We start from the raw sequence: 56,577 nt of genomic DNA, 5'->3' as shown, positions 1-56,577 counted from the left end.
TGCATCGACAGCAGCTTGCGCCGCGAATTCTCGGGTGAGATACGACCACGTTTCGGTTCGGCACGACCGCGCCACATTCAGCTGACCATCGGCTCGAATAGCCGAAAAAATTTCGGCGCGGCCCCATCATCGCTGGATGATATCCTTGCTTTCGAATCGATGAAGCAGGCGCGGAGAGCCCGACCTTGAACAGCATTCCTAGCGGACGCTTTGTCGTGCTCGACTTCGAGACGACCGGACTCAGCCCGGCCATGGGCGCACGCGTGATCGAGGTGTCGGCTCGCGAAGTGGTGGATGGTCGGGTCGGCCAAGAATTCCTGACCTTCGTCGACCCGGGCGTTCGCGTGCCGGCCGAGATCACGCAGATCACCGGTATAACCACTGCGATGCTGGAGGGCGCGCCGACCACGGCCGCAGCCATGCGTCAGCTGACGTCTTTCATCGGATCATCGCCGATCGTTTGCCATAATGCAGGGTTCGATCGAAAATTTTACGAGCACGAGGCGAATGATTTCCTTGAAGGGCAACGCGTTCGCACTCTTTGCACGCTCCTCCTGGCTCGACGCCTATTTCCAGGCCGGGCAAGTTATCGACTGGGCAGCCTTGTCGGCGAAATGGGCATTGTGCCTTCCGGACGCCTGCATAGAGCCAGTGCGGATACGTTTGTGACCACGCAGCTGTTCGATCGCATTTGCGCCGACGCGCGCTCTCGCTGTCGCCCCGAGCATTTCGATCACGACATGCTGCACCGACTGCAGCGTGTTCGGATTGCGGGAGCCTATGACTGGCTGGCGGCGTTAGGCAGTCCGGACTCTGCGTCGCAGCGCAATTCCGGATCGGCCGGGAGTGTTACGCAGAGCGCCAGCTCGGTGCACTAGCCCAGATGACCGCCTGCTGCGGGACGATCGTTGGTTTTGGCTCGCCACACCATCCGGATCTTGCCGAGCAGGACGAAGGCGGCGTGTCTCAAACGAAGCGGCCTCCGGGACACCTGATGCGGTTCAGAAACTCCGTCGCTTATTGAGGGAGTGACTTTACCCGATCGTAAGTGCTCGCATGCTACTGTCCGGTCATGTTCGCAGCCCAAAACGGATCTGACTTGGATCGACGGCGTCACTACAGGCTGCAGGTCGCAGTTCCGGGACGTCTTATGCTCCCCGACCACTCGGAGCATGGTTGCGAGACAGTGAACGCCTCGCCCGGCGGCCTCATGATCAAGTCTGCGGTCGCCCCCTACAAGGGCCAACGTATCGTCGGCTATTTTTCCGAGCTTGGCCGTATCGAGGGGACCGTAACGCGCATCCTCCGCGACCGGTTCGCAATCAGCGTCAAATCGACGATGCGCAAACTCGAGAAGACGGCGTCGACTCTGACGTGGCTGGGCAACCGCGACGACCTGGGCTTGCCCGACAATCGTAAGCATGAGCGGATCTCCCTGACCCATGCGTTCAGCGTGGTGACCCTTCCCGATGGTCGCTCGGCCCCAGCGCGAATCCTGGATGCTTCAATGGAGGGGGTCGCATTTGCGACGCAACTCACCATACCGCCCGACATCAGCTTCAAGGTCGGTAGCAGATCCGCTCGTGTGACTCGGGTCATGAACGGGGGCTATGCCGTCGCCTTTGCCCGGCCAATATCGGCCGACGAATGGCACAGGGACATTGTCCTCTAGAGAATGCCTGCGCTGGATAGAGCGTTGCCCTGCGAAGCAGGCTGCGCGCCTCTTTGATTTCGAAATTATCAAATATTTTCAATTATTTATATGACTTACCCGATATTCGCCGACGGTCCGGTCTGTGATCGGTACAACCGCGCCGCGCTCGACGAGGCGACTGCCCCAGTAAGCGCATGCGGCGCCGCTATGGCCTTCGGAGCGCCCAGCCCTGCTGACGATCGCCGGTCTGATAGAAGTGGCGAACGCGCTTTATGAACTGCCTGAAGTCCGGGTTCTCCTCGACAAGGCGATTGCAAGTCGTCCAGTCGACGGCCGCGCGCTCTCGCGCGGGGATCAAAACCTGGCTCTCTGACGGATTATCGCAGTCCAGCCGGATGACGCCGACACCGTGCAGCGCATAAAGCATGCGTAGCTCCTGCATCGTATCCACGCCTTCGACCTCGGCGGTTACGAGGTAGGCGATATTCGACCAGGTCGAGTTTGAAACCGCTTGGAAATAAGCCTCGCGCACATTCGAACGGTTTAGCAGGCGCTTGACCTCAGCCGACCAGAGCCTCGCCCGCGAGTCTCCTGTCTGGCTGACGCATTGCTTGAGTTCATCGTGCCAGCCCTGGGTCAGATCCTCGATGCCGACCACATCGGGATAGAGCCACCGATTGCCGTTGACCCCACGCTTGTTCGATGAACGGCGCTCATCGATGCGCATGGCATCAACAGAGAACTCCGCCGCGAAATATTCTCCGAGCAAGGGATAGAGCTCGTGCTCAGATAGCCCGGAATCCACAACTTCAAGGCTGGGGGATTGCGCCCTCGGAATCTGGGTCAATGACGGAGCCTGCTCGGCATCGATGACCTCGAGCTCGAGGCTCTTCTCCGACCAATAGAATTGACGCGGGCGGCTCTCCGTTACACGGACTTGGGGAAATCGATCCTGGATTATCTTCCGCTGCGAGCCGATTTCGGCGACGATCTGCTGGATGAGGTCCGCATCCGTTTCGAGGGTCGGACTCTTCGCTTTCTTCGCCGCGCAGGCCTCAGGATACCTCTCTAAGATCAATACGGCGATCTCGCGTGCCTTGAGGCGCTGCTCCGGACGCTCCTTGAGCAATTCCGGAACGGTTTTTGACAGCTGAAGAGACGGGGACGACATATCGGGAGGTTGCCTCGGGTTGCCGTTGCAACCTAACGTGCGCCTGTCGCTGGTCAATGATATCAGAGGATCGGTGGGCCAAAGCCTCCAAACCCAGCACCCGTCCCAGATGAGGCGCCTGTGGGGTGCCGCCGAGATTTTTTGCCGAAGTGGTGAACCAGACCCTCTGCAGGGGGATGCTTGGGGGCGTAGGTTCAAGTGACCTATTGCATCGCGCGCGCGCTCTTGCGAACGGTAGCGCATGAGCCAGATCCTGATCCAAGCCTATCTCAACGACCTCGACCGCGTCAGGAAGTTTTCCGGGTCAGTCACGGAAAATAACATTCGGGAAGCTTTCAAAGACTTGCTGAAAGCGTGGTCGAAGCAGAACCACCTACATTTCGTCGCTGAACTTGCGTTTGAATCTCCACAGAAAAATCGCATCGTACCGGATGGCGCGATCCTGCATGATCTGCGCGTGCCGCTCGGTTATTGGGAGGCGAAAGACACTGGCGACGACCTCGACGAGGAAATCCGCAAGAAGCTCGCCAAGGGCTATCCGCAGGACAACATCATCTTCGAGAACTCCGACACGGCGGTGCTGATCCAGAACCGGCAGGAGGTGCTACGCTGCTCGATGACGGACGTAGCGCAGCTCGGCAAGCTGGTCTCGCTATTCTTCTCCTATGAGCGGCAGGAAATCCGCGAGTTCCGCAAGGCTGTGGCGCAGTTCCGGGCCGATTTGCCGGCGGTTCTGGAGGCACTGCGGGCCAAAATCGATGCCGCCTATGCCAGCAATGCCGCGTTTCTGGAGGCAGCGAACACTTTCCTCGCTCAGGCGAAGCAGACCATCAATCCAGTGGTCTCGGAAGCCGATGTCAGGGAGATGCTGATCCAGCACATCCTGACCGAGGAGATTTTTGCCAACGTCTTCAACGACAGCGATTTCCACCGCGAGAACAACATCGCAAAGGCGCTCTACGGGCTGGAAGCCAAGTTCTTCTTCGGCGCGACAAAGAGGGACACGCTCAAGGCGCTGGAGCCCTATTATGCTGCGATCCGCGCCAATGCGGCGCAAATCACCAGCCATGCCCAGAAGCAGACCTTCCTGAAGGTGATCTACGAGAATTTCTACAAGGTCTATAACCCCAAGGCGGCCGACCGGCTCGGCGTGGTCTATACGCCAAACGAGATTGTGCGCTTCATGATCGAGGGTGCCGACTGGCTCTGCCAAAAGCATTTCGGCAAGGCGCTGATCGACCGTGACGTCGAAATTCTCGATCCAGCCACCGGCACCGGCACCTTCATCTGCGAATTGCTGGAGCATTTTCGCGGCCAGCCGCAGAAGCTCACCCATAAATACAAAGAGGAGCTGCACGCCAACGAGGTGGCGATCCTGCCTTATTATGTCGCCAATCTGAACATCGAGGCGACCTATGCCGCGATTACCGGCCAGTTCGCAGAGTTCCCGAGCCTGTGCTTCGTCGATACGCTCGACAATGTCGAAGGGCTCGGTATCCGCTCCGGCCATCAGCACGATCTGTTCGGCGCGATGTCGGCGGAAAACGTCGAGCGCATCAAGCGCCAGAACCGGCGCAAGATTTCTGTAATTATCGGCAATCCTCCGTATAATGCCAGTCAACAAAGCGAAAATGACGATAATAAAAATCGGACCTATTTGCGAATCGATCAGCGCATTCGATCCACTTACGTTAAAAAATCGGCAGCTCAGAAGACGGCGTTGTATGATATGTATGCTCGCTTCTATCGGTGGGCATCTGATAGGCTTCATGATGACGGCGTTTTGGCCTTTGTTACCAATCGATCTTTTATTGAAAGCCGAACATACGACGGCTTTCGCAGCGTTGTGGCAAACGAATTCAGCGAGATATTCGTAATAGATCTTGGCGGCGACGTCAGATCCAACCCAAAATTATCTGGAACAAAGCATAACGTCTTCGGCATTCAGACGGGAATCGCTATCGCATTCCTCGTTAAGAACCGGAAACATAAAGGCTGCCGCATCCACTATGCACGCCGCCCGGAACTGGAGACATCGGAAGACAAGCTGGCTTGGCTAGGCAGCCAGAAGGCAGTCGCATTGACGTATGACCAGATCACGCCGGACAGCAAGCACAACTGGCTTAACCTGACGCATAACGACTGGCCCGATTTAGTTCCGATCGCAGATAAGAGAACGAAAAATTCGATCAGTAAATCTCAAAAGAGAGCGATATTCGACGAATATTCGACTGGCATTATGACGGGTCGCGACGAATGGGTTTATGATTTCAATGCACAAAAACTTGAATTCAAACTGGATAAATTCAATTTATCTATTGTAAATATCAAGAATGGCGACAAATACGATAATTCTATTGTCAAGCTTTCGAGAAACATAAAAAGAAAAATTGACAGCAACAATATTAATTTACGAAATTCTGTTGAGATTGGCGATTTTCGCCCATTCGTAAAAAAACAGATCGCATTTTCTCGGTTCATCGTCGATGAAGTCGGAAGCTTTGCGGGATTTATCGGCCACGAAAACAAAACGATATCTTTTTTGTGCGTTTCATCGAGCAACAAACTTTCAACCCTTGCCGCTACAGGTATTGTCGATTACGGATTCCTGAAGAATGGAAACGGTGGAACTCAATGCTTGTTTCGCTATCGCTACACCTCCGATGGCCAGAGAAGCGACAATATTACAGATTGGGGCCTCTCCCAGTTCCAGAACAACTTCGGTAAGAAGCCCGACGACCGCATGCTGACCAAAGACGACATCTTCCACTACGTCTATGGCGTGCTGCACGACCCGATCTATCGCGAGACCTATGCGCAGAACCTCAAGCGCGAGTTTCCGCGCATCCCGTTCTATCCCGATTTCTGGCGCTGGGCCGGCTGGGGTAAGACGCTGATGACCCTCCATATCGGCTATGAAAGCGTCGAGCCCTGGCCCCTGCTGCGGCTCGACACGCCCGATGAGAAGGCGCGCGCCGCCGGCGTGACGCCGAAGCCGATCCTCAAGCCCGATCGCGACAACGGCATTATCGTCCTCGACAGCGAGACTCAGCTTTCCGGCGTTCCGCCCGAAGCCTGGAGCTACAAACTCGGCAACCGCTCCGGCCTCGACTGGGTGCTTGACCAGCACAAGGAGAAGACGCCGAAGGACCCGACCATCCGCGAGAAGTTCAACACATATCGCTTCGCCGACTATAAGGAAAAAGTCGTCGACCTGCTCGGGCGCGTGACGCGCGTCTCGGTCGAGACCGTCGCTATCACCGAGGCAATGAAGGCGATCAGGCGATAGGCGTCGCATGCTCGTCGATCAATCAGAGCCCAGCCACACACCCGCCACATCCGACGCGTTTCGAACGCGCGACCTTGGCCCGTCGGTCCCTCGCTCTCTCGCAAAATCCCTCGTTGCCGAGCGCCCGCCAATCAGCTATCCACCTTCCACGGATTGCGCCCGTAGCTCAGCTGGATAGAGCGTTGCCCTCCGAAGGCAAAGGTCACACGTTCGAATCGTGTCGGGCGCGCCATTTCCACCTTTTGACCAATCCAATCCACGGTTTTCAACGTCAGCAGGCCTTCGAGCTGCCTTGCGCCTCGAACGCATGCCTAACATCGTGGATGATGCGACCGACGATGACATGAGCGTTCCGATTACCTGACAATCCGGAACTGTGTGTATCAATACGGGCGCCGGGCGCTCGAAGATTTGCCCGAATCGCTTCCGTTTGCTCGAATCCAGACATCTCTTCGCACGCGTTGACCCGCCTCCGGTTTCCCGGCCCCTCCAAAGCTGGACGATTCCAGTTTAGCAGCACAGGCTGCGATACGGATTGACGTCACGACGCGGCGGCAAACTCCTGCGAGGTCGCAAAGACAGCGATCTCATCTGCGAGCACCTCTTCGAGGGAGGGGCCGATCTCCTCGCAGATTGTCGGCCGCAGGCGCGTCTCGACGAGCGAGAGATGCGCCGTCATCGCCTTCACCGCCTTGCCCCGCTCCTGCGCCGCCAGAGCCCGGAAAATTGCGCGATGCTCCTCGCAACCGCAGGCCGAGCCCGCTGTCGTCTCGTAGCGCTTGACCAGCATCAGCGTGCGGCTGATCAGCTCCTGCGCCTGGCGCTGAACAAGCGGGTTGCCCGTCATCTCCGCCAGCAGGAAGTGGAATTCGGCCGAGAGCCGTTGCCATGTCGCCTGGTCGCCCAGCCGCAGCGCCTTCGCTTCGGCGTCGACATGCTCGCGCAGGCGCGCGATCTGCGCATCGGTGAGGTTGTCGGCGAGATGGGCGGCCATGCCGCTCTCCAGGATTCGGCGCGCCTCGTAGACCATATGGCTTTCGCGCAGGTCCGGCTCGACGGTGAACGCGCCCCGGTTCCGGACGATGTCGAGCAGTCGCTCATGCCCAAGCCGGTGCAGCACCTTGCGGATGCGCTCCCGGCTCACGCCGAAGATCTCCGCCAGCCGATGCTCGCCGAGCTTGACCCCGCCCGGCAGCCGCCCACCCCGCAGGACGGAGGTCAAAATCGTATGGATCGCCTGCTCGTTCATGCTGCGACTATCGCCGCTGCACGCAGCAGCGGCAACTCCGGCGCTGCCATGTGCTTCGGTAAGCTCGCCTTTATAATGAGCACAATCATATCAGGATTGTGCACAAAAATATGCGTTCCTGAGCGAACTGAGACGTGAAACATCCACCTAAGTATTTGATTAAATTTAACTAGAGCGGATTCCGACCAGGGCCACGCGGCTTGGCACGGGGGTTGCTGAGGACGGTCGCGTTTTCCCGAACGAAAAGGAACCCGACCATGGACGTCCTCTCCGCCCGGCCGACCCGTCGCTCCCTGCTCTCCGGCGCAGCTGGCGCCGTGAGCCTCATCGCAGCCCCTTCGATCCTGCGCGCCCAGACGAAGGAATTGGTCGTCGGCGGGGCGGCCGGCCACAAGCCCTGGGTCGAGCAGGTCGTGGTTCCGGCCTTCGAGAAGAAGTACAATTGCAAGGTGCTGTTCGAAGGCACCCGCTCTCTCGTCAACCTCGAGAAGATGCAGAAGAACAAGGGCAAGCAGTACATGTCCGTCGTCCAGATGGACGATCCCGTCATGATACTGGCGGTGCAGGAGGACCTTCTGGATCCGCTGACACCCGGCAAGGTGCCGAACCTGTCGCAACTCGTGCCCGGCTCCAGCCATATGGAGGGCATGTGGGCCAATTATCTCCAGCCTTGGCTTGGCGTGGCCTACAGCAAGGGCGCGATGAAGACCCCGCCCTCGTCCTGGGCCGATCTGTTCGAGGCGAAGTACAAGGGCCGGATCATCATCCCCTCGCTGCAGAACACCGAAGGGCTGCCGGTGTTGTTCGCCGCGGGCATGCTGGCGGGCGGGACGCTCGAGGCGACCCAGAAGGACACCGACGCCGGCTTCAAGAAGCTGGTCTCGCTGAAGCCGAACCTGCTGACGATCTACACCCAGCAGCCGCAAGCCTATAACCTGCTGGAGCAGGGCGAGGCCTATATGATCGGGCCGGCGATGTCGTCCTATGCGCTTGAGCGCAAGGCGGCGGGCGCGCCGATCGACCTCGTCGCGCCCAAAGAAGGCGTGTTCGCCATGCCGTCGGGGATCGCCGTGATCAAGGGCGCGCCGCACGCCGAACTCGCCTTCGCCTATGTCAACGAGCTGCTCGGCGTCGAGCTGCAGGAGAAACTCGCCGGCCCCACCTTCTCGCTCGCGACCAACAAGGCGGTGCCGAGGCCGGCCGGCCTTGGCGCCGATGTGACGATCCACCAGATCGACTGGGCCAATGTCGCGGCGCAGCGCAATGACTGGATCAAGCGCTGGGACCGCGAGATGGCGATCTGAGCCCGGGACCGCCTCGGTGAACCCAGCCTTTCTCGACATTACCGGCGCCAGCCGGAGCTTCGGCGCCGCCACCGTCCTCGACGGTGTCGATCTCGCCGTCGGCAAGGGCGAGTTCATCTCGCTGCTCGGCCCGTCCGGATGCGGCAAGACCACGCTGCTGCGGATCGTGGCCGGGCTGATGACGCCCGACACCGGCCGGGTCGTCCTGGATACCCACGAGATCACGCGCAAGCCGCCGCATCGGCGCGACATCGGCGTGGTCTTCCAGAACTATGCGCTGTTCCCGCATCTCAGCGTGGCGGAGAACGTCGCATTCGGCCTCAAGGCCCGCGGCGCAGCGCGGGAGACGATCGCGCTGACGGTCGCGCGCTATCTTGGCCTCGTCCAGATGACGGCCTTTGCCGACCGCTCGATCAAGGCGCTCTCGGGCGGCCAGCAGCAGCGTGTCGCGGTGGCGCGCGCGCTCGCCGTCGGGCCCAAGCTCATGCTTCTGGACGAGCCATTCTCTGCGCTGGACCGCAAGCTGCGCGAGGCGATGCAGATCGATCTCAAGCGGATCCTGCGCGAGGTCGGCACCACCGCGATCTTCGTCACGCACGACCAGGACGAAGCGTTGACCATGTCCGACCGCATCGCCGTGATGTATCGCGGCCGGATCGAACAGCTGGACACGCCGACCCAGATCTACCATCGCCCGGCGACGCCCTTCGCGCTCGATTTCGTCGGCCTGTCGAGCCGGCTCGCCGGCACGGTCGTCGCCAGTCACGAGAGGATGCTGACGATCGAGACGGCAGCGGGAAGGCTGTGCGCGCCGGGACAATTCATCCCCGGCAGCCCGGTCGTCATCGGGATTCGCCCCGAGCGCGTGACGGTCGGGGCTGGTGGCGAGAACAGCATCGAGGCGACACTGATCGACATCGTGTTCCAGGGTGCTCGGGTCCAGCTCCATTTCGAGGCGCCGGCGGGCGGCCGCCTGCTCGTCGAGGCGCATGAGGCGCCGTCAGGCGCGGCGCCGGGCGCCAGCTTGCCTTTGAGCTGGCGGCAGGCCGACACGCTGGTCTACCCCGCGCCCGCAGAGGGAGGCGCGGCATGAGCACCACCCGCCGATTCGATCCGATCCTGCTGCTGGCCGCTCCAGCCGTCGCCTACCTCACCGTCGTCTACGGCCTGCCATTGCTCTTCCTGCTCGGTCGCAGCCTGCTTGGAACCGGCGGCTTTTCGGCCTTCGCCGGTTTCTTCGCCGATCCGTTCAGCTGGATCGTTCTCGGCAATACCGTTCGCAGCGCGGCGCTGGTGACGCTGGTCTGCCTCGTGATCGGCTATCCGACAGCGCTCGTGCTGGCGCGCGCGGGGGGCTTCGTCCAGGCGGCGATCCTCGTCGCGATCATCCTGCCGCTTTCGGTCGGCGTCGTGGTCAAGGCCTTCGCCTGGCAGATCGTGCTGCGGCGCGACGGCGTCGTCTCGCAGATCTTCACCGGGCTCGGCATCTGGGACGAGCCGCAGCGCCTGCTCTTCACCGAGACCGGCCTCGTCATCGGCGCGGCCAATATTTTCGTGCCCTTCATGATCCTGCCGATCTATTCCGTGCTGAAGCTCGTCGACCCGCGATTGGGCGAGGCGGCGGCGACGCTCGGCGCCTCGCCGGTCTATCGCTTCTTCAAGGTCGCGATACCGCTGTCGCTACCCGGCATCATCACGGGCATAGCCTTCGTCTTCTCGATGGCCGCCTCGATGTATGTGATTCCAAGCCTCGTGATCGGCGACCGCTTCCAGACGCTGGCGACGCTGACGGGCCGCTCCTTCCTGTTCATGCGGAACGAACAACTCGGCTCGACGACCGCCGTCGTCCTGCTCGCGCTGACGATCGGCATCGTCGTGGCGAGTTCCAGGCTGTCGCGCCGGCTCGGAGGCGCCGCATGACGGCCATCGAAAAAATCGCCGGCTGGCTTGCCGGGCTGCTTGCGACCTTCACCGTCGTCTTTCTGCTCACCCCGCTCGTGGTGACGGTCGCCGTCTCCTTCGGTTCGAGCGCGGTCTTCACCTTGCCGCCGTCATCATGGTCGCTGCGTTGGTACGAGGCGCTGGCCCGCTCGCGCGATCTCTGGCCGCCGGTCTTCGCCTCGGTGAAGCTCGCCGCATTCTCGACCGCGGTCGCGCTGGTTCTCGGCACGCTCTGCGCCATCGGCCTGCTGCGCGGCCAGTTCCGCGGACGCGAGGCCGTGGTCACCTTCCTGGTCTCGCCGCTGATGCTGCCCGGCCTCGTCATCGGCATCGCCATGCTGGAGAGCTTCCGCGCGGCAGGCCTGCGCGACGTCTGGGTGAGCCTCGTGCTCGCCCATGTCGTGATCACGCTGCCCTATGTGGTGCGGACCGTCTTTGCCTCGCTCTCGCTCTTCGACTTCACCCTGATCGACGCCGCGCGCACGCTCGGCCTGACCTATCCGAAAGCCGTGTTCAAAGTGCTGGTCCCTTCGCTCGCGCCCGCCTTCCTGACCTCTGGCATGTTCGCCTTTCTCGCCTCCATGGACAACTATCCGATCTCGATCTTCTTCACCGATGCCTGGACCAAGACGCTGCCGATCCAGATGCTGCAATATGTCGAGGAAAGCCCCGATCCCACCATCGCCGCGATCTCGACGCTGCTGATCCTGCTGTCGATCGGCGTTCTCGTGCTTGGCGACCGCCTCGTCGGCCTGCGCCGCATGGCCGATCTGTGATGAGCGGGATCATCGGCAGCGACCGCGATTTCCGCGGCTATGGCAGCGCGCCTCCGGCCGTGCGCTGGCCCGGCGATGCGCGGCTGGCCGTCTCGGTCGTCATCAACATTGAGGAAGGCGCGGAACTCTCGCTCGGCCAGGGCGATGAGCGCAACGAGTCCGTCTATGAGGTCGTCGAGGAGATTTCCGGCGTCCGCGACCTGTGCATGGAGTCGCATTTCGAATACGGCCCGCGCGCCGGCTGGCCGCGCATTCGCAAGCTGCTGCAGGACTATGGCGTGCGCGGAACGATGAACGCCAATGGCCGTAGCCTGGCGATATCGCCCTGGCTCGCACGGGACGGTGTCACTGATGGCCATGAGGTCGCGGCCCATGGCTGGCGCTGGGAGCGCCACGCCAATATGAGCGAGGATGAGGAGCGTCTCGCCATCGCCCGCACGGTCGAGGCCATCACGGCCGCGGCCGGGATGCCGCCACGCGGCTGGCACACGCGCTCGGCAACCTCCCCGAACACCCGGCGGCTGCTCCTGGAACAAGGCGGATTTCTCTACGATTCCAATGCTTATAACGACGACCTACCCTATCTCGTAGGAGTCGAGGGCCGCGACCACCTGGTGCTGCCCTATGCCTTCGACACCAACGACATGCGATTCCAGCGCGGCGGCGGCTTCGTCTTCGGCGATGACTTCGCCCGCTACTGCATCGATGCCTTCGACCGGCTCCATGAGGAGGGCGCGGACGCGCCGCGCATGATGACGGTCGGCTTGCATCTGCGCATCATCGGCCGCCCCGGGCGGATCGCCGGTCTGGAGCGCTTTCTCGCCCATGCGGCGTCGAAGCCGGGAACCTGGTTCGCGCGGCGCGACGAGATCGCCCGGCACTGGCTGCGCGAGACCGGGCGCGAGGAGCTGATCGGCGGGCGCTGAGGCGCCCACGCCTGCAACGTCCGGGACAACCCGTCAACGATGCTCGATGCGCGCCGCCAATGCTTCCGAGAGCCCCAGCGTCGGCTTTGCCGGCGGCCTGCAGAAGGTTCCGGCGCTTGCCTTGCGCGGCTGCAGGGCGACCAGAGCCTCGGCCTGCTTCAGCGCCGCGCCGATCTGGTCGATGACGGGCACCGGGATGCGATGGGCCACCTTGGCCGCCAGCCCGGCCAGCGGCGCCCCTGCGAGGATCACGCAATCGGCGCCATCCTCGGCCACGGCCCGGTTGGCGAGCGCGAGGATGACCTCCTCCTTCTCCTCCTGCACATCGCCGATATCGGCGAAGGTTTCGTCGAGCATGCGGATCGAAGCGCAGCGGCCGCCGAGCCCATGCATGGCGACGCATTCCTCGTACCAGGGCCCGAGCGCCCGCGCGAAGGTGACAATGGAAAAGCGCTTGCCGAGCATGCAGGCGGTCAGCATGGCTGCCTCGGCCATGCCCACGACAGGGATGTCGAAGAGTTCGCGCGCGCCCATCAGCCCGGGGTCGCCAAATGCGGCGATGATCGCGGCGTCGACCGCGTGGTGATGCTCGGCCAGCATGTCGAGCGCGATGGCTCCGCCAATCTGAGCCTCAGCCCGGCTGGCGATATAGGGCACGCCACGTGGCGCCGTCAGCGGCACGATCTCGGTCCGCGGCGCCGCCACCGCCTTGGCCGCGACCAGGAGGCGCTGGGTAATCGCTTCGGTGGTATTGGGATTCAGCAGAAGGATGCGCATGGATCTCCGTCCTCATGGGCGCGTTCAGAAGCGGCCTCCGGGCAGATAGTGAGGCTCGTCGCCGCGTCCGTCGACCTCGCTTTGGGCAAAGCGCCCGGCATGCGGGCTCATCGCGTTTGCTTCTGAGATCCCCGGATATCCCGGCAGTTCGGCGGGGATCGCGCTCGGCTTACGTCGCAGGCCCTGGAGCGCCGGCCGGCCATCCTGCTGGGCACGATTCCGTTCCTGTTCATGCAGAGGTTCTCCATGCGCAGCTTGCTGGAGGGCGGGATCAAGCCGCTCATCCCGCATCGTCGGCGCCCCGGTCAGGCCTCCCGCCGGCCCTGGCCGGAAGCAGGCCGGGCACGCCTGCGATCACCTCGGCCCATTGCGCATAGCCTGCCGCGTTCAGATGGATGCCGTCGGCTTCATAGAAGCGCCCGATCGGCCGCCCATGCCGTCCGAGCAGGCAGCTCGACACGTCCACGAAGACGCCGTCGCTGCCATCCGCGCAGCTCTCGGCCCGCATCGCATTGAACGCCGTGAATTCGTCGGCATAGATCCAGCGGGCGGGGCTGTGCTTGATCGAGAGATGGTAGATCGGAACGGCCCCGAAAACATCGCGAATGCGCCGTGTCAGCCTCTGGGCTCCTGCGAAGGCGGAGTCGGCATCGAGGCCGTCATTGGCGATGTCGTTCTCGCCGAAATAGAGGACGATGCTCGCGGGATCGACGAGGCCGAGCAGGCTGTCGAAATAGCGCAGGCCGCTTTCGACCGTGCCGCCGCCGAAGCCGAGATTGGCCAGATCGAGGCAGCCGAGATCCTCGGCCATGCGGTGCCAATAGCGAAACGAAGAGGAACCGAAGAAGACCGCGGGCCTGGCGGCAAAGCGCCGGCGCAACACCTGCCCGCGTATCGCGACGACGTCGTCGTCATAGCGGCTGGTGGTCCATTCTCCCTCGGGCGATGGCAGCGTCGTCTGGAAGGTCTCGGAGTGTCCGTTCACGGATGAGCCTCGCAGGCAAGAATGTGAGGCGAAAGCCATGGGCCGGCGGCGAGCAGGATCGCCATGAAGCGGCGAAGAGCCGGTGCGGAGCGCCCCGCCTTCGTCATGACGCCCTCCGCGCGGCGAGGCGCGGGTCGATGCGCTCGCGCAGCACATCGCCGAGCAGGTTGACCGCCAGCACGAGCAGCGACAGGAAAAGCCCGGGAAAGGCGATGATCCAGGGCGCGACGCGGAAGAACTGGCGCCCGCCGGCTATGACATTGCCCCAGCTCGGAAGGTCGGGCGAGATGCCGACGCCGAGAAAGCTGAGAACCGCCTCGGCCAGGATGGCGGAGGCGCAGATGAAGGTCGCCTGCACCACCAGCGCCTCCGTCGCATTGGGCAGGATGTGCCGGAACAGGACCCGCGGCGTGCTCGAACCGATCGAGACCGCCGCATCGACATAGGGCATCTCGCGCAGGCTGAGCACGACGCTGCGCATCAGCCGGGCGGTGCGGGGAATCTCGGGCACGCTGATCGCGATCATCACGGTGACGAGACCGCTGCCGAGCAGGGAGGCGAGCGCGATGGCCAGCAGCACGCCGGGGATCGCCATGAAGCCGTCCATGATGCGCATGGTCACGCTGTCGACCGTGCGGACATAGCCTGCCAGCAATCCGATCGCGCCGCCCGCAGTGAGGGTCAAAGCGGAGACGCCGAGCCCGACGAGGAGCGAGGTGCGCGCGCCGGACACGGTGCGTACGAAAATATCCCGGCCGAGATTGTCCGTGCCGAACCAATGGGCGGCGCCTGGCGGCTGCAGCGCCTCGGCCATGTTCAGATCGCTGCTGTAGCCGAGGAGGGGCGGTGCCAGGAGCGCGCAGCCCAGTACGACCCCGACCACGGCGAGGTTGAAGCCGAGCGCGAGCGATGATGCGCTCAGGCGGCGTCGACGGACGATCATCGTCGCGCCCATCACCGTTCCCCCTGCCGGATGCGCGGATCGAACAGCGCATAGCTGAGATCGACCAGGACGTTGACGAGGACGAGGACGACGGCGAAGACCAGCATCACGCCCTGCACGACCGGATAGTCGCGCGCGAGAATGGCATCGACCGTCAGGCGCCCGATGCCTGGAATGTTGAAGACGGACTCGGTCACGACCACGCCGCCGAGAAGCGCCGCGAAGGAGGTGCCGACCACCGTCACCACCGGCACGCCGATATTCTTCAGGGCGTGCACCATCAGGATGCGCCCGTCCGGCACGCCCTTGGCCCGTGCCGTGCGGATATAATCCTCCGACAGGACATTGAGCATCGTCGCCCGGGTGATGCGGGCGACCAGCGCCGCGAACAGGAAGGTCAGCGCGACCGTGGGCAGCGTCAGGCTGCGCAAAGTGTTCCAGGCGCCGCTCGCCAGGGGCCGGTATCCCTGCACCGGGAGCCAGCCGAGTTCGATCGCGAAGAGCTGGATCAAGGCATAGCCGACGACGAAGACCGGCACCGAGAAGCCCGCGACCGACAGGCCCATGACGAGATAATCGGTCGCCCGGCCAAGCCGGCGCGCCGCGAAGACGCCGGCGGGAACCGCGAGCAGGACCGAGAGCAGGCTCGTCGTCAGGGCCAGCATCAACGTCGGCTCCGCCCGCTGCAGGATCATCGTCGCAACCGGCCGCCCCGAATAGACGGAGACGCCGAGATCGAACTGCGCGAGCTGGCGCAGATAGATCAGGAACTGGACCGGCAAGGGCTGGTCGAGATGCAGGCGCTGGCGGATCTGCGTGATCTGCTCGGGGCTGGCATTGTCGCCGGCCATCGCGGCTGCCGGATCGCCAGGCCCGATATGCAGGAGCAGGAAGACGATCGCCAGCACCGTCAGCATGACGGGCGCCGTCGCCAGGAGTCGCTGGAAGAGGTAACGGGCCATGAAAGGATGCTGCCGGCTTCAGTCGGATTTGCGCGCGTTCCAATAGGTCAGCGTCGCTCCCGGAACGAAGCCGGAGACGGTTTTGCGCCATGCCGAGAGATCGTTGTACTGGCCGAGCGGGATATAGGTGACGATCTCGTTCGCCCTGGCCTGCATCGCGATCGCGGCCGTCTTGCGCGCGGCCTCGTCGCCCGCCGTCAGGAAGGCCTGCCAGAGATCCTGCAGCGGCTTGTCGCAGGGCCAGCCGATGAACGCCTTCTCGCAGGCGCCGGTGACATAGGGGTTGGTCAGCGGATCCATCAGGGCGTCGCCCGCGAAGCCCGTGATGAACACGTTCCAGCCGCCCTGCCTGGGGGAGGCCTTGCTGGCGCGGCGGGTGAACATCGTCGCCGTGTCCATCTGCACGTCCTCGACCACGAAACCGGCCTTGCGCATGGAACTCACCATGACCGTGCCGACATCGCGTTGAGCCTTCAGGTCCATGGGATGGAGATAGACGATCGGCGTGCCGTCATAGCCCGCCTCCTTGAGCAGGGCCCTGGCCTTCTCGAAGTCCTGCTTCATGAAGCGCTCGCTGCCGACAGCGGTCTCATACGGGCTGCCGCACATGAACAGCGCGGGACAGAGCTGATAGAGATCCTTGCGGCTGCCGAAGAGGGCCTGCATCGAATCCGACTGGCTGATCGCATATTGCAGCGCCTGCCTGATCCTGACGTTGTCCATCGGCGGCTGCGTGTGGTTGATCACCACCTGGAGGTTCTTGCCGAGGACTGGCGCCTTCTCGACCTTGATCGCCTTGTCCTTCTCCAGCACCGGCAGCATCTCGGGGGGCAATTCGGCGACATAGTCGATCTCGCCCGCCAGAAGCGCATTGACCGCGCTCAGATCGTCGCTGAACTGGATGCGTTCGATGCGGTCGACACCGGCGATCTTGCCGCCGGCCAGCCCGCTCGGCGGTTCGCTGCGCGGCTTGTAGTCCGGGTTCTTCGCGAGCACGAATTTCACGCCCGGAATCCACTCCTCCGGCATCAGCTTGAAGGGGCCGGAACCGACGAACTCCTTGAGCTCGGTGGTTGCCGGCGTCTTCGCCAGCCGCTCCGGCATGATGAACAGCGGATAGGCCGTCATCCGGCCGAAACCGTCGAGAATCCGCGCGAAGGGTTCCTTCAGCCGCACCTCGAATGTCGCGGCATCGACAGGCTTGATCGCCTCGAGCCGCTTTTCGAGCTCGGCGCCGAGACTGTCCTTTTTCATCCAGCGCTCGATCGAGGCGATGCAGTCGCCGCTCGTGACGGGCTTGCCGTCGTGGAATTTCAGCCCGTCGCGCAGTTTGAACGTATAGGTCCTGCCATCCTGCGAGCGGGTGTAGTCCTCGACCATCTGCGGCTGGACCTGGTAGTTGCCATCCAGCGAAAACAGCGTGTCGTAGATGAGATAGGCCATGTCCCGGGTCGGATAGGACGAGGTGAAGAGCGCATCGAGCTGCTTGATGTCGCCCGTGTTCTTGATCCGCAGGACCGTCTCGGCCTGCGCGGGTGCGCGCACCCCTGCCGCGAGCGTGAGCGATCCGGCCAGCCCTGCTGCGATGACAGCGGCTCTCAACATGGTTTCCTCCCAGCGTTTCCGCGACATCGACCCGATCTGCGCCGGGCTTGTCGTTGGCCAGCGAACCTAGCGAAGCGCCATCCCTGCACCTAGTCCCGCCACGGCGATTCAGATATAAAAAACCGTTATATCCAACCGGCCGAGGCAGGCGTGAAACTGCGGCAGCTCAAGAACTTCCTGCTGATCGCGGAGACCGGCAATCTACTGCGCGCCGCGGCCCATCTCGGCGTGGCGCAGCCCGCGCTCAGCCGGGACCTGAAGCTGCTCGAGGAAGAGCTTTCGACACGCCTCTTCATCCGCGACGGGCGCGGCGTCAGCCTCACCCGGGATGGCGCGATCTTTCGGGCCGCGATCGCCTCGCATGTCGCGGGGCTGGAGGCGGCGAAGCAGGCGCTGATCGGGCGCCGGACCGGAGTGGTGGGATCGATCCGCCTGGGCTGGACGGGCACGATCAGCATTCCGCTGGCCTCACGGGTCATCTCGGCGTTCACCCAGCGCTTTCCCGGTGTGGAGCTCCACGCGCGCGGTGGATCCAGCCTGCAGATCGCGGAATGGCTGGCGCGCGACGAGATCGATATCGGGGTTTTCAACTCCGAGCGCGCCGCATCCGGTTCCCTCGTCGAGACCCTGATGAGCGCGCGGCTGTTCCATGTCGCGCGCGCCGGAGGCGAGTCCGCGCCGACGATCAGCTTCGCGGAGGCCACCGCGACTCCCTTGTTCATGCACAGCCGCCAGAACGCGCTGGGGCGGATCGTCGAAACCTGCGCGCGCGAGCACGATATCGCCCTCAGGATCTATGCGGAGGTCGATGATTTCGTCGCCGTGCGGCCGATGATCGAGGAGGGACATGGAGCCGCGATCGTGCCGCTGAGCCTTCTGCATGGCGGCGGCCTCGATCGCCTCGCCATCCGGCAGGTCACGGATCCCGAGCTGATCCTCTATTTCCACCTCGCCGTGTCCAAGATCAAACGCAGCAACCCGACCGTTCGCGGCCTCGCCGAGACGATCCGGAGCGAATTGCGGCAAGCCATCGCGCAGGGCCATGTCGACGGCGAGTTCCGGCCGGGTTGATCCCATGGATGGCAGGCCGGCTCGCTCTCCTGCCGGCAAGGCGCGGAACGGCTCGCCTCAGTCCGCCCCTTCGGCAACGCACCCATCCATGACCGCGGCGATCTCGGCGGCAGACAAGGCCGCCAGCTCGGCAATGAAGACGATCCGCGCGCGCGGCAGCCCCGATGCCGGCGCACCAGCCGGGACCAGGGTCGCCCGGCCGCCGGCGAGCTGAAACAGGAATTGCCGGCCCGGCTGCTCCACCGTCTCGAACAGCCCCTTGGCGCGGGCGAGTTTCGGGGCGAGCCGGGCGATCGCCTGTTGCAGGCGCGGCAGCGAGACCGGCTTATCGGAGGTCCAGCTCAGGCTTTCGAACCGCTCGAAGCTCGGGCGGCGGCTGCCGGGCGGGCGCGGTACGGGCGGCCGGTCCGGACTGTCAGGGAAAACCAGCTCCAGCGGCACCTGCCCGTGCGGGGCCTCGATCTGGAGCAGGCCCGGGCGGATCGCCGCGACGGCATCGCGAACCCGCTGCCGCTGTGCCGCATCGACGAGATCGACCTTGCTCAGCGCCACCATGGTGGCGGCGCGAAGCTGCGCGCGCAGCAGGGGATCGTCCAGCCCTGCGGGAGCCATCGTCGCATCGACCACGCACAGCACCGTCTCCAGCGGCGCCTCCTGGAAGGTCACGGGGTCCAGGAGATTGCGGACGATATCCTCGGGGTCGGCGACGCCGCTCGTCTCGATCAGGATGGCGTCCGGCCTGGGCTTGCGCCGCAGGATCGTCGCCAGCGTGCGCAGCAGGTCGCCCTCCAGCGAGCAGCAGATGCAGCCATTGGCGAGGCTGACGACCCCGTCGCTGGCCCCGGCGATGAGTTCAGCGTCGATATTGATGGCGCCGAAATCATTGACCACGGCGGCGATGCGCCGCCCCCCGGCATGGGCCAGGATATGGTTCACCACCGTCGTCTTGCCGGCCCCCAGAAAGCCGGCCACGAGCAGGATCGGGACGGGCATGCCGGCTCAGGCGCCGGCCGCGACGGGCCGGCGCACGGGCTGGCCGGGGCGCGCCGCCACATCCATGACGCCGTCGCCGATCACGGCCTGCCCATTGACCAGAAGATGCTTCACGCCCTCGGCCGGGCGGTTCATCGCCGTGAATTCGGCCCGGTCGGTCAGCGTCTCGAAATCGAAGACGACGATATCGGCATCGGCGCCGCGCCGCAGCCGCCCCTTGTCGCGCATGGCGGGCGTGCTCGCCGCCAGGATCTCCGCCGGGATCAGCGTGCATTTGGCGATGCCCTCAAGCAGCGAAACCGCCTGGCGCTCGCGCACCCAGTGGCGGAGGAAGCGGGTGAAGGTGCCAGCCGAGCGCGGATGCGAGGTCGCGTCCTCGGGCAGGGGCCAGGCATCGCCGGTATAGGTCGAGGCGTCAGGCAAGCTCCAGGGCATGGCGTCGGAGGCGATCGCGCCGCCGGGATAGAGCACGGAGAGATCGAGCATGCGGCGGTGGTGCTCGTTGTTCTCGGTGTCGAGGATGTGCCAGAGCACCAGCGTGGAGGGCTCCTCGGCCTGCGCCGCCAGCAGCTCCTGCCGGTCGCGGAAGCGGCGCCCATCGGCGACGCGCTGCACGGAATCATAGCCGGTGCCGTTGCGCGTCTCGAATTCGGGATCGCTGAAGAAGGCCGCCGCCAGCACGGTGGAGCCGGTGCCATAGGGATAGGCCTCGACCGTGATCGGCAGGCCCTGTGCCTGCGCCTTCATCACCAGCTCGGCGCAGCGTTCCACATCGGTTTTGCTGGAGCTGTTGAAATGGCAGATATGCATATGCGCGCCGGTCGCGCCGGCATAGCCGATCAGGCGGATATAGGCCTCGACGGCGCTTTTCGGGTCGATGCGCGACATATAGGCGATATGGGTGAAGGTCGGTACGCCCTGCGCCGCCGCGAGCTGGCAGACCGCCGTCAATTCCTGCACGCCGGCGCCCGGCGCATAGGCATTCAGGATGCCGATGCCGATGCCGCCCTCGTCAAGGCCCTGCGCGATGCGCGCGATGATCCCGGCCTGCTCGCTGTCGCTGGCGATATTGTCCATCCAGCGCGGGTCGCGCATGGCGCGGCCGAAGGCCTCCAGGGACGATTCCTCGTTGATCCCGACCATGGCGCCGATCCGGGCGAAGGCCCAGTTGGTGGAGGCGCCATAGTTCAGGATCCGCCCCTGCTCGGCCTGGCGCCGATACCAGGAGGCGACAGGCATCACGCCGGCTTCGAGATCCAGCGTCGTGGTGACGCCGTCGAAGGCTTGCATGCGGTCGGCGGGGATGGACTGGCCATGCGCGTGCAGATCGATGAAGCCGGGCGCGACGACCAGCCCCGTCGCGTCGATGACCCGTTCGGCCTCGCCGAGCCCGGTTCCGACAGCAGCGATCTTGCCGTCGAGCACCGCTATCTCGGCCAGCGCATCGATCCCGCTTTCAGGATCCACCACCCGGCCGCCCCGGATCACCAAACCGCTCATATCGCCGCTCCGCATGCCAAACCCCGCGCCTCGGGCCGGCGTCGCCCTCCGGCGACGCATTCGACCGGCCATGGGCGAACAGGGCCGGCAGTAGAGGCAGATTCTGCGGCGACCGCAATCGGCCGGCGGCGCATGGCATGGCCGCGGATTTGCTTTCATCTCCTGACGTGACGGCGTTCGAGAGGACGAGGCCGGCCTCATGGCCGACAGGCCCGCCGCCTTGGACGAACGCCGCAGGAATCAGGAGCACAGACCAGCATGAAACGCCGTCACTTCCTTCTGGGCGCAGGCGCCGCCCTGGCCGGCAGCCGCCTCGCGGCTCCCAGCATCGTGCGCGCGCAGGACGCCAAGGTGCTGCGCTTCGTGCCGCAAGCCGACCTGCCCAATCTCGACGCCGTCGCCGGCACGCAGCTCGTGGTGCGCAATGCGAGCCTGCTGGTCTTCGACATGCTCTACGGCGTCAGTGCCGACCTCACCCCGAAGCCGCAGATGTGCGAGGGCCATGAGGTCTCCGCCGACGGCAGGACCTGGACGCTGAAGCTGCGCGCCGGCTTGAAGTTCCACGACGGCGAGCCGGTGCTGACCAGGGACGTCATCGCCAGCATCAACCGCTGGATGCCGCGCGACGGCATGGGTCAGATGATCCAGTCCCGCCTCGACGCGCTGGAGGCGGTCGACGACCGCAGCTTCCGCTTCCGCCTGAAAGCGCCGTTTCCGAAGCTGCTTTACGCACTCGGCAAGAGCAACACGCCGCTGCTGGTGATCATGCCGGAGCGGATCGCCAGGACCGACCCCTTTACCCAGATCAAGGAGTATGTCGGCTCCGGCCCGATGGCCTTCAAGCGCGACGAATGGGTCTCGGGTTCACGCGCCGTCTTCCAGCGCTTTGCCGGCTATCAACCCCGGCAGGAGAAGAGCGACTGGCTCGCCGGCGGCAAGGTCATGAAGCTCGACCGCGTGGAATGGATGACCATGCCCGACCCCGGCACGGCGGCGAGCGCGCTCCAGAACGGCGAGATCGACTGGTGGGAAAATCCCATCGCCGACCTCGTTCCGCTGCTGGCCAAGAACCGCGCCATCAAGGTCGGCATCGCCGATCCGCTGGGCAATGTCGGCGCCATGCGCATCAACCACCTGCTGCCGCCCTTCAACAACAAGCTCTGCCGCCAGGCGCTGCAATGGGCCGTCAGCCAGGCCGACTACATGCAAGCCATCGTCGGCGAGGACACCGCATTGTGGAAGGAGATGCCGAGCTTCTTCACGCCCGGCACGCCGCTCTACACGGAAGCCGGCGCCGAGCGCCTGAAGGGCCCGCGCCAATACGACAAGGCGAAGGAGCTGCTGAAGCAGGGCGGCTACAATGGCGAGAAGGTGGTGATGCTGGTCGCGGCCGATGTGCCGATCACCAAGGCCCAGGGCGACGTCACCGCCGACATGCTCGGCCGCATCGGCGTCAATGTCGATTACCAGTCGCTGGACTGGGGCACCGTCGGCTCCCGCCGCACCAGCAAGAAAGCGGTCAGCGAGGGCGGCTGGAACATCTTCTTCAGCTGGCATTCCGGCGTCGATTGCATCAACCCCGCCCCTTACAAGGGCGTCAGCGCCAGCGGCGACAAGGCCTGGTTCGGCTGGCCGAGCAATGACGCGGTCGAGCAGAACATCGCAGCCTGGTACGATGCACCCGACCTCGCCGCCGAGAAGAAGGCGATCGAGGCGGTCAATCGCGCCGGCATGGACGATGTCACCTTCGTGCCGACCGGCTTCTTCCTCGGCCATTCCGCCTGGCGCAATGCGCTCTCGGGCGTGGCGCAGGCGCCGTTTCCATTGTTCTGGGACGTCAGCAAGGGCTGAGAGGCTTCTCTGTTTGGAAACCTCCCGAGCCGGCATCCTGAAGAGCGCTCCGCAGGAGCTTAGTCTCGAAGGATGCTCCGGGAGGCTCCGGCACCATCTGGAGCATCCTTCGAGACGGCCGCTTTCGCGGCCTCCTCGGGATGAGGGCTGGCGTTTCCAAACGGGTTCGGAGCAGGGCCTCTGCAACGCGCAGCGCCGCTTCCGATCAGGCGACGCTGTCCGCCTCTTGCCGGGTGTCTTGCCGATAGCCGAGCCGCTCGCTGATCTGCCGGCCGGCCTGCTTCAGCATCGCGATCAATTCGTGGCTGCGGGCGTGGTAGCGCATCGTCACCACGCCCAGATTGAGCGCCGCCACGACGCTGCCGTCGCGGCCGTGGATCGGCACGGCAAGCCCCGTCGAGCCGGTGACATGCTCTTCGTCGCAGACGGAAACGCCTTCCGCGCGGATCCTCAGGAAGAGAGCACGGATCGCGTCGGGGTCGGTCACGGTCTTGGGCGTCCGCGCGATCAGGGGGACGCGCGCCAGATAGGCATTGGCGAGGCCGGCCTCCCAATGCGCCAGCAGCAATCTGCCCGTCGCAGTGCAATAGGAATCGCTCTGGCCGTCGAGATCGACATCGAAACGGATGGCCTGGCGGCTGACGCATTTCGCCAGGCGCTTCGATTCACCCCGGGTGGTGCGCACGGCCAGGACGACAGTCTCGCCGGACACGTCGCGCAACTGCTCCATGATCGGATGCGCGGCGGAGAGCAGCCTCGCCTCATGGGCGCGGGTCGCGGAACGATGGCGGCTGGCATGGACCAGCACATAGCGTTCGGTGGAATCCTGGATGGCGTAGCCGCGAGAGACCAGAGTCTGGGCGAGCGCATGGGCGCTGCTCTTGGGGAAGCCGAGCGCGGCGACGATCTCCTTGAGTTTCACCGGCTCGGCACAGCCTGCGAGATACTCCAAGAGGTCGAGGATCCGGGCCGCCGATTTCACTTCGGTATTCATATATGTGAACCTGATCCTGCTTGTCGAACAAATTAGCCGACGATACGCTCCCCTTCAATCCGGATGAATTCAGCACGTTCCAGCGGCAACACATGCAAGCGGAGTGAATTCAGCGCATGACGGCGGCGAGCGAAAGATCAGTGGCGATCGTGACCGGCGGCGCGCGCGGCATCGGCCGTGGCTGTGCCAAGGCGCTCGCCGGAGCCGGCTTCGACATCGCGCTCGTCGACCTGCTGCGGCCGGAGCTCGACCGCACCGCCGATGAAATCCGCGGGCTCGGCCGGGAGGTCCTGAGCTTCGAGGCGGATGTCTCCTCCTTCGCCGACGCGCAGCGCATCGCCGCGGAGGTCGTCGCGGAATTCGGCCGCATCGACGTGCTGCTGAACAATGCCGGCCGCTCGATGGCCAAGGGCATCCTCGACATCACCGAAGACGAGTTCGACCGCACCATCGCGATCAATCTGAAGAGCTGCTTCAACTATGTCCGCGCGGTCGCCCCGGCGATGCTGGCGCAGGGCGGCGGCCGCATCGTCTCGATGTCGTCGCTCAACGCCCATTCCGGCGGCGTCACCGCAGCCGTCAGCCGCTTCGCCTATGCCTCGGCGAAGGCCGGCATCATCGGCATGACCAAGGCCCTGGCCAAGGAGCTGGGGCCGACGATCCTGGTCAATGCGATCTGCCCGGGCGTGATCGAGACCGAATTGGGCAATGTGCTGACTCGCGAGCGCGGCGCCGCCATCGCCGCAAATGGCATCGCGCTGCATCGCCTCGGCACCCCGGAGGATGTCGCGCAGCTCGTGCTGTTCCTGGCCGCCTCGAAACCCTGCTTCATCACCGGCCAGGCGATCACCGTCGACGGCTTCCAGTATCAATGCTGAGCGCCCGCCAATGACCCTCTCCATCCGAAGCGAGCCCCGGATCCGGCCGAAGGATGTCCGGTACAAGGCGCTCGGTCCTGACCACACCGACCTGCCGCGCATCCTCGCGATGCCGAACGGGCGGAGCTGAATCATGGGCTATCGCGTCGGCGTCGATATCGGCGGCACCTTCACCGATTTCTGCGTGTTCGACGAGGACAGCTCGGCACTGCGCACGCTCAAGGTGCTGTCGCGGCCGGACGCGCCGGGAGCCGAGGTGCTGCAGGGGCTCGACGAGATCGAGCGCCGCTTCGCGATTTCACCTCGCGCCATCTCCTATTTCACCCATGGCTCGACCGTGGGCGTGAACAGCATCATCCAGGGCACCGGCGCGAAACTCTGCCTGTTCGTGACCGCAGGCTTCCGTGACGTGCTGGAGCTGGCGCGGCTGAAGATCCCCGACCCTTACGACCTGTTCTCGCGCAGGCCGCCGCCATTGGTGCCGCGCGACCGCGTGATCGAACTCGGTGAGCGGATGAACGCGGCCGGCGAGGCCGAGCTCGTCCCCAGCGATGCGGCCATCTCCGAGGCGCTGCGGCAGGCCGAAAGGGCGGGCGCGGAAGGCATCGTTCTCGCCTTCCTGCACAGCTACACCAACCCGGCGCATGAACGATTGGTCAAGGCCCGCATCGCCGAGCTCAGCCCGTCGCTGCCGGTGTTCTGCTCGGCCGATGTCTGGCCGATCGTGCGCGAATATGAGCGCACCATCACGGCCTGCATCCACGGCTCGGTGCAGCCGCGCGTATCGCATTACATCGGCCGGCTCGAGGCCGCGCTCACCGCGCGCGGCGTGGCGCCGGCCCCGATGATCACCAAGTCGAATGGCGGCGTCATGACCGCCGCCGCCGGCAAGGACCGCAGCATCGAGATGCTGCTCTCGGGCACGGCGGCGGGCGTGATCGGCGCCGGCTTCGTGGCGCAGCGCTCCGGTTTCAGCCGGGTGATGAGCCTCGACATCGGCGGCACCAGCGCCGATGTCGCGCTGCTGCGCGACGGCATGCCGGATTTCCGCTCCGGCGAGCTCGTCGGGCGCTATCCGATCTATCTCCCGACCGTCTCGGTCTCGTCGATCGGGGCCGGGGGCGGCTCCGTCGCCAGCGTCGATACGCTCGGCGTGCTGCGCGTCGGGCCGGAAAGCGCGGGATCGACACCCGGCCCGGCCTGCTATGGCCGCGGCGGCGAGCGCGCGACGATCACCGACGCATTCGCCGCCCTGGGCGTCCTCGGCTCCGGCGGGCTCGGCTACGGCGCCGTCAATGTCGACCGGGAGCGGGCGCTTGCGGTGCTGGCGCCGCTGGCGGCGGGACTTTCACGCGATGTCGCGGCAACCGCCGAGGCCATCGTCGATCTTGCTGTCGCCAACATGTATCGCGAGATCAGCCGCCTGTTCTCGCAGGTCGGCGAGGAGCCGAGCGGCTATGCGCTGCTCGCTTTCGGCGGCGCCGGGCCGATGCTGGGCTGTCTCGTCGCCGAGGCGATCGGGATGGAGGCCGTGATCATCCCGGAGACGCCCGGCGTGCTCGCCGCGCTCGGCGGCCTGCTCGCCGATCTGCGCTCCGATTTCGTGCGCGTGGTCTTCCTGGACATGACGGCCGAGGCGATGGGCAGGCTGGCCCGAGCCTTCGAGGGGCTCGCAGCCGAGGCGCGGGACTGGCTCCACGGCAGCCAGGGCCATTCCGGCGAGGCCGCCCTCACCATCTCCGGCGACATGCGCTATCGCGGCCAGTCCTACGAGATCGAGACGCCTCTGGAGGCGGCCTGGATCGCCGCAGGCGACCAGGCTGCGATCACTGCGGCCTTCCACGCCAAGCATGCCGAGATCTATGGCCATGCCGACGACAAGGCGGCGGTGCAGATCGTCGCTTTGCGCGTCGTCATTGCCGGCCGCACGCCCAAGCCGGCCTTGCCGGCCCGGGAGATGACCAGAACCCATGTCGTCGCCAGCCGAAAACTGACGGTCACGCATCGCGGCGCGGATATTGCGGCGGGCCTGTTCGAGCGTCGCGAATTGCCGCCCGGCAGCCATTTCGACGGGCCGGCCGTCGTGATCCAGGACGACAGCACCACATGGGTGCCGCCCGGCTTCACCGGCGAGGTCGACGCCTACGCCAACCTCATCCTGCGACGGAGCGGCATGGAACGGAGCAGCATGACATGAGCACGCTCGACCCGGTCACGCTCCAGATCCTGAAGAGCCATTTCGAGGCCGCGGCCGAGAGCATGGCCTATACGCTGCTGCGCACGGCCCATTCCGCCTTCGTCAAGGAGACCGAGGATTTCACCAGCGGACTGACCACGCCATGCGGGCAGACCTTCGCCAGCCCGAAGGATCTCGGCGCGACCTGGTTCATCGGGCTCGACTATGCCGGCGCCATCGAGGCGATTCCCGATTACCGCCCCGGCGACATCTGCGTCACCAACGACCCCTATTCCGGCTTCGTCTGCACCCATGCGCCCGACATGCATCTGTGGATGCCGATCTTCGCGGGCGAGCGGCTGATCTGTTTCGCCGTCGGCCATATCCACAACACCGATATGGGCGGCGCTGTGCCCGCCTCGCTGTCGCGGGCGCTGACGGAGGTCCATCAAGAGGGCATCCGGATCCCGCCGATGAAGCTCGTCGATGCCGGCGTGATGAACGACGAGGTGCTGCGGATCATGCTGCGCAATGTGCGCATGCCGGATCAGAACTGGGGCGACCTCAAGGCCCAGATCGCCTCGCTCAAGACGGGCGAGCGCAAGATCATGGACGCGGTCGCCCGCTTCGGCACTGAGACGGTCTGCGCTGCGATGCATGGCGTGCTCGACCTGGCCGACCGGCAGGCCCGGCGCCTGTTCGCGGCGATGGCGGATGGCGACTATGTCTTCACCGACTATATCGACGAGGACAGCCCCGGCGGCGTGCCATGCCGCTTGAAGCTCTGCGTGCAGGTGCGTGGCGACGAGGCGGTGTTCGATTTCAGCGGCAGCGACCCGCAACTGCAATCGGCGCTCAACATGCCGACCGGCGGGCTGCCGAGGCATATCCTGCCTTTGGTCGGCTACAACTACGTCGTCTACTCGCTCGACACGACGGTCGCGCTCAATGCCGGGCTGCTCAGGCCAGTGCGCTGCATCCTGCCCGAAGGATCGGTGGTCAATCCGGTCTATCCGGCGGCGACCGGCATGCGCAGCCTGACCTGCACCCGGATCCAGGGCATGGTCGTGGGCGCCTTCTCGCAGGCCATGCCGGACCGGCTGCCGGCAGGCCCCGCCGGCGGCGGCGGCATTCTCAATGTACGCACCACCGACAGCCGAACCGGGCGCCTCGCCATGGCTTCGATCAACCCGATCACGGGCGGAGGCGGCGGCTCGGCCCGCGAGGACGGACAGGACGGCTCCAACTCCTTCCTCAAGAACACGCCGATCGAGATCACCGAAGCCGAGGTGCCGATCAAGGTGCTCGGCTACGGCCTGGTGCCCGATAGCGGCGGCGCCGGGCGCCATCGCGGCGGGCTCGCGGCCCAGATGACGTTCCAGCTGTTCTCGCCGAATTCGGTGGTCACGGCGCGTAACCGCGACCGCGTGCGATTCTCCTGCTGGGGCCTGGAGGGCGGCCAGCCCGGCGCGACCTGCGGCTTCCTGCGCAACCCCGGAACGGCGGGCGAGGAAGCGCTCGGCAACACCGATGTGGTGCACTGCGCGCCTGGCGACGTGCTGATGATCTCGGCCTCGGGCGCCGGCGGCTGGGGCGATCCCTACACCCGGCCGCTGGCCGAGGTGCTCGACGACGTCGCGCAAGGCAAGGTCAGCGAAGCCGGCGCCTTGGCCTATGGCGTGGTGATCGAAGCGGGCATCCTCGACGAGGAGCAGACGCTCGCCTTGCGCGCCCGGCCAGGCCCGGCGCTCAACGGCCCGGCGCCGGGCGGCCTGACGCTCGATCCGGCGCGCCTCGCCTTCGAGACGGTGTGGTCCGATGCCGCCTGGGACCATCTCTCGGAAAGGCTCTTTGCCCTGCCCGTCGAATGGCGCTTCTTCATGAAGCACCAGGTCTTCGCGGCCGTGAGCGCAGACGCTGCCGCCGCAAGCGATCCCGTCGCCGCGATCGAGCGCGCCTATGCGAGCCTTCTGCTGTCGTATCCGCAAGTGGCGCCCCGGACGATCGGAGCAGCGGCATGAACATCACGTTCGAAGGGCAGAGCGTGCTGATCGCCGGCGCCGCCCGGGGCATCGGGCGTGGCATCGTCGAAAGCTTTGCCACGCGCGGAGCCAATGTCTTCGCCGGTGACCGATTGGCCGATGAGATGGCCGGTCTCGCAGCGCACAAGACCGCGCTCGACCTGCGCGACAAGAGTCAGGTCCAGGCCTGGGTCGCCGGGAGCGAGGCGATCGCCGGCCGGCCGGTCGATGTGCTGGTCTATGTCGCCGGCGGCGTGCTCGGCCAGAGCGCCAAGCCGCTCGAAGAGGTCGATGAGGCGGATTGGCGCGCCATTCTGGACGTCAACCTGACAGGGGCCTTTCTCGCCGCGCAGGCGGTCGCGCCCGGCATGAAGGCGCGCGGCAAGGGCCGGATCGTGCTCATCGCCAGCGGGGCGGGCCTGCGTACCTCGCTCACCGGCATCCAGGCCTATGCCTCGGCCAAGGCCGGTGAGATCGGGCTCGCGCGCCAGCTCGGCCAGGAGCTCGGCCCCTTCGGCATCACCGTCAATGCGGTGGCGCCGGGCTTCCAGCGCACCAGCCCCGATTACGAGCGCCAGTGGAATTCCTATTCGCCCGAACGCCAGGCCGGCATGATCGAGAACACGGCGCGCCGGCGGGCGGGCACGCCCCAGGATATCGCGCATGCCGTGATGTTCCTGGCGTCCGACTACGCCGACTTCATCACCGGTCAGGTGCTTTCGGTCACGGGAAGCCCCTGACCCAGCAACAGAGGAGGATGGCATGACCAAGACACGCAGAGATGCTCTGAAGACGGTTCTGGGTTCGGTCGCCCTCTCCTCGGCCGGATGGGCCGGCGCCTCGGCGCAAAGCGGGGGCAAATTCGTCTATGCGAATAACAGCCCCTACGACAATCTCGACCCCCATACGATCTTCGACACCGCCCGGGCCGCCTCGCGCTTCAACCTCTATGACGGGCTCTATCGCTGGGTCGACAATCCCCCGAAGATGATCCCCTGGCTCGCCGAGAGCCACAGCGTCTCCGGCGACGGCAAGGTCTACACCTTCAAGCTGCGCCAGAACGCCAAGTTCCATGACGGCAAGCCCGTCACCGCCAATGATGTGGTCTATTCGATCGAGCGCATCATCGCGCTGAAGAAGGGCGCGGCCAGCCTCTATCTCGACGCGATCAAGCCCGGCTCGACCAAGGCGCTCGACGCCCACACCGTCGAGTTCAATCTCAGCCAGCCCTCCGCGATCTTCCTCACCACGGTGCCCGACATCCTCATCGTCAACAGCGAGCTGGTGAAGGCCAATGAGAAGAACGGCGACTGGGCCGAAGCCTGGCTGGCGCGCAACGAGGCCGGCAGCGGCTCCTATGCCCTGCGCCGGCACGATCCGGCGGTGGGCTGGACCGGCCGGCGCTTCGTCGAGCATTTCGCCGGCTGGACCGGGCAGCCCTTCGACGATGTCGAATTCCGCACCGTGCTGGAGACCAATACCCGCGTGCTCGGGCTGATCCGCGGCGATTATCAGGGCGCCGACGGCTACCTGCCCTATGACCAGATCCAGCGCCTGCGCCAATCGCCCAATGTCCAGATCATCGACCAGGAGTCGATGCGCGTCTTCATCCTGGCGCTGAACACCAGCAAGCCCCTGATGAACAACGTCCATTTCAGGCGGGCCTTGGCCTATGCCTTCGACTATGACGGCTTCATCGCCAATATCATGAAGGGCTCGGTCAACCGCAATCCGGGTCCGAACCCAAACAACATCTGGGGCACGCCGCCGGGGCTGAAGGGCTACAGCTACAATCTCGACCTCGCCCGCGAGGAGCTGAAGAAGGTGACCGAGCCCTTGCGGCCGATCACCATCAACGCGCTGGCGGGCTTCAGCGAGTCCGAACAGGCGGCGACCCTGTTCCAGAACACGCTGCGCCAGATCGGCGTCGAGGTCGTAGTCGAGGTCTCGCCCTGGTCGGTCGTCTCGAGCCGGATGCGCAACGCCCAGACGCAGGCGGACATCATCCCGCTCTGGAAGAGCACCTATTATGTCGACCCCAACAACTGGGTCGGCGAGCTCTACGGCACGCGCTACCACGGCACGCGGACCTTCTCCTATTACAGCAATCCCGAGTTCGACAGGCGGCTCGACCGCGCTTTGGTCTCGAGCGACCAGGAGGAGCGCCGCAAGCTCTATGAGGAGATGACCCAGATGGTGAACGACGATGCGGCCGGGATCTTCGTCTACAACACCAAATGGTATGGCCCCTATTCGAGCAAGGTCGAGGGCATCCGCTTCTCGCCCGTCAGCAACGGGCAGGACATCCGCTGGGCCTCGTTGAAACGAGGCTGAGCACGCAATGCGAGCGGAGGCGACTGCATGAACTGGCTGTCCCTGGTGGCGAACCGCCTGATCTGGTTTCTGCCGACCATGCTTGGCCTGCTTGCGATCGTCTTCATCCTGTCGCGCGTCGTGCCGATCGACCCCGCGCTTCTCGCCGCCGGAGAGAACGCCACCGCCGAGCAGCTGCAGCAGGTGCGGGAGCGCTTCGGCTTCGACAAGCCGCTGCCGGTGCAGTTCCTGCGCTACGTCCTCGATGTGGCGCAGGGCAATTTCGGCATCAGCCTGTTCACGCAGCAGCCGATCATCCACGACCTCGTCGCGCGCCTGCCGGCGACGCTGGAACTGACGCTCGTGGCGGTGCTGGTCGCGGCGCTGGTCGGGATTCCGCTCGGCGTGCTCTGCGGGCTCAACCGCAATTCCTGGCTGGACCACATCCTGCGCGTCGTCACGGTGTCGGGGCTCGCGGTCGCCTCGTTCTGGTTTGCGATGCAGCTCCAGTTCCTGTTCTCGATGAAGCTCGGCTGGCTGCCGCTCTCGGGGCGGATCGAGGGCTTCCCGCCGACGCCGGTGACGAATCTCATGGTCGTCGACGCCCTGATCGAAGGCGACGGCGATATGCTGGGGGATGCGTTGCGCCACCTGGCGCTGCCGGCGCTCACATTGGCCCTGCCGGCGGCCGCGACGGTGGTGCGCTTCACCCGCAACGGCGTCATCGGCGTGATCAACTCGCCCTCCGTCGCCTATCAGAAGGCGATGGGCTTTCCGCGCCGGGTGATCGTCTGGAAATACGTCCTGCGCATGGCGATGACGGCGACGGTGACGCAGCTCGGCCTGATCTTCGGCATCCTGCTCGCCGGCGCCGTCGTGGTCGAGACGGTGTTCGACTGGCCGGGCCTCGGCGCCTATGCGGTGCGCTCCATCCTGCAATCCGACTACAACGCCGTGATGGGCTTCACGCTCTGCACCGGGGCGCTGTTCGTCTTCATCAACCTGCTGGTCGACCTGCTGCAGGCGGCGATCGACCCGCGCGGGGCTACCTGATGCCGGCGCTGCTCAAACGCTTCGCGCGCGACAAGGCGGCCCTGCTCGGCGCCGGCCTGCTCGGGCTCCTCGTCATCGCGGCGATCTTCGCGCCATGGCTTGCCCCCCATCCCGGCGACGTCGCCGATTTCCACATCGAGCGGCGCCTGCAGGCGCCGGCAGCCGCGGCGCTGTTCGGCACCGACCGGATGGGCAGCGACATCTTCAGCCGGCTGCTCTTCGGCGCGCGCATCACCTTGATGCTGGCCGCCATCGCCGTCGGCTCGGCCCTGGTCATCGGCGTTCCGATCGGCCTTGTCGCCGGCTACTACAAGAACTGGGTCAGCGACGCGCTGATGCGCATCGCCGAGATCTTCCTGGCGGTGCCGCAGATCGTCCTCGCCATCGCCATCGCGCAGACGCTCGGCCCCTCGATCGAGAACGTGATCCTGGCGCTGTCGCTGACCTATTGGCCGTTCTGGGCGCGGCTCGTCTATGCCGAGACGCGCTCGATGCGAAACGAGGTCTTCATCGAATCCGCGGTGGCGCTGGGCGCCTCGCCCTGGCGCGTCATCGTGCTGCACATCCTGCCCAACATCGCCTCGCCGATCATCGTGCGCACCTCGATCGGCATGGGCGCGACGATCCTCACCGCCGCGACGCTCGGCTTCCTCGGCCTGGGCGCTCCGCCGCCGACGCCGGAATGGGGCCGCATGATCGCCGAAAGCCGCGAATACCTGCCCGAGGCCTGGTGGTATGCGCTCGCGCCGGGCATCGCCATCTTCCTGACCGTGCTCGGCTTCAACCTGTTCGGCGACGGCCTGCGCGACATTCTCGACCCGCGCACGCGGCGGAGCGTCTGAAGCGATGGCGCCCCTGCTCGACATCGCGAAACTCTCGCTCAGCTTTCGTACCGAGAGCGGGCCGGCGCGCGTGCTCGACCAGATCGACCTTCTCGTTCAGCCGGGCGAGATCGTCGGCCTCGTCGGCGAATCCGGCTGCGGCAAGACCACGCTGGCGCGCGCGATCCTCGGCACCTTGCCCGAGCGCCTGACCGAGATCGGCAGCGGCCATATCCGCCTCGACGGCGTCGACATGCTCCGCGACGACCAGGCCACTGAGCGCCTGCGCGGCCGGGTCGTGACCTTCGTTCCCCAGGACCCCTTCGCCAGCTTCAACCCGCTGTTCCGCATCAGGGCCCAGATCGGCGACCTGATGCGCTGGAAGACGCCGCGCAGGACGGCGTCGCGCTTCGGCTGGCGTTCGCGCGCGGAGCAGAAGGCCGATGATGAGGCCGTGCTCGCCATGCTGGACACGGTGCAATTGCCGCAGCCGCGCCGCATCCTGGAGAAATATCCCCATGAGCTCTCCGGCGGCCAGCGCCAGCGCGTGATGATCGCGATGGCGCTCCTGCCGGAGCCGCGCCTGATCATCGCCGACGAACCGACCACGGCGCTCGACGTCACCGTCCAGGCGCAGATCCTCGGCCTGCTGCGGCGGCTGGCGGTCGAGCGCGGCGTCTCCGTGCTGTTCACCACCCATGATCTCGGCGCCGCCTGGGAGATCTGCGACCGCGTCGTCGTGATGTATGCCGGGCAGACCGCCGAGATCGCACCGCGCGAGGCCTTCTTCGCCCATCCCCGCCACCCCTATACCCGCATGCTGCTGCAGAGCCTGCCGGAAGAGGGGCGCGATGCGGTCGGCATTCCCGGAGCGGTGCCGAGCCCGTTGCAGCCGCCGCCGGGCTGCCGCTTCAACCCGCGCTGCCCGCGAATGACCGGGATCTGCCGCGACGAGCGCCCTGCCCTGTCCGGACAGCACGGCGCCCATCAGGTCGCCTGCCATCATCCCGTCGCGGTGAGCGAGGTCGCTGGGAATGTCTGACCTCCCGGCGCCCACCCTGCTCGAAGTCGATCGGCTCGGCCGCCATTTCCCGGTGCGCGGTTTCCTCAACCGCCGCGTCGGCACCTTGCGGGCCCTGGACGATGTCAGCTTCGCGGTTGGGGAAGGCGAGGTGCTCGGCATTGTCGGCGAATCCGGCTGCGGCAAATCCACCCTCGGCAAGACCTTGATGGGCATTCACGAGCCGACCAGCGGCGAGGTCCGCCTGCGGGGCGAGCGCATCGCCGCGCCGGGCCAGAAGCGCGCTGCCGCGGTGCGGGCCAAGCTGCAATATGTCTATCAGGATCCAGGCGCCTCGCTCGATCCGCGCTGGACCTTGCGGCGCTCGCTGCATGAGCCGTTGATCATCCACACCGACTGGTCCCGGGCCAAGCGCGAGGAGCACGTCCAGGCGATCGTCAGCGCGGTCGGCCTGCCGCAGGCGCATCTCGACCTCTACCCGCATGAGATCAGCGGCGGCCAGCAGCGCCGCGTCGGCCTGGCGCGCATCCTCGTGCTCGGCCCGCAATTGATCATCTTCGACGAGCCGACCTCGGGCCTCGACGTTTCCGTGCAGGCGACGGTGCTGGCGCTGTTTCGCGACCTGCGCGAGGAATTCGGACTGACCTATCTCTTCATCAGCCATGACCTCGCCGTCGTCCGCTCGATCTGCAACCGCATCGTCGTGATGTATCTGGGCCGCATCGTCGAGATCGGCGACACCGCAGAGGTCTTCCGCGCCCCGCGCCACCCCTATACCCGCTCGCTGCTTGCCGCCGCCCCGCGCATCGGCGGGCCGCGCGTCACCGAGAGCTTCACCCTGCAAGGCGAGCCGCCGGACCCGTCCAACGTGCCCTCGGGCTGCCGCTTCAGGACGCGCTGCCCGCTCGCGATCGACAAATGCGCAACAATCGAGCCGGCTATCGACTTCGAAGGCGGCCATGGCGTCGCCTGCCTGCGCTGGCGCGAAGACGCCTTGTGACGCCATCGACCACGCACCCCCTTCCCATGTCCCCTGACCCGACGGGCTGACCCAAGCGATGTCTTCAGACGAGGTACAGCCGGCGGCCGAGAGTTCCGATGCTCCGCCGCAATGGATCTCGGCGCTCGTGACCATGACCGCCGTCCAGGCGGCGACGGCGTTCCTGACGCGCATCCCGCCGACGCTTGCGCCGGCCTTCACGGCGGAAAGGGGCTGGTCGGATGCGATCATCGGCTATCTGGCGAGCCTGGGCACGCTCGGCTCGATCATCTTCCTGACGCTCGGCGCTCCGATGCTGCGCCGGCTGGGCTCGGTACGCGCGCTGCAATGCGGGCTCGGCCTCGGCGTCATCGGATTGCTGCTGCTCCTGCCGCCGTTCTGGCCGGCCGCCGGCGCGGCCTCCCTGCTGATCGGGCTCGGCTACGGCCCGTCCTCGCCGGCGGGCAACGACGTGCTGCACCGGACCGCGCCCGTGCGCCACCGCGCGATGATCTTCTCGATCAAGCAGGCCGGCGTGCCGGCGGGCGGCATCGTCGCCGGCCTGATCCTGCCGCCGGTGGTGGAAGCCTACGGCTGGCGCGCCTCGCTGCTGGTCTCCGGCATTCTGGTCATGCTTGTGCTTCTCGCGGTGCAGCCCATGCGCGAACGGCTGGACGCAGGCAGGACGCGCGACCAGGCGGTGACGGTGCGGGCCTTCCTGTCGCCGGCGAATATCCGGGCGCCGCTCGCAGCGCTGACCAGCTCGGCCTCCATCGTCAGGCTCGCCATGGCCGGGGCTTGCCTCGCGCTCGGCCAGGGCATCTGGTTTGCCTATCTGATGACGTTCTCGGTCTCTGCCATGGGGCATGATCTCCGCGCAGCCGGCATCGCCTTCGCGATCATGCAGGCGAGCAGCGTCGCCGGCCGCATGCTGCTCGGCTGGCTGGCGGACCGGCTCGGTTCGCCGCGGCAGCTTCTCGGATTGATGGGGTTGGCCTCCGGCCTGACCTCGCTCGCCATGGCTTTCGCCGGGCCGGAATGGTCCTACGGGCTGTTCTGCGTTCTGGCCGCAGTAGCAGGCGTCACCGTGTCGAGCTGGAACGGCGTCCAGTTGTCGGAGGTCGCCCGGGCCTGCCCGGGCCATCTCGTCAGGGAAGCCTCCGCCGGCGCGACCCTGATCATCTTCCTGGGCTATGTCGTCGGCCCATCCCTCTTCGCGGTCCTGCTGATGCTCACGCACCGCTTCGACATTGGCTTCCTCCTCTGCGCGCTCTTCGGCGTCATCTGCTTCGCGATCATGCCGCGTCGCGCTTCGACCGCGCCTGGCGGGGAGGATTAGAGCGTTCTCGAGCGAAGTGGACGCCGGTTCGCGGCCAGGCACGCGTCGATGAGCGGGCGACGCCCCTGCTCCTCAACCTTGGCCCTCAATCCTGCCATTCGAAGCGCAGCGGCGCCTCGCGGAAGGCGAAGCGGTCGAGATGGCTGGCGACGACGCCTTTCAGCGCGGCGAGCTGCTCGGGCACGCTCGCCTCGATGCGGCATGCGAGATTGTCGTCATGGGCCTGCAGGTCGAGCGTGGCGTCGCCGGGCCAATCGGCGCCGCGCACGTCTCGCGGAAAGGTCACCCGCCCCAGCTGAGGCGTGAAGCTGACCTCGAGATTATGGCTCCAATGCTTGCAGAGCTGCTGGAGATAGCGACTGCCCTTCTCTGTCGGTACGCGCGCGATGCTGGAAACGGTCATGGGATCTCCTGAGTGCGATGGGCCGCGGGTGCGATAGGCAACCCGCCCGGGCTTCCCTCTTCAAAGCCGCTCGATCCGCTGCGCAGCCTCGTCGAGGATCGCGGCGATGTCGTGAACGATGGCTTGGTCGGACTCGCTGCCGCCGAGACGGCCGCGCAGCGCAAGCTTGAGGTTCTCCATGGCGCGGCGAACCGGCCCGCCATCGGTGCGCTCGCGCATGGTGGCGATCGCGGCGAGGCGAGCCATTTGGGACTCGACCTTGTCCGCATTGACGGCCAGATCGGCCTTGCCCGTCTCGGTGACGGCAAAGGCCTTGCGCGCGCCTTCTGAGGCGACTTCGCCGATATGTCCGAGGTCCTGCAGCATCGACAGCGCGGGATAGATGACGCCGGGGCTGGGGACATAGCTGCCGCCCGAGGCTTCCTCGATCGCGCGGATCAGATCGTAGCCATGGCGCGGTTGATCGGCGATCAGCTTGAGCAGGACGAGGCGCAGATCCCCGGAATCGAAGACGCGCCTGCGGCCGCCGCCGCGTTCTCCGCGCTCCCGGCCCCATTCATGGCCGAAATGATGCGAATCGCGCGAGCGGTGCTGGGCGAATTCGCGGGAATGCGGATGCCCACGGTGGTTTCGATGTGAGCGGTGAGTGAAATCCATCTTCATGTTCTCCATTTCTAAGATGCATCTACGATATATCGCACACTATCTGGATTGCAAGAGGCCCGCATCATCGCGACCGCTGGACGGTTTGTTCCGGGACTGGCGAGCGGGCGAAGCCGGCTTGCAGCGCACGCATCGAGGCCGGCAGATATCCAAGCGGCGGCGGCTTCCCGCGCGGCAAGGCGGAATGCTATGGGGTCGGCGTTCGGTCGATGTCGGTTCAGGCTTCCAGCCCGCACAGAGCGCAGGCATTCGCCGCCGCATGACGATTGTCCCGACAGCAAGCCCCAGCGAGAGGCCAGACTACCCGCCATGGATGATGCCGATGCCGCCCCGTCTTCGCGCGAGCGCCAACCCCTGGTCCTGATCCCCGGTCTCCTCAACGACGCCGACCTCTGGCGCGATCAGGTTTCTGCGCTCGGCGATATCGCCGCGTGCCAGGTGGCGGATACTTCCCAGGGCGAAACGCTGGAGGCCCTGGCGGAGAGCGTGCTGGCGACGGCGCCGCCGCGCTTCTCGCTGGCCGGGTTTTCGATGGGCGGCTATGTCGCCCAGGAGATCATGCGCCGAGCACCGGACCGGATCACCCGGCTTGCCCTGCTCGACACCTCACTGCGCGCCGATACGCCCGAGCGTCTTGCGGCGCGGCGCGCCCTCGACAGGACCGCGGTCCTGCCGGGCAAGTTCCACGGTTTCGGCGACCGGCTGCTGGGAGCCTATCTCGCGCCCTCGCACCTGAAGGACGAGGTGATCATCGGCCGCATCCGGGCCATGACCGCAAGGCTCGGTGCCGAGACTTTCCTGCGGCAGAACGGGATCGAGCGAAAGGACGGCGTCGCCGTACTGCGCGCGCTGTCATGCCCGTTGCTGATCCTGTGCGGCGCGCACGACAGCCTGACGCCGGTCGCGGACCATCGGGCCATGGCGGCGCTGGCGCCACATGCGACGCTCGTCATCGTGCCCGATAGCGGCCATATGACGCCGCTGGAAAACCCGCAGGCGGTGACGCAGGCCTTGCGGAGCTGGCTGGAGATGCCGGTCGTTTAGAGCCGACTCTTGTGCTCGGACCCGCCGCGTCATCCCGGGCATAGCGAAGCGGAGGCCCGGGATCCGAAGCGCGTCATGGTCGGGCTTGACCCGACCATCTCTTAATGAGGATGCCTCCCCCTCTACCAACGCCTTTTCCGGCCCGAGATTCTCGGGGCAAGCCCGAGAATGACGCTCTACGATAAATTCCGGATCTGCGCGGCGGAGCCTGTCCTTGGGTCGGCCGAAGGCCGGACCCGAGGGCCGCTTGTCCGGGATGGCGCAGTGGATCCGAGCCCAAACAGCATGCGCCAAACCGCCCTCAAGCGTCCAAGACGAGATCGGTCAATGGCAGCGCCTGGCAGGTCAGGCACTGGCCGTCCTCCAGATCCGGACGGTCGACGAGATGGCGGACCTGGCCCTGCCTGATCGGCACCAGGCAGCTCTCGCATTGCCCGACGCGGCAGCCGCTCGGCATGGTCAGGCCAGCCCCCTCGGCCAGCGCCAGGATGCTGCCGAGCGGCCCGTCCGGCGACCAGGTCGCGGTCTTGCCCGAGCGGGCGAAGGCAATGCTGCGCGGCTACGCCGTCGGCAGATCACTCCGGCTGGATGCCGGCGGCCTTGACGATATCGGCCCATTTCCTGATCTCGGTTCCGACGAAGGCCCTGAGCTCCTGGGATGTGCTGGTCTCCGGCTCGATGCCGGCGGCGAGCAGCTTTTCCTGCGTGGCCTTGTCGCTGATCGCAGCCACGAGTGCCTGGCGCAGCTTGTCGATGACCGGCTGCGGCGTCTTCGCGGGAACGAAGGCCGCAAACCACGCGGCGAGGTCGTATCCGGCGACGCCCGACTCCGCCATCGTCGGCAGCTCGGGCGCCAGGGCGCTGCGCTTGGCCGTGGAAACGCCGAGGCCGTTCACCTTGCCGGCCTTGATCTGGGGCAGCGTCGTCGAGATGTCGGCGAAGACGATGTTGATCTGGCCGCCGAGAAGATCGGTGATCGCCTGCGGATTGCTGCGATAGGGCACATAGGTGAGGTCGATGCCTCCGAGCGTCTTGAGCATCTCGCCGGCGATCCGCGAGGAACTCGACCCCGCCCCGAAAGTGAGCTTGCCGGGATTGGCCTTGGCATGGGCGATCAGCTCCTGCACGGTCTTGGCCGGCACGGATGGGTTGGTCGCCAGCGCAAGCGTGATGGTGCCGAGCTTGGTCACGGGCTCGAAGCTCTTCTCCGCATCATAGGGCACGCTCTTCAGCAGGCTCTGGTTGGCGCCATGCGTCGTGTTCGTCGTGATCAGCACGGTGTGGCCGTCCGGCGCGGCGCGCGCCACGTTCTGGGCCGCGAGGATGCCGCTGGCGCCGGCCATGTTCTCGATGACGATCGTGCGGCCCAGCGTCCGCGATGCGTGGTCGCCAAGGATGCGCGCCAGCGCGTCGGTCGCGCTGCCGGCGGCGAAAGGCACGATGAACCTGATATTCTGCGTCGGATAATCCTGGGCCGCGGCCGGCAGGCCTGCCAGCAAGGCGCCGCCGAACGCCAGGGCGGCAAGGCTCCAGCTCTTCGATGTCATGGTCGTTTCCTCCAGGGGTTTAGTGATCGCCGTCTTGCTGCGGCGTCGTGCGGGAAGGGCTTTCGTCAGGGATATCGAGATCGAGCAGGGCCGAGCTCAGGCCCTTGCCATGCGTGTCGAGGGTGAGCGAACGGGTCACGCCGCCGCCGAGCGCCTGACGCAGGACGAAGTTGAGGGCACCGAGGCTGGGAATCTCGTAGCGCACCACCTCGCCGGCCACGAGCTCGCCGAAATGCGCCTTGACGCGCTCGGCCGTGACATGGCGCAGCAGCAGGGCATAGCCGGCAGCTTCATAGGCGATCACCGAGATGCTCGAGGTGTTGCCCTTGTCGCCGGTGCGGGAATGAGCGAGCTCGCGCAGCTTCATCTCAGCTCTCGACATAATGGATGGCTGTCGCGACGCGCTCGCGCGGGATCAGGGTCGAGAGAATGCCGACCACCTCGCGGACGGATTTCGTGACGCCGCCCCCGCCCGCCGGACCGTTGGTGTAGAGCGTCTCGACCTCGTTGCCGATGCGCAGGGCCTCAATGAGGCTGTCACTGCGTCCGGCGACGCGAACGCGCACCTCATAGGGTTCATGGCCGCCGCCATGGTTCGAGAGCCTCTCGCCATGCAGCGCATTCGCGCCGATCAGGTCGAAGCGCAATTCGCTCGTGCGCACACCGGTCAGCGTCAGGCGCTCACGCACGATCTCCAATGCCAGGGCACCCCGCGCCCGTGCACCTGGACCCGCATAGGAGATCTGGCCTTCGCCGACGAAGCCTTCGGTCACCCCGAGCGACACTTTCAGCGTCGCGGTCCGGGGATGGCCGGAAGCGCCCCGGACGCGGACGCGATCGAAGCCGATCTCCTCGACCGTGACGTTCGAGAAGTCGGCCACGACATCGGGGGTGAGATAGCGCGCCGGATCGTGGATCTCGTAGAGGATCTGCTCCTTGCAGGTGGCGGGCGTGACCCGCCCGCCGGAGCCCGCAACCTTGGTGACGACGACGCAGCCATCCTCCCCGACCTCGGCAATGGGGAAGCCGAGCCGGGCGAGATCGGGCACGGATTTGTAGCCGGGATCGGCGAAATACCCGCCCGTGACCTGGCCCGCGCATTCCAGGAGATGCCCGATCAGCGTGGCCTGTCCGAGCCGATGCCAATCATCCCTGGCCCAACCGAAGGCATGCACGAGCGGGCCGACGAACAGGGACGGGTCGGCCGCGCGGCCGGTGATGACGATGTCGGCTCCATCAGCCAGCGCTTCAGCGATGGCTTGCGCCCCGATATAGGCATTCGCCGAAATCAGGCTGCCGCCGAGATCGGCAACGGCGGCGCCGGTCTCGTCGATGCGATAATCGCCGCCCGCCACGGACGGCAGGACATCGTCGCCCGTCACGGCCGCGATCTTCAAGCCGGTCAGGCCGAGCTCACCGGCGATGGCCCTGATGCGCTCCGCGCCGGCGACGGGATTGGCCGCGCCCATATTGGTGACGATGCGCGTGCCGGCCTGCCGGCACGGCCGCAGCACGGCCCGAAACCGCTCCGCCAGCAGCGGGTCGTAACCGGCTTTCGGATCCTTGAGCTTCGCCTGCTGGGCCAGCGCAATGGTGCGCTCCGCCAGGCACTCGAAGACCAGGTAATCGAGCCCGCCTTTTTCGGCGAGCTCGATCGCCGGCTCGATCCTGTCGCCGGAATAACCCGCGCCTGCGCCGATCCGAACCTGCTTCACCACCGCCTCCGGAAACCAGCGGCATAGGAGCATCAGCAAATTGATCACACAATTGAAATGAATCTATCAGAGTGATAGTCATTCATTATGAATATCGACGCCCGGCAATTGCGCGCCTTCGTCACCCTGGCGCAATTCGGCAGCTTCACCCGGGCAGCAGCCCGCCTGAACCTGTCGCAGCCGGCGCTGACGGTTCAGATCCAGAAGCTCGAGGACGGGCTCGGCGTTCGCCTGTTCGACCGCAACACCCGCAGCGTGTCGCTGACCCGGATCGGCCGCGAATTGGCGCCCCAGCTCGGGCGTATTCTCGGCGACCTCGACGCGGTCGTCGGCGATACGCGCCAGCTCGCGCAAGGCCAGCACGGCGTGGTGCGGCTGGCGGTGCTGCCGTCCTATGCCTCAGGCATCCTGCCGGAGATCATCGCGGCCTTCCGCCAGACCAATCCGCAGGTCAGCTTCGTCATCCGCGACGTGATCGCAAGCCGCGTCGCCGAGCTGACCCGGGAGGAGCAGGTCGACCTCGGCATCATGGGCGGAGCGCTGAGCGATCCCGACCTCGAAGTGCTGCACCGGACGCAGGATCACATGCATGTGGTTTTCCCCGATGGTCACAAATTAGGCAATCTCGATTCCGTCACGATCGACGACATTGCACCTCTTCCACTGGTCCTGATGGACCCGGCGACCAGCGTCAGGGCGATCGTCGATGCCGCCTTCCTGACTGCGGGCCATCGGCCGATCGTCGGTGCGGAAGCGACCTATATGTCGACCGCGGTCGGGATGGTGCGCGCAGGCCTCGGGATCGCGATCCTGCCCGGCTCGGCGATGGAGGTGCGCGCCGAGCAGAGCTTGCGCTCCCGGCCTCTGAACGCTGCGGATTTCGCGCGCCAGGTCGCGCTCATCAAGCGCAGCGGCCGGACATTGCCCCCGGCGAGCGAGAACTTTGCGCTGATGCTGATGAAGGAACTGCCGGCCGCGCAAGGCGCTGACACGGCCTGAAGCAAGCCAGGCTACGCCGAGAGCCCGAACGCGATTGCGGCCTTATATCGGCTCTTCAATGACCGTATGCCCGCCCTCCTCCATCCCGGTCGCCGACACCATCCCAACCCGCGCGCATGGGGCCGAACCGCGGCGAGATGACGCAAGGAGGCGAGGGAACCGGCGGGGGTTGAGCACAATTTATTCGCAGATGGATAGCACAAAAGGGGAAGTGCTCACTTTTGCGCATTGCCAGCCCGGCGCTTGAGAGCGATTCTGGCGTTCGATAGCAGATGCTGATTCGCAGTTGACGTGCGCCGTGTTTCGACCAGGGGCGTTGCCGATTCTCGTTTGCCTGCGTCGAGCCGCGGCATAACCATATGCAGAGGGCTCATGTACAACGACTCTTTGTTCAACGCCTTCGCTCGCTCCTATGAGGCGCGCCGCGAAACGGATATGCCGATCTCCGACTACCTGGAGGCCTGCAGAGGCGATCCGATGCTATATGCTAATGCAGCCGAACGGCTGCTGGCGGCCATCGGCGAGCCTCAGATGATCGATACGGCCAAGGACCCTCGCCTTGGCCGTATTTTTTTGAACCGAACCATCCGGACCTATCCGGCGTTTGCCGGCTTCTACGGCATGGAAGAGACGATCGAACGTATCGTCTCCTTCTTCCGTCACGCCGCCCAGGGCCTGGAGGAGCGCAAGCAGATCCTCTATCTGCTCGGCCCGGTCGGCGGCGGCAAGTCGTCCCTCGCCGAGCGGCTCAAATCGCTGATGGAGGTCCACCCCATCTATGTGCTGAAGGCCGGCGACGAGATCAGCCCGGTCTTCGAGAGCCCGCTGAACCTCTTCGATCCCGGGACGATGGGCCCCATTCTCGAGCAGCGCTACGGCATTCCGCAGCGGCGGCTGACGGGGCTGATGAGCCCCTGGTGCCTCAAGCGACTCGAGACGTTCGGCGGCGACATTTCCCGCTTCCAGGTCGTCAAGCTGCAGCCCTCGCGCCTGCGCCAGATCGCCATCGCCAAGACCGAGCCCGGCGACGAGAACAACCAGGACATCTCCTCGCTCGTCGGCAAGGTCGACATCCGCAAGCTCGAAAACTTCTCCCAGAACGACCCCGACGCCTACAGCTATTCGGGCGGCCTCAACCGCGCCAACCAGGGCGTCCTCGAATTCGTCGAGATGTTCAAGGCGCCGATCAAGATGCTGCATCCGCTGCTGACCGCGACGCAGGAGGGCAACTATATCGGCACCGAGAACATCGGCGCCATCCCCTTCTCCGGCGTCATCCTCGCGCACTCCAACGAGGCGGAGTGGCAGAGCTTCAAGAGCAACAAGAACAACGAAGCCTTCATCGACCGGATCTGCGTCATCAAGGTGCCCTACTGCCTGAGGGCGACCGAAGAGCAGAAGATCTATGAGAAGCTGATCGAGGGCTCGGCGCTGAGCAGTGCCCCCTGTGCGCCAGGAACTCTGTCGATGCTGGCGCGGTTCTCGGTTCTCTCGCGGCTGCGCAACCACGAGAACTCGACCCTGTTCGCCAAGATGCGCGCCTATGACGGCGACAGCCTGCGGGAGACCGATCCGAAAGCCCGCAGCGTCCAGGAATATCGCGACGCCGCCGGCATGGATGAAGGCATGGACGGCATCTCGACGCGCTTTGCCTTCAAGGTCCTGGCCGCGACCTTCAACCACGACACGATCGAGCTCGGCGCCGATCCGGTGCATCTGATGTATGTGCTGGAACAGGCCATCCGCCGCGAGCAGCTCCCCGATGAAACCGAGAAGCGCTATCTCGAGTTCATCAAGGCCGACCTCGCCCCGCGCTATGCCGAGTTCATCGGGCACGAGGTCCAGAAGGCCTATCTCGAATCCTATGCGGATTATGGGCAGAACCTGTTCGACCGCTATGTCGACTACGCCGACGCCTGGATCGAGGATGTCGACTTCAAGGATTCCGACACCGGCCAATTGCTCGACCGCGAACTCCTCAATCAGGAGCTGACCAAGATCGAGAAACCGGCGGGGATCGCCAATCCGAAGGATTTCCGCAACGAGATCGTCAAGTTCTGCCTGCGCTCGCGGGCGAGCAATGGCGGCAAGAACCCGTCCTGGACCGGTTATGAGAAGATCCGCGAAGTCATCGAGAAGCGGATGTTCTCGCAGGTCGAGGACCTTTTACCGGTGATCTCCTTCGGCTCGAAGAAGGACGGCGAGAGCGAGAAGAAGCATGGCGAGTTCGTCTCGCGCATGGTGGAGCGTGGCTATACCGAACGCCAGGTCCGGCGTTTGATCGAATGGTACATGCGCGTGAAGCAGGCTGGCTGAGCCAGGCGCGGGAGCCATCATGAACATTGTCGACCGACGCCTGAATCCACGTGGCAAGGCTCTCGAGAATCGTCAGCGTTTTCTGCGCCGGGCCAAGGGCGTCGTACAACAAGCGGTGAAGCAGTCGCTGCAGAGCCGCAATATCCGGGACGTGCTGGACGGCGGGGAAGTCAGCATTCCGATGGACGGGATGGAGGAGCCGAGCCTGCGCCGGGGGAGCGGAGGCACGCATGACCGTGTGCTGCCCGGCAACAAGACCTTCATTGAGGGCGATGTACTGCCGCGCTCAGGCGGAGGCGGCAGCGGCAGACCCGACAAGGCCGGCGAGGGAGCCGGCGAGGATGCCTTCCGCTTCGTCCTGACCCGCGAGGAGTTTCTCAACGTCTTCCTCGACGATCTCGAGCTGCCCGACCTCGCCAAGCGGCGGCTGACCGAGACCGAGCATGAAAGCCCAGTACGCGCCGGCTATTCGGTCTCGGGCTCGCCCGCCAACATCGCGGTCAACCGCACGACGCGGCTTGCGATGATGCGCCGGATGGCGCTGCGCCGCCCGAGCCCCGAGACGATTGCGCGGCTGCAGGCGGAAATCGCCGCCTGCGAAGAGGATGGCCTGCGCCTGGTGCTCGAAGACAAGGTCAAGGCGCTCGAAGCCAAGGTGCGGCGCATTCCCTATATCGACCCTGTCGATGTGCGCTACCGGCGCTATGAGAACGAGCCGAAGCCGGTCGCGCAGGCCGTGATGTTCTGCCTGATGGATGTGTCCGGCTCGATGACGGAGCATATGAAGGACCTCGCCAAGCGGTTCTACATGCTGCTCTATATTTTCCTGGCGCAGCGCTACCGCCATGTCGAGCTCGTCTTCATCCGTCACACGGACCGGGCCGAGGAGGTGGATGAGGACACCTTCTTCCACAGCCCGGCAACGGGCGGAACGCTGGTTTCGAGCGCGCTCGAGGCGATGCGCTCGGTCATCGCCAAGCGCTATTCGCCGGAGGACTGGAACATCTACGCCGCTCAGGCCTCGGACGGCGACAACTCCTATTCGGACGAGGCTGCGACGGAGCGCCTGCTCAAGGACGCGATCCTGCCGGCCAGCCAGTATTTCGCCTATCTCGAGGTCGGCGAATCCGGCCGCGAATCCGTGTCCCACTCCGCCCTGTGGCGGCTCTATGAGAGATTGCGCGCGGAGGGCGCCCCGCTCTCGATCCGCAAGGTCAGCCATCGCAGCGAGATCTTCCCGGTCTTTCGCGAGCTGTTCCAGCGCCGCCAGGGCCATGAGAAGGCCACGTCATGACGACAGCCGCGATGGAACCGCTGTTCGAGGGCGCCGATTGGAGCTTCTTCACGCTCCAGCGGATCCATGACGCCTGCGAGGAGATCGCTCTCTCCGAACTCGGCCTGGATGTCTATCCGAACCAGATCGAGGTCATCACGGCCGAGCAGATGCTCGACGCCTACTCCTCCACCGGCATGCCGCTGTTCTACAAGCATTGGTCCTTCGGCAAGCATTTCGCCCATCATGAGGCGTTCTATCGCAAGGGCCTGAGGGACCTGGCCTACGAGATCGTCATCAACAGCTCGCCCTGCGTGTCCTACCTCATGGAGGAGAACACGGCGACGATGCAGACGTTGGTCATCGCGCATGCCGCCTTCGGCCATAACCACTTCTTCAAGAACAACTATCTGTTCAAGACCTGGACCGATGCGGAAGGCATCCTCGACTATCTCGAATTCGCCAAGGGCTATATCGCGCGCTGCGAGGAGCGCCACGGCCAGATCGCCGTCGAACGCACGCTCGATGCGGCGCACGCGCTGATGTCCCATGGCGTTCACCGCTATCCCGGCAAGAGCAAGCTCGACCTGCGCCTGGAGGAAAGGCGCGAGCGCGATCGCCGGGCGCATGAGGAGCAGATCTTCAACGACCTCTGGCGCACTGTGCCGGCCGGCCCCAGCAAGAGTGCCCAGGATCTCGGCGCCGAGCGGCGGCGCACCGTGCTTGGACTACCGCAGGACAATCTCCTGTATTTCCTGGAAAAATCGGCCCCGCGGCTGCAGGCCTGGCAGCGCGAGATCCTGCGGATCGTGCGCCATGTCGCGCAGTATTTTCATCCGCAGCGGCAGACCAAGGTGATGAACGAGGGCACCGCGACCTATGTCCATTACCGCATCATGACGCGGCTGCACGAGAAGCAGGCGCTCAGCGACGGGAATTTCCTCGAATTTCTCACCTCGCACTCCAATGTCGTGTTTCAGCCCCCCTATGACCATCCGCGCTTTCCCGGCTTCAATCCCTATGCGCTCGGCTTCGCGATGATGCAGGACCTGGAACGGATCGTCACCGCGCCCGAGGTGGAAGACCGCGAGTGGTTTCCCGATATCGCCGGAACCGGGGACGCGATGGCCGTCCTGCGCGACATCTGGGCCAATTACCGCGACGAGAGCTTCATCAGCCAGTTCCTCAGCCCGCGCCTGATGCGGCAGATGCGCATGTTCCACGTTTGCGACGACCCCGCGCGGACCGAGGGCGTGGTGGTCGAGGCGATCCATGACGAGGCCGGCTATCGCCGGATCCGGCGCCAGCTCGCCCGCGAATACGACATCAGCTGGACCGACCCCAATATCGAGGTCGTCGATGTCGATCTCGCCGGCGACCGGCGCCTGCTGCTGCGCCATAGCGTCGTGAACGGATGCCTGCTTCAGGACACGGCCGCGACGCATGTGCTCCAGCATATCGCCGATCTCTGGAGCTATGACGTCAGGCTCCAGGAGGTCGATCCCACAGGCACGGTCCTCAGGGAACATGTGGCCAGCCCGCGCGTCTTGCCCCGCGCGGCCTGAGGGCGCGGCCCGGGACAGGCCTTTGATCTTGCATCGGCTTGCCCCGAAAACCGGTTCCCACTTTCCGGGCCGATGCCCTAGGCCACTGCGGTTGGAGCGTTGAGCCGATCAGGCGCGAGCGCCGGCGAACGCATATCCGCCGCCTCGCCGGCAAAGGCGCCCTCATGCGCGGCGATCAAGAGATTGGCGAAGAGCCGGCCCGGCGAGGACAAGGGCCGGCTTTTCTCATAGGCCAGGAAGAACTGCGTCTTGTAGAAGACCGGCCCGGCGCCTGCGACCTCGCGCAGACGGTAGCTTTGCGACAGCTCCGAAGCGTAATGCGCCGGCAGAAAGCCGACGAAACCGCCGGCAGCGAGAAAGGTCGCCACCGCTTCAAGGCCCGATGCCACGGCCTGCCGGGTCAATTTCAACCGCGTCGCCAGGGCGCGGGGCCGGGCGTCGCCGTCGCGCGTGACGAGAACATAGCCAAGGCGCTCCAACTCGCCGATATGCGGCACCGGATCGTCGGGCCCGCCACCGACATAGAGCCGGAACTCCTCATCGAAGATGTGCTGGAGAGTGAATTTCCCGTGCTCACCCGGCATCCCCGTGACGCAGAGATGCAGATGGCGCGTCGCGAGGTCTTCGAACAACTGGGCAGGCGGGCGGATCGACATATGCAGCCGGACGCCGGGCGCCTGCAGCCGGAAGGCAGCGACAGCCGAGACGACGCGCGCGCAGGGATTGCTGAGGCAGTTGTCGGCGAGACCGATCATCAGATCGCCGGTCATGACGCTGCGAGCGAGGTTCAGCTCATCGCGGACATGGTCGAGCGTGTCGCAGGCGGTGATCGAGGCGCGCAAGGTCGTGCGGCCGAGCTCGGTCAGTTCGAACCCTGCCGGCCCACGCATGCAGAGCTGGCCGCCGAGACGTTCCTCCAAAGCTTTGATGTGACGGCTGATAGTCGAGCGCTCCATATGGAGCTTGGTTTCCGCAGCAGTCAGACCGCCAGACTCAGCAACGACGCGGAATATCCGCATCAACCGAAGATCAGCTTCGGTTATGCTGGCAATCTCTTTGTGCATCCTGATGTTCATGTTGCACAAACCACAACCATGGTTTCTCAGATTGCAATTGCGGCAACCAGCCCTCAACCCATAACCTGCTGAGGATGATGTTTAATCGATCAAACGTAAGCTCAAATAATACGCTTGTGCACAGCTTTTGATCGAGCGATCCGAAAGGCTCCAGCGCGTATGACCCTGCCCCTAACTGTGCCGCCCAAACCCGGGCACCAGACCTTCCTCTGGTCGCCCCTGGTCACGGACCTCGACACGCTGGACGCCCATATCGCCATCATCGGCATGCCCTATGGCAACGCCTATGAGCCGCATGCGGTCTCCAATGACCAGACCAGGGCGCCCGACGCCGTCCGGAGCGTGACCGACCGCGTCTGCCGCAGCCTGGAGCGCTATGATTTCGATGTCGGCGGTCCGATCTATGCCGACCGCGCCCTCAAGGTCGTCGATATCGGCAATGTGCCCTTCGACATCCATGACCAGAGGAGCCATTTCGGGCGCGCCGAGGCGACCGTACGCAAGGTCCTGAAGGCCGGTGCCATGCCGATCACGATCGGCGGCGATCACGGCATCCCGATCCCGATCTTCCGCGCGCTCGACGGCGAGGGGCCTGTGACCCTGATCCAGGTCGATGTCCATATCGACTGGCGCGAGCATGTGAACGGCGTGCATGACGGCCTGTCGAGCCCGATCCGGCGCGCCTCCGAGATGGCGCATATCGACCAGATCTTCCAGATCGGCATCCGAGCCCAGGGCAGCGCCCGCAGCGAGGAGGTCGCGGCGGCGCGCGCCTATGGCGCCAACATCATCCCGGCCTTCGAGGTGCATGATGCCGGCATCGACACGATCATCGACCGCATCCCCGATGGCGGCCGCTACTACATCACCATCGACGCCGACGGGCTCGACCCCTCCGTCATGCCGGCCGTGGAAGGTCCGGCGCCGGGCGGCCTGCTGTTCCATCAGGTCCGCAAGCTGATCCATGGTCTGGTCCGCAAGGGCCGCGTGCTCGGCATGGATATCGTCGAGATCACCCCCTCCACTGACGTGAACAACATCACCAGCATCGTCGCCGGTCGCCTGATCGTGAACCTGATCGGGGCTGCCGTGCGGGCCGACTATTTCGACGCGCCTCCGGTCTGACCCGGCAGCGGGTGCGCACCTGCCTAAGCCGACGCCTTTCCCGCCATCACGCCAGAGCACTCTGGCCATCAGAGGAGCAGCATCATGTCGCATCCGAGCCGCAGGCAATTCGGCATCATGGCAGGAGGCACGGCGCTCGCCGGGCTGCTGCCGCCCTCCCTCGCCTTCGCCGAGACGACGCTTGAAAAGATCAAGCGCCTCGGCATCGTCACCGTGGGCACCGAAGCCGCCTTCCCGCCCTTCGAATTCGTCAAGGACGGCAAGATCGTCGGCTATGGCAGCGATCTCCTCGGTGAGATCGTCAAGGAGCTCGGCGTCAAGGTCAATCAGCTCGACCTGCCCTGGCAAGGCATCCTGCCCGGCGTTCTCGCCGGCAAGTTCGATTTCGTCGCCACCACCGTCGGCATCAATGAGGAGCGGGCCAAGCGCTACGCCTATACGATGCCGATCGCCAATGGCGTGCCCTATGCGATGATGCGCAAGGGCGACAAGATGAAGGTCATCGAGGATCTGAACGGTAAGGTCGTCGCGACCCAGCTCGCCTCCTCGACCGAGCCGACCTCGCGCGCCATGGACGCCAAGCTCAAGGCCGCCGGCGGCGCGGGCTTCAAGGAATTGAAGCTCTTCACGGCCTTCACCGAAAGCTATGTCGCGCTTGCCAGCGGCGAAGTCGACGCCGTGATCCAGTCCCTTCCCAGCCTCGCCGTGCTGGTCAAGGAGAAGCCCGACACCTTCGCTCTGCTCGCCCCCGTCACCGCCGGCAGCCCCTATACCTATCTCGCCTGGGTCACGCGGCCCGACGACAAGGAACTGCGCGACTTCATCAACGGCGTCATCCGCAAGATGCGCGACGACGGCCGCCTCGCCGCGCTGCAGGAGAAATGGTTCGGCTTCAAGATGGACATCCCCGATAGCGGCTATCTTCCGCCCGGCGCCGTCTGACGCCGTCCAGCAGGATCGGGAGCGCAGCCTTGTCGTTTCAATTCGCCTATCTGCTCTCGGTCCTGCCCACGCTGTTTGCCGCTGCCCTCGTCAATGCCCGCCTTGCCGCGATCATCGTGGTGATCGCTGTCCTCGGCGGCACGGCATTGACCATCCTGCGCTCCTTCAAGATCGCTTGGGTCAACGCTATCATCGCGTTTCTGATCAGCTTCATCCGCGGCACCCCGCTGCTGATCCAGATCTTCCTGTTCTATTATGTCCTGCCCGCAATCGGTCTCGACTTGTCGCCCGAGGCCGCGGGTATCGCCGCGATTGCGCTCAACAGTTCGATGTTCATCACCGAAATGATGCGCGGCGGCCTGCAGACCATCGACCCCGGGCAGATCGAGGCGGCGACCGCGCTCTCCTTGCCGCGGCGGGCGATCTGGCAAAGCGTGGTGCTGCCGCAATTGTTCCGGCGCATCCTGCCCGTCCTGATCAACGAGATCACGATCGTGGTGAAGGGCACCGCCCTGCTTTCGGTCATCACCGTCGTCGACGTGCTGCGCACTGCCCAGCAGATCGCCAGCGCCAGCTACCGCCCCTTCGAGACGCTCGCCGGGGCTGCCCTGATCTTTCTCTTGATGAACCTCGTCGTGATCGCCGCCGGCTCGCTGACCGAAGCCCGGCTCGCCGTCAGGAGGGGCTGAGCCATGGCGTTCGACCCCTCGATCCTGGTCCAGTACTGGCCGCTTTTCGCGCAGGGCGCCTGGCTGACGATCCAGATCACCGCCATGGCCTTCCTGCTCGGCTATACCGTCGGCATCGTCGTGGCGCTGATCGCGCAAATTCCCAACCGGCTGGTGCGCATCCTGGTGGCCGCTTATGTCGGGGTCCTGCGCGGCATCCCCTTCATCATCATCCTGTTCCTGGTCTATTACGGCCTGCCCTTTGCCGGCATCAGGCTGCCGGCCTTCGTCACCGGCACGGTCGCGCTCTCGCTCTTCGCCAGCGCCTATTATGCCGAGATCATCCGCGCCGCAATCCTTGCCTTGCCGCGCGGCCAGTTCGAATCCGCGCGCGTCGTCGGCATGTCGCCGCTCCAGGCGATGCGGCACGTCATCGCCCCGCAGATCCTGCGCAGCCTGGTGCCGCCCTCCACCAACATGACGCTGACGATGATCAAGGAATCCTCCGTGCTGAGCTCGATCACGGTGGCCGAGCTGACCTATCAGGGCCTGATCGTGCAGGGGAACACCTTCGCGCCCTTCGAGGTCTTCGCGGCGGTGACGCTGATCTACTGGGCCATCACCATGGTGGTGGCCTGGCTTGCCGGGCTGCTCGAGGCCCGTGTCGGCCAGGCCCAGCAGGAGACCATCATCCGCAATCCGCTCGCCGCGGAGTTCCTCTCCTTCGACAGGAGGCCGGTGCGATGAGTGTCCCTGCCATCCTCGGCGTCTCCGGGCTGACCAAGCGCTTTCGCGGCACGACCGCCTTGGACCAGGTCTATCTCGACATCGCGAAAGGCGAAGTCGTCGCGCTGATCGGCCCGAGCGGCTGTGGCAAGAGCACCTTGCTGCGCTGCCTGACCTGGCTCGAGCAGCCCGATGACGGCTTCATCACCATCGAGGGCAAGCCGTTCGGGCGCGAGACCAACGGCACCGTCGTCAGGCGCCATGGCGGCAGGCAGATCGACGCCATGCGCCCGCGCATCGGCATGGTCTTCCAGCAGCTCAATCTCTGGCCGCATCTGAGCGCGATCGAGAACGTCATCCGGCCGCAAATGGTCGTGCTCGGCCGGCCGCGCGAGGAGGCGACGCAGCGTGCCCGCGCCCTGCTCGCCAGCCTCAGCCTCGCCGACAAGGCGCAGCACTATCCCGATGCGCTGTCCGGCGGCCAGCGTCAACGCGTCGCCATTGCGCGCGCGCTGGCCATGGACCCGGCCTTGATGCTGTTCGACGAGCCGACGTCGGCACTCGATCCGGAGCTCGTCGGCGAGGTCCTCGCCCTGCTGCGCGAGCTCGCCGGCACCGGCATGACCATGCTGGTGGTGACGCATGAGATCGGCTTCGCCGCCCATGTCGCCGACCGCATCGCCTTCATGGACAAGGGCCGCATCATCGAGGACGGCCCGGCGGCGCAAGTCATGAACCGGCCGGCCGACCCGCGCGTCGCAGCCTTCCTCAACCTGATCGGCTCCGGACGAGCCCCGCTGGAGACACTCGCATCATGAGCCGCATCGACAGGCCCTATGTCGGCATCCCCTCCTTCCTGCGCGCGCCGGTCGTCGGTGACCTTGATCGGCTCGACGCTGCCATCGCCATCATCGGCGTGCCCTTCGACGAAGGCTCGCCCTTCCTGCCGGGCAGCCGGCTAGGCCCGCGCGCCTTGCGGGAGCATTCGCTGCGCTTCACCGGCGGGCTCTACGACCCGGCGACGCGGCGCGACTTCCTGACGGAAGAGCTGGCGCAGGGGCTGATCGCCGATCTCGGCGATGTCGACATCGCGCCCACCAATGTCGAGCAAAGCTTCGCCAACATCACCGCCACCGTCCGCAAGGCGCTGGACGCCGGTGCACTTCCCGTCGTGCTCGGCGGCGACCATTCGATCACCTACCCGATCTTCCGCGCTTTCGAGCGGCCCGTGCATGTCCTGCATTTCGACGCGCATATGGACTATGCCGACGAGGCCAACGGGTTACGTTACACCAATGGCCACGCCTTCCGCCATGTCGCGGCGCTCGATACCGCGCTCAGCCTGACCCAGATCGGCATCCGCAGCCTGCGCAGCGCCCGCAAGCAGCATGAGGATATCGAGGCGGGCGGTAACCGTGTCGTGCCGATGCACGAAGTCCGCGAGCTCGGACCCGCCGGCATCGCAGCGCTGCTGCCGGAGGGAGCGCCGGTCTATGTCAGCATCGACGTCGACGCGCTCGACATGTCGCTGGTGCCGGGCTGCGTCTCGGCCGAGCCGGACGGCATGAGCTATCCCGATCTGCGTGACACGCTGAAGGCGGTCGCCGAGCGCAATGAGGTCGTCGGCTTCGACTTCGTCGAGGTGAACCCGCCGCTCGATGTCGGGACCGGCGTCACCGCCTATCTCGGCGCGCTCGTCGTGATCGGCTTCCTCGGCGAGATCTGCGCCCAGCCGCGCTGGCGCGACCGCCTAAAAGCCCGCTGAACACCAGGAGGATCGTCACCATGCCGAGCACGCCCGTCACCATTCCCGCCCGCCGAGGCAAGGCTGCCCATGTCAGGCAAGGACAAATCGTCAAGGTCATCAACACCCATGGCGACCAGGTCGTCGATACCTGGGCCTTCAACGTCCAGGACCTGAAGGAATTCATGTCGATGGAGCACAGCCGGCCGCATATGCTGAAGACGATCCCGATCGTCGGCGACATCATGCGCAGCAACAAGCGCCGCCCGATCCTGACGCTCATCGAGGATACCTCCGGCGGGATCCACGACACCCTGATGGCCGCCTGCGACTGCCATCGCTACAAATTCCTCGGCGTCGAGACGTATCACGACAATTGCGAGGATAATCTCCACGCCGCGATGCGTGAGATCGGGCTCGAAGCGCCGGAGACGCCAAGCCCGCTCAACCTCTTCATGAACATCCCGGTCAAGCCCGACCGCTCGCTCTCCTTCGAGGCGCCGGTCTCGACGCCCGGCAGCTATGTCGCGCTGCGCGCCGAGATGGATCTCGTCATCGCCTTCAGCGCCTGCCCGCAGGACATCCTGCCGATCAACGGCGTCGGCCATATGCCGACCGAAGCGCATTTCACGGTGGAATGACACGCGACATGTCCCAGCTGCAGACGACCATTCCCGCCGGCCATGGCAAGGCGCTCCGGCTCAAGGCCGGCCAGACCGTGCGATTGATCAACACCCACGGCACCCAGGTCGTCGATTGCTGGGCCTGGAACGCCCATGATCTCGATGAGCACATGTCGATGGAGGCAAGCCGCGTCTGGAGCCAGCGGCTCAACCCGATCATCGGCGACAGCTTCGTCAGCACTTACCGCAATCCGATCCTGACCCTGGTCGAGGATACCTCACCCGGCATCCACGACACTTTCATGGCCGCCTGCGACTGCCATCGCTATCGCCGCCTCGGCGTCGAGGGCTATCACCGCAACTGCCTGGACAACATGTTCGAAGGCCTTGCGGAGATCGGCCTGACCGCGCCGAGGCCGATCCTGGCCTCGTTCAACATCTTCATGAACATCGCCGTGCAGGCCGATGGGCGCAGCCTCAAGACCGCGCCGACGCCGGGCCGGGCGGGCGATTACATCAGCTTGCGCGCTGATATGGACTGCGTGATCGCCTTCTCCGCCTGTCCGCAGGACATCGTGCCGATCCAGGGCGGAGCAGCCAACATCCCGCGTGACGCGCATTACGGCGTGATCGAGGACAGCTTCCCGGCCATCCCGCCCTCGCAGCCCTGGGTGCCTTGAAGGGACTGGCCCGACTGGACCGGCCCGAAATGAAGCCAAAGATTTCAATGGCTCTGTCCTGACCACCTCCGCGCCGTCATTCCGGGGCGATCCGCAGGATCGAGCCCGGAACCCAGAACCGATGCCGCGGCTTGAGAAGGCACGGGACCGGCTCGCTTCACGAGAATGCGCATCGGTTCTGGGTTCCGGGCTCTTCGCGGAGTTTATCCTTGGGCCGACCAAAGGTCGGACCCGAGGGCGAAGCCCCGGAATGACGGCGGAGAATAACGCCGTCGCTCAGCGCTCAAGGCCGTCAGGATGAGGTTATTCCAGGCCACACCCTGAGGATGAAAACCGGAGTTTCCAAACGGCCGCTCAGAACTCCTCCCAGCCAGCGTCATTGGCGCGGCCGTTGACGGCGCGCTTGGCCGGCGCGGCGGCGTGCGTCGGGGCCGGGGCGGATCTGGCTGGCGCTGCCGCGGCAGGCCTGGGGCTCTGCGCGAAGGCAGCCTCGGCGAGCTTGCGCAGGCGCGCGGGCTCGGAGGCCGGTTCATGAGCCTGGGCGGCACTTGCCCTGGCGGCCGGGCGCGGCGCCGGGGCGTAGCTGGCCGATGAGGCAGCTGCGCCCTCAGGGCCGGTCCTGAAGGCGGCGACGAGGTCGTTGAGCTGGACGATGCGGCCAGACAGCGAACCGGCCGAGGCCGCGCTCTGTTCGGCCAGCGCCGCATTAGCCTGCGTCATCTCGTCGAGATGGGCGACGGCCTGGCTCATCTCGTCGATGCCGTTGGCCTGCTCGCCCGACGCCGCCGAGATCTCGGCGATGGTGGCCGCGACCTTTTGCGAGGCGGCGAGGATCTGGGTCAGGGCGTCGCCGGCCTGGCGCACCAGCGTGACGCC

51 protein-coding genes, 1 tRNA gene and 1 pseudogene are annotated in these 56,577 nt (G+C 65.4%); 35 read left to right on the top strand and 18 right to left on the bottom strand.

The window, feature by feature from the left end:
• Positions 1-185 precede the first annotated feature (185 nt).
• Positions 186-878: a 3'-5' exonuclease gene (locus CYD53_RS25060; protein ID WP_103720819.1), complete on the top strand. Its 693-nt coding sequence runs from the start codon at positions 186-188 to the stop codon at positions 876-878.
• A 194-nt stretch (positions 879-1,072) separates the two neighbouring features.
• Positions 1,073-1,672 (top strand): PilZ domain-containing protein, encoded by a 600-nt coding sequence (locus tag CYD53_RS25055; protein WP_103720818.1) that lies wholly within the window; start codon positions 1,073-1,075, stop codon positions 1,670-1,672.
• A 187-nt stretch (positions 1,673-1,859) separates the two neighbouring features.
• Here CYD53_RS25055 and CYD53_RS25050 read toward each other — a convergent pair whose 3' ends face one another.
• Positions 1,860-2,825: a COG2958 family protein gene (locus CYD53_RS25050; protein ID WP_103720817.1), complete on the bottom strand. Its 966-nt coding sequence runs from the start codon at positions 2,823-2,825 to the stop codon at positions 1,860-1,862.
• 241 nt (positions 2,826-3,066) lie between these two features.
• On the opposite strand from CYD53_RS25050, the gene CYD53_RS25045 reads away from it, so the two are divergent.
• Positions 3,067-6,114: a type ISP restriction/modification enzyme gene (locus CYD53_RS25045; protein ID WP_103720816.1), complete on the top strand. Its 3,048-nt coding sequence runs from the start codon at positions 3,067-3,069 to the stop codon at positions 6,112-6,114.
• Positions 6,115-6,269: 155 nt separating this feature from the next.
• Positions 6,270-6,346 (top strand) — tRNA-Arg (locus tag CYD53_RS25040).
• A 309-nt stretch (positions 6,347-6,655) separates the two neighbouring features.
• Here CYD53_RS25040 and CYD53_RS25035 read toward each other — a convergent pair.
• Positions 6,656-7,363 carry a GntR family transcriptional regulator gene (locus CYD53_RS25035; protein WP_103720815.1) on the bottom strand — a complete coding sequence of 236 codons (708 nt, stop codon included), beginning with the start codon at positions 7,361-7,363 and terminating at the stop codon, positions 6,656-6,658.
• 257 nt (positions 7,364-7,620) lie between these two features.
• On the opposite strand from CYD53_RS25035, the gene CYD53_RS25030 reads away from it, so the two are divergent.
• From CYD53_RS25030 to CYD53_RS25010, 5 genes are read left to right on the top strand one after another with little or no spacing between them, the layout of a single operon-like run.
• Positions 7,621-8,667: an ABC transporter substrate-binding protein gene (locus CYD53_RS25030; protein ID WP_103720814.1), complete on the top strand. Its 1,047-nt coding sequence runs from the start codon at positions 7,621-7,623 to the stop codon at positions 8,665-8,667.
• A 16-nt stretch (positions 8,668-8,683) separates the two neighbouring features.
• The gene (locus CYD53_RS25025) at positions 8,684-9,760 is read left to right on the top strand and encodes an ABC transporter ATP-binding protein (protein WP_245928422.1); all 1,077 of its coding nucleotides are present in this window, start codon (positions 8,684-8,686) and stop codon (positions 9,758-9,760) included.
• Positions 9,757-10,587: an ABC transporter permease gene (locus CYD53_RS25020; protein ID WP_103720813.1), complete on the top strand. Its 831-nt coding sequence runs from the start codon at positions 9,757-9,759 to the stop codon at positions 10,585-10,587. The genes CYD53_RS25025 and CYD53_RS25020 overlap by 4 nt, the downstream gene beginning before the upstream one ends.
• On the top strand, positions 10,584-11,384 hold the full coding sequence (locus CYD53_RS25015; RefSeq protein ID WP_103720812.1) for an ABC transporter permease: 801 nt from the start codon (positions 10,584-10,586) through the stop codon (positions 11,382-11,384). Before CYD53_RS25020 ends, CYD53_RS25015 begins: the two co-directional genes overlap by 4 nt.
• Entirely contained in the window at positions 11,384-12,310 is a 927-nt protein-coding gene (locus CYD53_RS25010) for a polysaccharide deacetylase family protein (RefSeq protein WP_103720811.1), read from the top strand. Before CYD53_RS25015 ends, CYD53_RS25010 begins: the two co-directional genes overlap by 1 nt.
• 33 nt (positions 12,311-12,343) lie before the next feature.
• On the opposite strand, the gene CYD53_RS25005 is transcribed toward CYD53_RS25010, so the two are convergent.
• From CYD53_RS25005 to CYD53_RS24985, 5 genes are all read right to left on the bottom strand, one after another.
• Positions 12,344-13,087, bottom strand: a complete 744-nt coding sequence (locus tag CYD53_RS25005; protein WP_103720810.1) for an aspartate/glutamate racemase family protein — start codon at positions 13,085-13,087, stop codon at positions 12,344-12,346.
• Between the two features lie 280 nt (positions 13,088-13,367).
• Complete coding sequence (locus CYD53_RS25000) at positions 13,368-14,072, bottom strand: GDSL-type esterase/lipase family protein (protein ID WP_181012017.1); 705 nt, start codon at positions 14,070-14,072, stop codon at positions 13,368-13,370.
• Between the two features lie 103 nt (positions 14,073-14,175).
• Positions 14,176-15,027, bottom strand: coding sequence for an ABC transporter permease (locus CYD53_RS24995; protein ID WP_103720808.1), 852 nt, complete (start codon positions 15,025-15,027; stop codon positions 14,176-14,178).
• Positions 15,027-15,977, bottom strand: a complete 951-nt coding sequence (locus CYD53_RS24990) for an ABC transporter permease (protein WP_103720807.1) — start codon at positions 15,975-15,977, stop codon at positions 15,027-15,029. The genes CYD53_RS24995 and CYD53_RS24990 overlap by 1 nt, the downstream gene beginning before the upstream one ends.
• An 18-nt stretch (positions 15,978-15,995) precedes the next feature.
• The gene (locus CYD53_RS24985; protein WP_181012016.1) at positions 15,996-17,582 is read right to left on the bottom strand and encodes an ABC transporter substrate-binding protein; all 1,587 of its coding nucleotides are present in this window, start codon (positions 17,580-17,582) and stop codon (positions 15,996-15,998) included.
• A 150-nt stretch (positions 17,583-17,732) separates the two neighbouring features.
• Here CYD53_RS24985 and CYD53_RS24980 point away from each other — a divergent pair, with 150 nt between their 5' ends.
• A complete protein-coding gene (locus CYD53_RS24980; protein WP_103720805.1) occupies positions 17,733-18,653 on the top strand; it encodes a LysR family transcriptional regulator in 921 nt (306 codons plus the stop codon).
• Positions 18,654-18,710: 57 nt separating this feature from the next.
• Here the strand turns inward: CYD53_RS24980 and CYD53_RS24975 are convergent, their stop codons facing one another.
• Entirely contained in the window at positions 18,711-19,646 is a 936-nt protein-coding gene (locus tag CYD53_RS24975; protein WP_103720804.1) for a CobW family GTP-binding protein, read from the bottom strand.
• 6 nt (positions 19,647-19,652) lie between these two features.
• Entirely contained in the window at positions 19,653-21,146 is a 1,494-nt protein-coding gene (locus tag CYD53_RS24970) for an amidohydrolase family protein (RefSeq protein WP_103720855.1), read from the bottom strand.
• A gap of 258 nt (positions 21,147-21,404) precedes the next feature.
• Here CYD53_RS24970 and CYD53_RS24965 point away from each other — a divergent pair, with 258 nt between their 5' ends.
• Positions 21,405-22,997 carry an ABC transporter substrate-binding protein gene (locus CYD53_RS24965; RefSeq protein WP_103720803.1) on the top strand — a complete coding sequence of 531 codons (1,593 nt, stop codon included), beginning with the start codon at positions 21,405-21,407 and terminating at the stop codon, positions 22,995-22,997.
• Positions 22,998-23,202: 205 nt separating this feature from the next.
• Here CYD53_RS24965 and CYD53_RS24960 read toward each other — a convergent pair whose 3' ends face one another.
• Positions 23,203-23,991 (bottom strand): IclR family transcriptional regulator, encoded by a 789-nt coding sequence (locus CYD53_RS24960; protein WP_103720802.1) that lies wholly within the window; start codon positions 23,989-23,991, stop codon positions 23,203-23,205.
• A gap of 140 nt (positions 23,992-24,131) precedes the next feature.
• On the opposite strand from CYD53_RS24960, the gene CYD53_RS24955 reads away from it, so the two are divergent.
• From CYD53_RS24955 to CYD53_RS24910, 10 genes are all read left to right on the top strand, one after another.
• Positions 24,132-24,869, top strand: a complete 738-nt coding sequence (locus CYD53_RS24955; protein WP_245928421.1) for an SDR family NAD(P)-dependent oxidoreductase — start codon at positions 24,132-24,134, stop codon at positions 24,867-24,869.
• 133 nt (positions 24,870-25,002) lie between these two features.
• Complete coding sequence (locus CYD53_RS24950; RefSeq protein ID WP_103720800.1) at positions 25,003-27,066, top strand: hydantoinase/oxoprolinase family protein; 2,064 nt, start codon at positions 25,003-25,005, stop codon at positions 27,064-27,066.
• Positions 27,063-29,066: a hydantoinase B/oxoprolinase family protein gene (locus tag CYD53_RS24945; RefSeq protein WP_103720799.1), complete on the top strand. Its 2,004-nt coding sequence runs from the start codon at positions 27,063-27,065 to the stop codon at positions 29,064-29,066. Before CYD53_RS24950 ends, CYD53_RS24945 begins: the two co-directional genes overlap by 4 nt.
• Positions 29,063-29,806: an SDR family NAD(P)-dependent oxidoreductase gene (locus tag CYD53_RS24940; protein WP_103720798.1), complete on the top strand. Its 744-nt coding sequence runs from the start codon at positions 29,063-29,065 to the stop codon at positions 29,804-29,806. The genes CYD53_RS24945 and CYD53_RS24940 overlap by 4 nt, the downstream gene beginning before the upstream one ends.
• Before the next feature lie 22 nt (positions 29,807-29,828).
• A complete protein-coding gene (locus CYD53_RS24935) occupies positions 29,829-31,400 on the top strand; it encodes an ABC transporter substrate-binding protein (RefSeq protein ID WP_103720797.1) in 1,572 nt (523 codons plus the stop codon).
• Between the two features lie 27 nt (positions 31,401-31,427).
• Positions 31,428-32,432: an ABC transporter permease gene (locus CYD53_RS24930; RefSeq protein ID WP_103720796.1), complete on the top strand. Its 1,005-nt coding sequence runs from the start codon at positions 31,428-31,430 to the stop codon at positions 32,430-32,432.
• On the top strand, positions 32,432-33,274 hold the full coding sequence (locus CYD53_RS24925; RefSeq protein WP_103720795.1) for an ABC transporter permease: 843 nt from the start codon (positions 32,432-32,434) through the stop codon (positions 33,272-33,274). The genes CYD53_RS24930 and CYD53_RS24925 overlap by 1 nt, the downstream gene beginning before the upstream one ends.
• Positions 33,275-33,278: 4 nt before the next feature.
• Positions 33,279-34,295, top strand: coding sequence for an ABC transporter ATP-binding protein (locus tag CYD53_RS24920; RefSeq protein WP_103720794.1), 1,017 nt, complete (start codon positions 33,279-33,281; stop codon positions 34,293-34,295).
• Complete coding sequence (locus tag CYD53_RS24915) at positions 34,288-35,274, top strand: ABC transporter ATP-binding protein (RefSeq protein ID WP_103720793.1); 987 nt, start codon at positions 34,288-34,290, stop codon at positions 35,272-35,274. The genes CYD53_RS24920 and CYD53_RS24915 overlap by 8 nt, the downstream gene beginning before the upstream one ends.
• A gap of 58 nt (positions 35,275-35,332) precedes the next feature.
• Positions 35,333-36,592: an MFS transporter gene (locus CYD53_RS24910; RefSeq protein ID WP_103720792.1), complete on the top strand. Its 1,260-nt coding sequence runs from the start codon at positions 35,333-35,335 to the stop codon at positions 36,590-36,592.
• A gap of 85 nt (positions 36,593-36,677) precedes the next feature.
• Here the strand turns inward: CYD53_RS24910 and CYD53_RS24905 are convergent, their stop codons facing one another.
• A complete protein-coding gene (locus CYD53_RS24905; protein WP_103720791.1) occupies positions 36,678-36,995 on the bottom strand; it encodes a DUF2218 domain-containing protein in 318 nt (105 codons plus the stop codon).
• Between the two features lie 60 nt (positions 36,996-37,055).
• Positions 37,056-37,652: a PadR family transcriptional regulator gene (locus CYD53_RS24900; protein WP_103720854.1), complete on the bottom strand. Its 597-nt coding sequence runs from the start codon at positions 37,650-37,652 to the stop codon at positions 37,056-37,058.
• Positions 37,653-37,967: 315 nt separating this feature from the next.
• On the opposite strand from CYD53_RS24900, the gene CYD53_RS24895 reads away from it, so the two are divergent.
• Complete coding sequence (locus CYD53_RS24895; protein WP_103720790.1) at positions 37,968-38,702, top strand: alpha/beta fold hydrolase; 735 nt, start codon at positions 37,968-37,970, stop codon at positions 38,700-38,702.
• A 301-nt stretch (positions 38,703-39,003) separates the two neighbouring features.
• On the opposite strand, the gene CYD53_RS24890 is transcribed toward CYD53_RS24895, so the two are convergent.
• Genes CYD53_RS24890 through CYD53_RS24875 form a run of 4 tightly spaced genes read right to left on the bottom strand, consistent with a single transcriptional unit; the run spans position 39,004 to position 41,964 of the window.
• On the bottom strand, positions 39,004-39,252 hold the full coding sequence (locus CYD53_RS24890) for a 2Fe-2S iron-sulfur cluster-binding protein (protein ID WP_103720789.1): 249 nt from the start codon (positions 39,250-39,252) through the stop codon (positions 39,004-39,006).
• Positions 39,253-39,277: 25 nt separating this feature from the next.
• Complete coding sequence (locus CYD53_RS24885) at positions 39,278-40,249, bottom strand: Bug family tripartite tricarboxylate transporter substrate binding protein (protein WP_103720788.1); 972 nt, start codon at positions 40,247-40,249, stop codon at positions 39,278-39,280.
• 19 nt (positions 40,250-40,268) lie between these two features.
• Positions 40,269-40,616, bottom strand: a complete 348-nt coding sequence (locus CYD53_RS24880) for an AtuA-related protein (RefSeq protein WP_103720787.1) — start codon at positions 40,614-40,616, stop codon at positions 40,269-40,271.
• A 1-nt stretch (position 40,617) separates the two neighbouring features.
• Positions 40,618-41,964 (bottom strand): acyclic terpene utilization AtuA family protein, encoded by a 1,347-nt coding sequence (locus CYD53_RS24875; RefSeq protein WP_103720853.1) that lies wholly within the window; start codon positions 41,962-41,964, stop codon positions 40,618-40,620.
• Between the two features lie 87 nt (positions 41,965-42,051).
• Between CYD53_RS24875 and CYD53_RS24870 the strand changes: the two genes are divergently transcribed.
• From CYD53_RS24870 to CYD53_RS24855, 4 genes are all read left to right on the top strand, one after another.
• Positions 42,052-42,963 (top strand): LysR family transcriptional regulator, encoded by a 912-nt coding sequence (locus CYD53_RS24870; RefSeq protein ID WP_103720786.1) that lies wholly within the window; start codon positions 42,052-42,054, stop codon positions 42,961-42,963.
• A gap of 372 nt (positions 42,964-43,335) precedes the next feature.
• On the top strand, positions 43,336-45,279 hold the full coding sequence (locus CYD53_RS24865; RefSeq protein WP_103720785.1) for a PrkA family serine protein kinase: 1,944 nt from the start codon (positions 43,336-43,338) through the stop codon (positions 45,277-45,279).
• Between the two features lie 19 nt (positions 45,280-45,298).
• The gene (locus CYD53_RS24860) at positions 45,299-46,573 is read left to right on the top strand and encodes a YeaH/YhbH family protein (protein ID WP_103720784.1); all 1,275 of its coding nucleotides are present in this window, start codon (positions 45,299-45,301) and stop codon (positions 46,571-46,573) included.
• Positions 46,570-48,117: a SpoVR family protein gene (locus CYD53_RS24855; protein WP_103720783.1), complete on the top strand. Its 1,548-nt coding sequence runs from the start codon at positions 46,570-46,572 to the stop codon at positions 48,115-48,117. Before CYD53_RS24860 ends, CYD53_RS24855 begins: the two co-directional genes overlap by 4 nt.
• A 77-nt stretch (positions 48,118-48,194) precedes the next feature.
• Here CYD53_RS24855 and CYD53_RS24850 read toward each other — a convergent pair whose 3' ends face one another.
• Positions 48,195-49,136: a LysR family transcriptional regulator gene (locus CYD53_RS24850; protein WP_245928420.1), complete on the bottom strand. Its 942-nt coding sequence runs from the start codon at positions 49,134-49,136 to the stop codon at positions 48,195-48,197.
• On the opposite strand from CYD53_RS24850, the gene CYD53_RS30775 reads away from it, so the two are divergent.
• The 9 genes from CYD53_RS30775 (at position 49,074) to CYD53_RS24810 (ending at position 55,701) form a co-directional block, all read left to right on the top strand.
• Positions 49,074-49,265: a hypothetical protein gene (locus CYD53_RS30775; RefSeq protein ID WP_245928430.1), complete on the top strand. Its 192-nt coding sequence runs from the start codon at positions 49,074-49,076 to the stop codon at positions 49,263-49,265. The genes CYD53_RS24850 and CYD53_RS30775 overlap by 63 nt on opposite strands.
• An 87-nt stretch (positions 49,266-49,352) precedes the next feature.
• Positions 49,353-50,318, top strand: coding sequence for an agmatinase (locus CYD53_RS24845; RefSeq protein WP_103720781.1), 966 nt, complete (start codon positions 49,353-49,355; stop codon positions 50,316-50,318).
• Between the two features lie 84 nt (positions 50,319-50,402).
• Positions 50,403-51,260 (top strand): transporter substrate-binding domain-containing protein, encoded by an 858-nt coding sequence (locus CYD53_RS24840; RefSeq protein ID WP_103720780.1) that lies wholly within the window; start codon positions 50,403-50,405, stop codon positions 51,258-51,260.
• A 29-nt stretch (positions 51,261-51,289) separates the two neighbouring features.
• Positions 51,290-51,949, top strand: coding sequence for an amino acid ABC transporter permease (locus CYD53_RS24835; RefSeq protein ID WP_103720779.1), 660 nt, complete (start codon positions 51,290-51,292; stop codon positions 51,947-51,949).
• A 3-nt stretch (positions 51,950-51,952) separates the two neighbouring features.
• Complete coding sequence (locus CYD53_RS24830; RefSeq protein ID WP_103720778.1) at positions 51,953-52,675, top strand: amino acid ABC transporter permease; 723 nt, start codon at positions 51,953-51,955, stop codon at positions 52,673-52,675.
• Complete coding sequence (locus CYD53_RS24825) at positions 52,672-53,472, top strand: amino acid ABC transporter ATP-binding protein (protein ID WP_103720777.1); 801 nt, start codon at positions 52,672-52,674, stop codon at positions 53,470-53,472. Before CYD53_RS24830 ends, CYD53_RS24825 begins: the two co-directional genes overlap by 4 nt.
• Positions 53,469-54,419, top strand: a complete 951-nt coding sequence (locus CYD53_RS24820; RefSeq protein ID WP_103720776.1) for an arginase family protein — start codon at positions 53,469-53,471, stop codon at positions 54,417-54,419. The genes CYD53_RS24825 and CYD53_RS24820 overlap by 4 nt, the downstream gene beginning before the upstream one ends.
• Before the next feature lie 20 nt (positions 54,420-54,439).
• A complete protein-coding gene (locus tag CYD53_RS24815; RefSeq protein WP_103720775.1) occupies positions 54,440-55,039 on the top strand; it encodes a DUF1989 domain-containing protein in 600 nt (199 codons plus the stop codon).
• 8 nt (positions 55,040-55,047) lie between these two features.
• Positions 55,048-55,701, top strand: a complete 654-nt coding sequence (locus CYD53_RS24810) for a DUF1989 domain-containing protein (RefSeq protein WP_210202427.1) — start codon at positions 55,048-55,050, stop codon at positions 55,699-55,701.
• A gap of 354 nt (positions 55,702-56,055) precedes the next feature.
• Here the strand turns inward: CYD53_RS24810 and CYD53_RS24805 are convergent.
• Positions 56,056-56,577 (bottom strand): annotated as a pseudogene (locus CYD53_RS24805) (hypothetical protein); the annotation flags it as partial.

The sequence above is a fragment of the Allobosea psychrotolerans genome (genome assembly GCF_002917105.1).
GTDB classification, from domain to species: Bacteria; Pseudomonadota; Alphaproteobacteria; order Rhizobiales; family Beijerinckiaceae; genus Allobosea; species Allobosea psychrotolerans.
This window is presented reverse-complemented; position numbering and strand designations above follow the sequence as displayed.

What these genes read in the sequence shown, in the direction of transcription:
- CYD53_RS24855 (WP_103720783.1), top strand. Translation starts at nt 46,570, where the DNA reads ATGACGACAGCCGCGATGGAACCGCTGTTCGAGGGCGCCGATTGGAGC.
- CYD53_RS25035 (WP_103720815.1), bottom strand. Translation starts at nt 7,363, where the DNA reads ATGAACGAGCAGGCGATCCATACGATTTTGACCTCCGTCCTGCGGGGT.
- CYD53_RS24930 (WP_103720796.1), top strand. Translation starts at nt 31,428, where the DNA reads ATGAACTGGCTGTCCCTGGTGGCGAACCGCCTGATCTGGTTTCTGCCG.
- CYD53_RS25010 (WP_103720811.1), top strand. Translation starts at nt 11,384, where the DNA reads ATGAGCGGGATCATCGGCAGCGACCGCGATTTCCGCGGCTATGGCAGC.
- CYD53_RS24970 (WP_103720855.1), bottom strand. Translation starts at nt 21,146, where the DNA reads ATGAGCGGTTTGGTGATCCGGGGCGGCCGGGTGGTGGATCCTGAAAGC.
- CYD53_RS24860 (WP_103720784.1), top strand. Translation starts at nt 45,299, where the DNA reads ATGAACATTGTCGACCGACGCCTGAATCCACGTGGCAAGGCTCTCGAG.
- CYD53_RS24965 (WP_103720803.1), top strand. Translation starts at nt 21,405, where the DNA reads ATGAAACGCCGTCACTTCCTTCTGGGCGCAGGCGCCGCCCTGGCCGGC.
- CYD53_RS24900 (WP_103720854.1), bottom strand. Translation starts at nt 37,652, where the DNA reads ATGGATTTCACTCACCGCTCACATCGAAACCACCGTGGGCATCCGCAT.
- CYD53_RS25015 (WP_103720812.1), top strand. Translation starts at nt 10,584, where the DNA reads ATGACGGCCATCGAAAAAATCGCCGGCTGGCTTGCCGGGCTGCTTGCG.
- CYD53_RS25005 (WP_103720810.1), bottom strand. Translation starts at nt 13,087, where the DNA reads ATGCGCATCCTTCTGCTGAATCCCAATACCACCGAAGCGATTACCCAG.
- CYD53_RS24810 (WP_210202427.1), top strand. Translation starts at nt 55,048, where the DNA reads ATGTCCCAGCTGCAGACGACCATTCCCGCCGGCCATGGCAAGGCGCTC.
- CYD53_RS24935 (WP_103720797.1), top strand. Translation starts at nt 29,829, where the DNA reads ATGACCAAGACACGCAGAGATGCTCTGAAGACGGTTCTGGGTTCGGTC.
- CYD53_RS24820 (WP_103720776.1), top strand. Translation starts at nt 53,469, where the DNA reads ATGAGCCGCATCGACAGGCCCTATGTCGGCATCCCCTCCTTCCTGCGC.
- CYD53_RS24830 (WP_103720778.1), top strand. Translation starts at nt 51,953, where the DNA reads ATGGCGTTCGACCCCTCGATCCTGGTCCAGTACTGGCCGCTTTTCGCG.
- CYD53_RS24850 (WP_245928420.1), bottom strand. Translation starts at nt 49,136, where the DNA reads ATGCGGATATTCCGCGTCGTTGCTGAGTCTGGCGGTCTGACTGCTGCG.
- CYD53_RS24870 (WP_103720786.1), top strand. Translation starts at nt 42,052, where the DNA reads ATGAATATCGACGCCCGGCAATTGCGCGCCTTCGTCACCCTGGCGCAA.
- CYD53_RS24895 (WP_103720790.1), top strand. Translation starts at nt 37,968, where the DNA reads ATGGATGATGCCGATGCCGCCCCGTCTTCGCGCGAGCGCCAACCCCTG.
- CYD53_RS24975 (WP_103720804.1), bottom strand. Translation starts at nt 19,646, where the DNA reads ATGCCCGTCCCGATCCTGCTCGTGGCCGGCTTTCTGGGGGCCGGCAAG.
- CYD53_RS25030 (WP_103720814.1), top strand. Translation starts at nt 7,621, where the DNA reads ATGGACGTCCTCTCCGCCCGGCCGACCCGTCGCTCCCTGCTCTCCGGC.
- CYD53_RS24840 (WP_103720780.1), top strand. Translation starts at nt 50,403, where the DNA reads ATGTCGCATCCGAGCCGCAGGCAATTCGGCATCATGGCAGGAGGCACG.
- CYD53_RS24925 (WP_103720795.1), top strand. Translation starts at nt 32,432, where the DNA reads ATGCCGGCGCTGCTCAAACGCTTCGCGCGCGACAAGGCGGCCCTGCTC.
- CYD53_RS24845 (WP_103720781.1), top strand. Translation starts at nt 49,353, where the DNA reads ATGACCCTGCCCCTAACTGTGCCGCCCAAACCCGGGCACCAGACCTTC.
- CYD53_RS24945 (WP_103720799.1), top strand. Translation starts at nt 27,063, where the DNA reads ATGAGCACGCTCGACCCGGTCACGCTCCAGATCCTGAAGAGCCATTTC.
- CYD53_RS25045 (WP_103720816.1), top strand. Translation starts at nt 3,067, where the DNA reads ATGAGCCAGATCCTGATCCAAGCCTATCTCAACGACCTCGACCGCGTC.
- CYD53_RS24910 (WP_103720792.1), top strand. Translation starts at nt 35,333, where the DNA reads ATGTCTTCAGACGAGGTACAGCCGGCGGCCGAGAGTTCCGATGCTCCG.
- CYD53_RS24960 (WP_103720802.1), bottom strand. Translation starts at nt 23,991, where the DNA reads ATGAATACCGAAGTGAAATCGGCGGCCCGGATCCTCGACCTCTTGGAG.
- CYD53_RS24985 (WP_181012016.1), bottom strand. Translation starts at nt 17,582, where the DNA reads ATGTTGAGAGCCGCTGTCATCGCAGCAGGGCTGGCCGGATCGCTCACG.
- CYD53_RS24950 (WP_103720800.1), top strand. Translation starts at nt 25,003, where the DNA reads ATGGGCTATCGCGTCGGCGTCGATATCGGCGGCACCTTCACCGATTTC.
- CYD53_RS24915 (WP_103720793.1), top strand. Translation starts at nt 34,288, where the DNA reads ATGTCTGACCTCCCGGCGCCCACCCTGCTCGAAGTCGATCGGCTCGGC.
- CYD53_RS24905 (WP_103720791.1), bottom strand. Translation starts at nt 36,995, where the DNA reads ATGACCGTTTCCAGCATCGCGCGCGTACCGACAGAGAAGGGCAGTCGC.
- CYD53_RS25055 (WP_103720818.1), top strand. Translation starts at nt 1,073, where the DNA reads ATGTTCGCAGCCCAAAACGGATCTGACTTGGATCGACGGCGTCACTAC.
- CYD53_RS24940 (WP_103720798.1), top strand. Translation starts at nt 29,063, where the DNA reads ATGAACATCACGTTCGAAGGGCAGAGCGTGCTGATCGCCGGCGCCGCC.
- CYD53_RS25050 (WP_103720817.1), bottom strand. Translation starts at nt 2,825, where the DNA reads ATGTCGTCCCCGTCTCTTCAGCTGTCAAAAACCGTTCCGGAATTGCTC.
- CYD53_RS24825 (WP_103720777.1), top strand. Translation starts at nt 52,672, where the DNA reads ATGAGTGTCCCTGCCATCCTCGGCGTCTCCGGGCTGACCAAGCGCTTT.
- CYD53_RS24865 (WP_103720785.1), top strand. Translation starts at nt 43,336, where the DNA reads ATGTACAACGACTCTTTGTTCAACGCCTTCGCTCGCTCCTATGAGGCG.
- CYD53_RS24880 (WP_103720787.1), bottom strand. Translation starts at nt 40,616, where the DNA reads ATGAAGCTGCGCGAGCTCGCTCATTCCCGCACCGGCGACAAGGGCAAC.
- CYD53_RS30775 (WP_245928430.1), top strand. Translation starts at nt 49,074, where the DNA reads ATGGAGCTTGGTTTCCGCAGCAGTCAGACCGCCAGACTCAGCAACGAC.
- CYD53_RS24990 (WP_103720807.1), bottom strand. Translation starts at nt 15,977, where the DNA reads ATGGCCCGTTACCTCTTCCAGCGACTCCTGGCGACGGCGCCCGTCATG.
- CYD53_RS24885 (WP_103720788.1), bottom strand. Translation starts at nt 40,249, where the DNA reads ATGACATCGAAGAGCTGGAGCCTTGCCGCCCTGGCGTTCGGCGGCGCC.
- CYD53_RS25020 (WP_103720813.1), top strand. Translation starts at nt 9,757, where the DNA reads ATGAGCACCACCCGCCGATTCGATCCGATCCTGCTGCTGGCCGCTCCA.
- CYD53_RS24995 (WP_103720808.1), bottom strand. Translation starts at nt 15,027, where the DNA reads ATGGGCGCGACGATGATCGTCCGTCGACGCCGCCTGAGCGCATCATCG.
- CYD53_RS24815 (WP_103720775.1), top strand. Translation starts at nt 54,440, where the DNA reads ATGCCGAGCACGCCCGTCACCATTCCCGCCCGCCGAGGCAAGGCTGCC.
- CYD53_RS24920 (WP_103720794.1), top strand. Translation starts at nt 33,279, where the DNA reads ATGGCGCCCCTGCTCGACATCGCGAAACTCTCGCTCAGCTTTCGTACC.